At 71.6% G+C, this 56,789-nt stretch carries 48 protein-coding genes (1 of these 48 running past the window's edge); 26 read left to right on the top strand and 22 right to left on the bottom strand.

The window, feature by feature from the left end:
* The 8 genes from LOC65_RS02820 to LOC65_RS02785 all read left to right on the top strand — a co-directional run.
* A protein-coding gene (locus LOC65_RS02820) for an isovaleryl-CoA dehydrogenase (RefSeq protein WP_230246562.1) crosses the window boundary here: on the top strand, positions 1-42 show its final stretch. Its footprint begins 1,137 nt before the window's first position; 42 of the gene's 1,179 nt are visible here — the last part of the coding sequence; its start codon lies beyond the left edge, outside the window; its stop codon occupies positions 40-42.
* Positions 43-99: 57 nt separating this feature from the next.
* The gene (gene can / locus LOC65_RS02815) at positions 100-762 is read left to right on the top strand and encodes a carbonate dehydratase (RefSeq protein ID WP_009855827.1); all 663 of its coding nucleotides are present in this window, start codon (positions 100-102) and stop codon (positions 760-762) included.
* Complete coding sequence (aceK, locus tag LOC65_RS02810; protein ID WP_009855828.1) at positions 762-2,555, top strand: bifunctional isocitrate dehydrogenase kinase/phosphatase; 1,794 nt, start codon at positions 762-764, stop codon at positions 2,553-2,555. The genes can and aceK overlap by 1 nt, the downstream gene beginning before the upstream one ends.
* Positions 2,548-3,726 carry an acetyl-CoA C-acyltransferase gene (locus LOC65_RS02805; RefSeq protein ID WP_230246561.1) on the top strand — a complete coding sequence of 393 codons (1,179 nt, stop codon included), beginning with the start codon at positions 2,548-2,550 and terminating at the stop codon, positions 3,724-3,726. The genes aceK and LOC65_RS02805 overlap by 8 nt, the downstream gene beginning before the upstream one ends.
* An 81-nt stretch (positions 3,727-3,807) precedes the next feature.
* Positions 3,808-5,139, top strand: coding sequence for a DUF2868 domain-containing protein (locus tag LOC65_RS02800; RefSeq protein WP_230246560.1), 1,332 nt, complete (start codon positions 3,808-3,810; stop codon positions 5,137-5,139).
* Positions 5,136-6,575 carry a GTPase domain-containing protein gene (locus tag LOC65_RS02795; RefSeq protein WP_230246559.1) on the top strand — a complete coding sequence of 480 codons (1,440 nt, stop codon included), beginning with the start codon at positions 5,136-5,138 and terminating at the stop codon, positions 6,573-6,575. Before LOC65_RS02800 ends, LOC65_RS02795 begins: the two co-directional genes overlap by 4 nt.
* A complete protein-coding gene (gene trkA / locus LOC65_RS02790; RefSeq protein WP_230246558.1) occupies positions 6,572-7,993 on the top strand; it encodes a Trk system potassium transporter TrkA in 1,422 nt (473 codons plus the stop codon). The genes LOC65_RS02795 and trkA overlap by 4 nt, the downstream gene beginning before the upstream one ends.
* 8 nt (positions 7,994-8,001) lie before the next feature.
* Positions 8,002-9,456: a TrkH family potassium uptake protein gene (locus LOC65_RS02785; protein WP_230246557.1), complete on the top strand. Its 1,455-nt coding sequence runs from the start codon at positions 8,002-8,004 to the stop codon at positions 9,454-9,456.
* Between the two features lie 160 nt (positions 9,457-9,616).
* On the opposite strand, the gene LOC65_RS02780 is transcribed toward LOC65_RS02785, so the two are convergent.
* On the bottom strand, positions 9,617-10,237 hold the full coding sequence (locus LOC65_RS02780; protein ID WP_037290156.1) for a membrane protein: 621 nt from the start codon (positions 10,235-10,237) through the stop codon (positions 9,617-9,619).
* 165 nt (positions 10,238-10,402) lie between these two features.
* Here LOC65_RS02780 and LOC65_RS02775 point away from each other — a divergent pair, with 165 nt between their 5' ends.
* From LOC65_RS02775 to LOC65_RS02710, 14 genes are all read left to right on the top strand, one after another.
* Positions 10,403-12,013 (top strand): carboxyl transferase domain-containing protein, encoded by a 1,611-nt coding sequence (locus tag LOC65_RS02775; RefSeq protein WP_230246556.1) that lies wholly within the window; start codon positions 10,403-10,405, stop codon positions 12,011-12,013.
* Positions 12,014-12,018: 5 nt separating this feature from the next.
* Entirely contained in the window at positions 12,019-12,555 is a 537-nt protein-coding gene (locus LOC65_RS02770; protein ID WP_230246555.1) for a DinB family protein, read from the top strand.
* On the top strand, positions 12,552-13,337 hold the full coding sequence (locus LOC65_RS02765) for an enoyl-CoA hydratase/isomerase family protein (RefSeq protein ID WP_230246554.1): 786 nt from the start codon (positions 12,552-12,554) through the stop codon (positions 13,335-13,337). The genes LOC65_RS02770 and LOC65_RS02765 overlap by 4 nt, the downstream gene beginning before the upstream one ends.
* Entirely contained in the window at positions 13,334-13,930 is a 597-nt protein-coding gene (locus tag LOC65_RS02760; protein ID WP_230246553.1) for a DUF4126 domain-containing protein, read from the top strand. The genes LOC65_RS02765 and LOC65_RS02760 overlap by 4 nt, the downstream gene beginning before the upstream one ends.
* A gap of 26 nt (positions 13,931-13,956) precedes the next feature.
* The gene (locus tag LOC65_RS02755) at positions 13,957-15,963 is read left to right on the top strand and encodes a biotin carboxylase N-terminal domain-containing protein (protein ID WP_230246552.1); all 2,007 of its coding nucleotides are present in this window, start codon (positions 13,957-13,959) and stop codon (positions 15,961-15,963) included.
* Between the two features lie 58 nt (positions 15,964-16,021).
* Positions 16,022-16,939 carry a hydroxymethylglutaryl-CoA lyase gene (locus tag LOC65_RS02750; protein WP_230246551.1) on the top strand — a complete coding sequence of 306 codons (918 nt, stop codon included), beginning with the start codon at positions 16,022-16,024 and terminating at the stop codon, positions 16,937-16,939.
* Positions 16,940-16,942: 3 nt separating this feature from the next.
* On the top strand, positions 16,943-17,443 hold the full coding sequence (locus LOC65_RS02745; protein ID WP_230246550.1) for a YbaK/EbsC family protein: 501 nt from the start codon (positions 16,943-16,945) through the stop codon (positions 17,441-17,443).
* Positions 17,440-17,649, top strand: coding sequence for a DUF1289 domain-containing protein (locus LOC65_RS02740; protein WP_230246548.1), 210 nt, complete (start codon positions 17,440-17,442; stop codon positions 17,647-17,649). The genes LOC65_RS02745 and LOC65_RS02740 overlap by 4 nt, the downstream gene beginning before the upstream one ends.
* A complete protein-coding gene (locus tag LOC65_RS02735) occupies positions 17,646-18,215 on the top strand; it encodes a 2-hydroxychromene-2-carboxylate isomerase (RefSeq protein WP_230246547.1) in 570 nt (189 codons plus the stop codon). The genes LOC65_RS02740 and LOC65_RS02735 overlap by 4 nt, the downstream gene beginning before the upstream one ends.
* A gap of 236 nt (positions 18,216-18,451) precedes the next feature.
* On the top strand, positions 18,452-18,760 hold the full coding sequence (locus LOC65_RS02730; protein WP_009855844.1) for a DUF485 domain-containing protein: 309 nt from the start codon (positions 18,452-18,454) through the stop codon (positions 18,758-18,760).
* A 138-nt stretch (positions 18,761-18,898) separates the two neighbouring features.
* Positions 18,899-20,632 (top strand): cation acetate symporter, encoded by a 1,734-nt coding sequence (locus tag LOC65_RS02725; protein WP_009855845.1) that lies wholly within the window; start codon positions 18,899-18,901, stop codon positions 20,630-20,632.
* A gap of 16 nt (positions 20,633-20,648) precedes the next feature.
* Entirely contained in the window at positions 20,649-22,064 is a 1,416-nt protein-coding gene (locus LOC65_RS02720; protein WP_230246545.1) for a putative nucleotidyltransferase substrate binding domain-containing protein, read from the top strand.
* A gap of 140 nt (positions 22,065-22,204) precedes the next feature.
* On the top strand, positions 22,205-22,567 hold the full coding sequence (locus tag LOC65_RS02715) for a response regulator transcription factor (RefSeq protein WP_009855847.1): 363 nt from the start codon (positions 22,205-22,207) through the stop codon (positions 22,565-22,567).
* Entirely contained in the window at positions 22,564-24,714 is a 2,151-nt protein-coding gene (locus LOC65_RS02710) for a 3'-5' exonuclease (RefSeq protein WP_230246544.1), read from the top strand. Before LOC65_RS02715 ends, LOC65_RS02710 begins: the two co-directional genes overlap by 4 nt.
* Before the next feature lie 24 nt (positions 24,715-24,738).
* On the opposite strand, the gene LOC65_RS02705 is transcribed toward LOC65_RS02710, so the two are convergent.
* Positions 24,739-25,713 (bottom strand): fasciclin domain-containing protein, encoded by a 975-nt coding sequence (locus tag LOC65_RS02705; RefSeq protein ID WP_230246543.1) that lies wholly within the window; start codon positions 25,711-25,713, stop codon positions 24,739-24,741.
* 362 nt (positions 25,714-26,075) lie between these two features.
* Between LOC65_RS02705 and LOC65_RS02700 the strand changes: the two genes are divergently transcribed.
* Positions 26,076-27,773 (top strand): MFS transporter, encoded by a 1,698-nt coding sequence (locus LOC65_RS02700; protein WP_230246542.1) that lies wholly within the window; start codon positions 26,076-26,078, stop codon positions 27,771-27,773.
* Positions 27,774-27,868: 95 nt separating this feature from the next.
* On the opposite strand, the gene LOC65_RS02695 is transcribed toward LOC65_RS02700, so the two are convergent.
* From LOC65_RS02695 to LOC65_RS02685, 3 genes are all read right to left on the bottom strand, one after another.
* Positions 27,869-28,225: an iron-sulfur cluster assembly protein gene (locus tag LOC65_RS02695; RefSeq protein WP_230246541.1), complete on the bottom strand. Its 357-nt coding sequence runs from the start codon at positions 28,223-28,225 to the stop codon at positions 27,869-27,871.
* Between the two features lie 154 nt (positions 28,226-28,379).
* The gene (locus LOC65_RS02690) at positions 28,380-29,915 is read right to left on the bottom strand and encodes a malonyl-CoA synthase (protein WP_230246540.1); all 1,536 of its coding nucleotides are present in this window, start codon (positions 29,913-29,915) and stop codon (positions 28,380-28,382) included.
* 66 nt (positions 29,916-29,981) lie between these two features.
* The gene (locus LOC65_RS02685; RefSeq protein ID WP_230246539.1) at positions 29,982-30,956 is read right to left on the bottom strand and encodes a tripartite tricarboxylate transporter substrate binding protein; all 975 of its coding nucleotides are present in this window, start codon (positions 30,954-30,956) and stop codon (positions 29,982-29,984) included.
* A 229-nt stretch (positions 30,957-31,185) separates the two neighbouring features.
* Between LOC65_RS02685 and LOC65_RS02680 the strand changes: the two genes are divergently transcribed.
* Positions 31,186-33,324 (top strand): D-(-)-3-hydroxybutyrate oligomer hydrolase, encoded by a 2,139-nt coding sequence (locus LOC65_RS02680; protein WP_230246537.1) that lies wholly within the window; start codon positions 31,186-31,188, stop codon positions 33,322-33,324.
* Between the two features lie 7 nt (positions 33,325-33,331).
* On the opposite strand, the gene LOC65_RS02675 is transcribed toward LOC65_RS02680, so the two are convergent.
* A complete protein-coding gene (locus LOC65_RS02675) occupies positions 33,332-34,381 on the bottom strand; it encodes an ABC transporter substrate-binding protein (RefSeq protein ID WP_009856129.1) in 1,050 nt (349 codons plus the stop codon).
* Between the two features lie 242 nt (positions 34,382-34,623).
* Here LOC65_RS02675 and uvrA point away from each other — a divergent pair, with 242 nt between their 5' ends.
* Entirely contained in the window at positions 34,624-40,389 is a 5,766-nt protein-coding gene (uvrA, locus tag LOC65_RS02670; RefSeq protein ID WP_230246536.1) for an excinuclease ABC subunit UvrA, read from the top strand.
* Positions 40,390-40,451: 62 nt separating this feature from the next.
* On the opposite strand, the gene LOC65_RS02665 is transcribed toward uvrA, so the two are convergent.
* The 4 genes from LOC65_RS02665 to LOC65_RS02650 form a co-directional block, all read right to left on the bottom strand.
* On the bottom strand, positions 40,452-41,078 hold the full coding sequence (locus tag LOC65_RS02665) for a PEP-CTERM sorting domain-containing protein (RefSeq protein ID WP_230246535.1): 627 nt from the start codon (positions 41,076-41,078) through the stop codon (positions 40,452-40,454).
* A 187-nt stretch (positions 41,079-41,265) separates the two neighbouring features.
* On the bottom strand, positions 41,266-41,892 hold the full coding sequence (locus LOC65_RS02660) for a sulfite oxidase heme-binding subunit YedZ (RefSeq protein ID WP_230246534.1): 627 nt from the start codon (positions 41,890-41,892) through the stop codon (positions 41,266-41,268).
* A gap of 2 nt (positions 41,893-41,894) precedes the next feature.
* Positions 41,895-42,866, bottom strand: coding sequence for a protein-methionine-sulfoxide reductase catalytic subunit MsrP (msrP, locus tag LOC65_RS02655; RefSeq protein ID WP_230246533.1), 972 nt, complete (start codon positions 42,864-42,866; stop codon positions 41,895-41,897).
* Between the two features lie 155 nt (positions 42,867-43,021).
* Entirely contained in the window at positions 43,022-43,633 is a 612-nt protein-coding gene (locus tag LOC65_RS02650; protein ID WP_009856125.1) for a cytochrome c, read from the bottom strand.
* A 61-nt stretch (positions 43,634-43,694) separates the two neighbouring features.
* Between LOC65_RS02650 and yihA the strand changes: the two genes are divergently transcribed.
* Positions 43,695-44,375: a ribosome biogenesis GTP-binding protein YihA/YsxC gene (yihA, locus tag LOC65_RS02645; protein ID WP_029718548.1), complete on the top strand. Its 681-nt coding sequence runs from the start codon at positions 43,695-43,697 to the stop codon at positions 44,373-44,375.
* Here the strand turns inward: yihA and LOC65_RS02640 are convergent.
* From LOC65_RS02640 to fdx, 12 genes are all read right to left on the bottom strand, one after another.
* Complete coding sequence (locus LOC65_RS02640; protein ID WP_009856123.1) at positions 44,372-45,973, bottom strand: DUF1631 family protein; 1,602 nt, start codon at positions 45,971-45,973, stop codon at positions 44,372-44,374. The genes yihA and LOC65_RS02640 overlap by 4 nt on opposite strands.
* Positions 45,974-46,101: 128 nt before the next feature.
* Positions 46,102-47,748 (bottom strand): chaperonin GroEL, encoded by a 1,647-nt coding sequence (groL, locus tag LOC65_RS02635; RefSeq protein ID WP_029718547.1) that lies wholly within the window; start codon positions 47,746-47,748, stop codon positions 46,102-46,104.
* 33 nt (positions 47,749-47,781) lie between these two features.
* A complete protein-coding gene (gene groES / locus LOC65_RS02630) occupies positions 47,782-48,072 on the bottom strand; it encodes a co-chaperone GroES (RefSeq protein ID WP_009856121.1) in 291 nt (96 codons plus the stop codon).
* A gap of 242 nt (positions 48,073-48,314) precedes the next feature.
* Positions 48,315-50,096 carry a nif-specific transcriptional activator NifA gene (gene nifA, locus LOC65_RS02625; protein ID WP_009856120.1) on the bottom strand — a complete coding sequence of 594 codons (1,782 nt, stop codon included), beginning with the start codon at positions 50,094-50,096 and terminating at the stop codon, positions 48,315-48,317.
* Between the two features lie 210 nt (positions 50,097-50,306).
* Positions 50,307-50,762: a ferritin family protein gene (locus LOC65_RS02620; RefSeq protein ID WP_009856119.1), complete on the bottom strand. Its 456-nt coding sequence runs from the start codon at positions 50,760-50,762 to the stop codon at positions 50,307-50,309.
* A gap of 7 nt (positions 50,763-50,769) precedes the next feature.
* Entirely contained in the window at positions 50,770-51,069 is a 300-nt protein-coding gene (locus LOC65_RS02615) for a ferredoxin family protein (protein ID WP_009856118.1), read from the bottom strand.
* Positions 51,066-52,373 carry an FAD-dependent oxidoreductase gene (locus tag LOC65_RS02610; protein WP_230246532.1) on the bottom strand — a complete coding sequence of 436 codons (1,308 nt, stop codon included), beginning with the start codon at positions 52,371-52,373 and terminating at the stop codon, positions 51,066-51,068. Before LOC65_RS02610 ends, LOC65_RS02615 begins: the two co-directional genes overlap by 4 nt.
* 11 nt (positions 52,374-52,384) lie before the next feature.
* Positions 52,385-53,485 carry an electron transfer flavoprotein subunit alpha/FixB family protein gene (locus tag LOC65_RS02605; protein ID WP_230246530.1) on the bottom strand — a complete coding sequence of 367 codons (1,101 nt, stop codon included), beginning with the start codon at positions 53,483-53,485 and terminating at the stop codon, positions 52,385-52,387.
* 12 nt (positions 53,486-53,497) lie between these two features.
* Entirely contained in the window at positions 53,498-54,346 is an 849-nt protein-coding gene (locus LOC65_RS02600; RefSeq protein ID WP_230246528.1) for an electron transfer flavoprotein subunit beta/FixA family protein, read from the bottom strand.
* 20 nt (positions 54,347-54,366) lie between these two features.
* The gene (nifW, locus tag LOC65_RS02595) at positions 54,367-54,711 is read right to left on the bottom strand and encodes a nitrogenase-stabilizing/protective protein NifW (RefSeq protein WP_009856114.1); all 345 of its coding nucleotides are present in this window, start codon (positions 54,709-54,711) and stop codon (positions 54,367-54,369) included.
* A gap of 19 nt (positions 54,712-54,730) precedes the next feature.
* A complete protein-coding gene (gene nifV, locus LOC65_RS02590) occupies positions 54,731-55,891 on the bottom strand; it encodes a homocitrate synthase (protein WP_009856113.1) in 1,161 nt (386 codons plus the stop codon).
* A 506-nt stretch (positions 55,892-56,397) separates the two neighbouring features.
* Positions 56,398-56,748: an ISC system 2Fe-2S type ferredoxin gene (gene fdx / locus LOC65_RS02585; RefSeq protein ID WP_230246526.1), complete on the bottom strand. Its 351-nt coding sequence runs from the start codon at positions 56,746-56,748 to the stop codon at positions 56,398-56,400.
* Between the last annotated feature and the right edge of the window lie 41 nt (positions 56,749-56,789).

The following is a 56,789-nucleotide window of genomic DNA, read 5'->3' as shown; positions in this document are numbered from 1 at the left end:
CGCATGCTGATCGGCCGCGAGCTGTTCGCCGAGACGATGTGAACGATCGCGTCAGGATGGCTGCGTAAACTTCCCCGCATCCCATCGACGCCCGCCGCCATGACCCAGACGCTGTCCGACCTGTTCGCCAACAACCGAGCCTGGGCGGACGAGATCGAAGGCCGCCAGCCCGGTTTCTTCACCAAGCTGCTGCACCAGCAGACGCCGCAGTACCTGTGGATCGGTTGCGCCGACAGCCGCGTGCCGGCCAACGAGCTGGTCGGCCTGCTGCCCGGCGACCTGTTCGTGCACCGCAACGTCGCCAACGTCGTCGTGCCGACCGACCTGAACTGCCTGTCGGTGCTGCAGTACGCCGTCGACCAGCTGCGCGTGCGCCACATCATGGTCGTCGGCCATTCGCGCTGCGGCGGCGTGATGGCCGCGCTCGGCAACCTGCGTGTCGGCCTGGTCGACAACTGGCTGCGCCACGTGCAGGACGTGCGTGACCGCCACCGCGCCCTGCTCGACGGGCTGAGCGCCGACCGGCGCGTCGACGCGCTGTGCGAGCTCAACGTGCTGGAGCAGGCGCGCAACGTCTGCCGCACGACCATCGTCGAGGACGCCTGGAAGCGCGGCCAGGAGGTCGTCGTGCACGGCTGGGTCTACGGCCTGCACAACGGGCTGCTGGAAGACCTGTCGATCACCGCCTCGGGGCCCGACGGTGTCGAGCCGGCCTACGAGGCGGCACTGGCGGCGCTGCACCGCCGCTTCGGGGACGGCTGATGTTCCCGCGCCATCTCGGGGACGGCCGCGCGTACGAGATCGCGCGTGCGATGCTGGACGGCTTCAACCGCCACTACCGCCTGTTCCGCGAGACGAGCGCCGCCGCCAAGCAGCGTTTCGAGCGCGCCGACTGGCACGGCCAGCAGCGCGCGCAGCGCGAGCGCATCGAGTACTACGACCTGCGCGTGGCCGAGACCGTGCAGCGCCTGCGCGACGAGTTCCACGTCGCCGAGCTGTCGATGAACACCTGGCAGCAGGTCAAGCTGCACTACATCGGCCTGCTGACCGACCACCGCCAGCCCGAGCTGGCCGAGACCTTCTTCAACTCGGTGACCGCCAAGCTGCTGCACCGCAGCTACTTCAACAACGACTTCATCTTCGTGCGCCCGGCGATCAGCACCGAGTACCTCGAGAGCGACGAGCCCGGCACCCGCCCGACCTACCGCGCCTACTACCCGACGCACGGCACGCTGTCCGAGACCTGGCACCGCATCGTGCACAACTTCCAGCTCGACGTGCCGTTCGAGAACCTCGACCGCGACGTCGAGAGCGTGCTGCAGGCGATGCTGTCGGAGCTGGGGGGCTTCCGCCCGCGCGCCAACTTCCAGATCCAGGTGCTGTCCAGCCTGTTCTACCGGAACAAGGGCGCCTACCTGGTCGGCAAGATCATCAACGGCTTCAACGAGACGCCGTTCGCGCTGCCCATCCTGCACGGCGAGCGCGGCCAGGGCCTGGTCATCGACGCCGCGCTGTTCGGCGAGGACGACCTGCTGATGCTGTTCAGCTTCGCGCGCGCCTACTTCATGGTCGACATGGAGGTGCCGTCGGCCTGCGTGCAGTTCCTGCGCTCGATGATGCCGCACAAGGACCGCTCCGAGCTGTACAGCGCGCTGGGCCTGCAGAAGCAGGGCAAGAACATGTTCTACCGGGACTTCCTGGCCCACCTGCGCTACAGCAGCGACAAGTTCCGCATCGCCCCGGGCATCAAGGGCATGGTGATGCTGGTCTTCGATCTGCCATCGTTCCCGTACGTCTTCAAGGTCATCAAGGACTACTACCCGCCGCAGAAGGAGACGACGCGCGAGCAGATCAAGGCCAAGTACCTGCTCGTCAAGCAGCACGACCGTGTCGGGCGCATGGCCGACACGCTGGAGTACAGCAGCGTGGCCTTCCCGCGCCACCGCTTCGAGGACGAGCTGGTCGCCGAGCTGCGCCGCTTCTGCGGCAGCCTGCTCGAGGAGGACGGCGACATGCTGATCATCCACCACCTCTACATCGAGCGGCGCATGATCCCGCTGAACATCTTCCTGCAGGAGGCGCCACCCGACCAGGTGGCGCACGCCGTCGTCGAGTACGGCAACGCGATCAAGGACCTGGTGGCCGCCAACATCTTCCCCGGCGACATGCTGTGGAAGAACTTCGGCGTCACGCGCCACGGCAAGGTCGTCTTCTACGACTACGACGAGATCGAGTACGTCACCGACTGCAACTTCCGCCGCGTGCCGCCGCCGCGCAACGAGGAGGACGAGATGTCGGGCGAGATCTGGTACTCGGTCGGCCCGAGGGACGTGTTCCCCGAGACCTTCGGCCCCTTCCTGCTCGGCAACCCGGCGGTGCGCGAGGTCTTCATGGCCCACCACGCCGACCTGCTCGACGCGGCGTTCTGGCAGACGCACAAGGAACGCATCGCCGCCGGCCACGTGCACGACGTCTTCCCCTACGAGCCGTCCAAGCGGTTTTCGCTCGGCCGGCGCGACGAGCCACGACAACACCAGGAGACACGAGATGCCTGATTCCATCGTCATCGCCTCGGCCGCGCGCACGCCGATCGGCGGCCTGCTCGGCGACTTCGCCGCGCTGCAGGCCTGGGAGCTCGGCGCCGTCGCGGTGAAGGCCGCGGTCGAGCGTGCCGGCGTGCCCGGCGACGCCGTCGACGAGGTGCTGCTCGGCAACTGCCTGATGGCCGGCCAGGGCCAGGCGCCGGCGCGCCAGGCGCTGCGCCGCGCCGGGCTGCCCGATTCGGCCGGTGCCGTCACGCTCAGCAAGATGTGCGGCTCGGGCATGCGCACGATGATGTTCGCGCACGACATGCTCGCCGCCGGCAGCGCCGACGTGCTCGTCGCTGGCGGCATGGAGAGCATGACCAACGCGCCGCACCTCGTGTTCGCGCGCAAGGGCGTCAAGTACGGTGCCGCGCCGATGTACGACCACATGGCGCTCGACGGCCTCGAGGACGCCTACGAACGCGGCAAGGCGATGGGCGTCTTCGCCGAGCAGTGCGTCGCCAAGTACGGCTTCAGCCGCGAGGCCCAGGACGCGTTTGCCATCGCGTCGACCGAACGTTCCAAGAAGGCCAACGAGGACGGCAGCTTCGACTGGGAGATCGCGCCGGTGACGATCGCCGGCAAGGGGGGCGAGACCGTCGTGCGCCGCGACGAACAGCCGTTCAAGGCGCGCCCGGACAAGATCCCGGGCCTGAAGCCGGCGTTCAAGAAGGACGGCACGATCACCGCCGCCAGTGCCTCCAGCATCTCCGACGGCGCCGCCGCGCTGGTGCTGATGCGCGAGTCGACCGCCGCCCGCCATGGCATCACGCCGCTGGCGCGCATCGTCTCGCACGCCGTGCATGCCCAGGCGCCGGAGTGGTTCACGACCGCGCCGGTCGGCGCCATCGGCAAGGCGCTGGCCAAGGCCGGCTGGACCGCCGCCGACGTCGACCTCTGGGAGGTCAACGAAGCCTTCGCCGCGGTGACGATGGCCGCGATGCACGAGTTCGCGCTGCCGCACGAGATCGTCAACGTGCACGGCGGCGCCTGCGCGCTGGGCCACCCGATCGGCGCTTCCGGCGCACGCATCGTCGTCACGCTGCTGGGCGCGCTGCGCCAGCGTGGCCTGCGCCGCGGCGTCGCCGCGCTGTGCATCGGCGGCGGCGAGGCCACGGCGATGGCGGTCGAACTGCTGTAGCCCTCGCCTCCGGCGGCCGAGCGGGCGGCCCCCGTGGCCGCGCTACAGTGCGGCGCAATGACCGAAGAAGAGGCACGCCGCGTGGTCCTGGTCCAGGCCGTCGAGACGGCCGGGGACTCGCCGCTGTGGACCGCGGAAGACCGCGCCTGGGCCACCCGGCTGGCGCAGCAGACGGCCGGCGCCGACGCGACGCCTGAACGTTTCGTCGTCGAGCGCTCGCGCCACGCGCTGGAGCGCCTGCTGCCGCGCGACGCCGCAGCGCGGCGCTGGCTGGAGCGTGGCACGCGGCGCGGCGCGCTGGCCTTCGGCGTGCTGCTCGCCGCCTTCGTGCTCGGCTCGGCGGTCGACCACCTCGGCTCGATGCAGCGCATCGACCTGCTGGCGCCGCCGGTCTGGGCCGTCGTCGCCTGGAACCTCGTGATCTACCTTGGCCTGCTGGTGCCGCGCCCGCTGGCCGGTCTGCGTGCGCTGCTGGCGCGGCGCTGGGTCGCCGACACCGCCGGCGTCGGCGCGCTGTGGGCCCGGCTGGCGCTGCCGCTGTCGCTGGCGCGTGCGACGGCGCTGCTGCATGCCGCCGCCGCGGCGCTGGCGGCGGGCGTCATCGCCGGCATGTACCTGCGCGGCCTGGTGCTGGACTACCGCGCCGGCTGGCAGAGCACCTTCCTCGAACCCGGCGTGGTCCAGCCGCTGCTGCAGGCGCTGCTGGCGCCGGCCTCGTTCGTCACCGGCATCGCCGTGCCCGACGCCGCGCCGCTGCGGCTGCAGGCCGGCGCCGCCGCCAGCGCGCCGGCGGCCGACTGGATCCACCTCTACGCCGCGACGCTGGCGCTGGCCGTCGTCGTGCCGCGGCTGCTGCTGGCGGCCGTCGCCATGCTGCGTGCCGGCGCGCTGGCGCGGCGTTTCCCGCTGCCCTTCGGCGACCCGTACTTCGAGTGCCTGCGCCTGCACCAGCTCGGCGCCCGCGCCCAGGCCCAGGTGCTGCCGTACGCCGCCGGCCTCGGCGCGCAGGCGGCGCTGGGCCTGCGCGCCCTGCTGGCCGCCGTCTTCGGCGACGAGGTGCGGCTGCGCGTCGGCCCGCTGACGGCCTTCGGCGACGAGGACGCGGCGCGCGCGCTGCGCCCCGAGCCCGGCGACACGCTGCGCATCGCCGTCTTCGACCTCGGCGCCACGCCCGAGGCCGAGGCCCAGGGCCGTTTCGCTGCCGCGCTGGGGCGCGATCTGCCGCTGGTGCTGCTGGCCGACGAATCGGCCTTCCGCCGCCGCTTCGGCGCCTACCCGGAGCGCCTGGCGCAGCGCCGCGCCGCCTGGCAGGCGCTGGCCGAGGCCCAGGGCCTGCCGCTGGTCTGCGCCGACCTGGACGCCGGCGAACCCGCCGCCGCCGAGGCGGCGTTCAAACGCGCGCTGGGGCGATGACGAGCATCCGCCTGTCGCTGGTCTCGCACACCAACGTCGGCAAGACGACGCTGGCGCGCACGCTGCTCGGCCGCGACATCGGCGAGGTGCGCGACGCGCCGCACGTCACCGAGTTCGCCGAGATGCATCCGCTGCTGCAGAGCCCGGCCGGCGACGTGCTCGAACTCTGGGACACGCCGGGTTTCGGCGACACCGTGCGCCTCGTGGGCCGGCTGCGGCGCGAGGGCAGCGCGCTCGGCTGGTTCCTCAGCGAGGTCTGGGACCGCTGGCGCGACCGCCCGTTCTGGGCCACGCAGCAGGCGCTGCGCCACGTGCGCGACACCAGCGACGTCGTGCTCTACCTCGTCAACGCCGCCGAGTCGCCCGAGGCCGCCGGTTACGTCGGCCCCGAGATGGAACTGCTGGCCTGGATCGGCAAGCCGGTCGTCGTGCTGCTCAACCAGCTCGGCCCGCCGCGCGGCCCCGAGGCCGAGGCCGCCGACGTCGAGCGCTGGCGAAAGCGCCTGGCTGCCCAGGCGCCGGTGCGCGCGGTGCTGCCGATGGACGCGTTTGCGCGCTGCTGGGTGCAGGAGGGCGTGCTGCTGCGCACGATCGCCGGCGTGCTCGACGGCGAGGCGCGGGCCGCCGCGTCGCGCCTGGCCGCGGCCTGGGCGGCGACGCGGCGCGAGACCTTCGACGCCGCGGTCGACGAGCTCGCCGCCAGCCTGGCGCGCATCGCCTGCGCCCGCGCGCCGCTGCCTGACGGCGGCTGGCTGTCGCGCCGCCAGGACGCCGACGCCGCGCGCCATGCGCTGGCCGACATGCTGGACCGCGAGGTGCGCGCCAGCACCGGCCGGCTGCTGGCGCTGCACGGCCTGGACGGGCGTGCCGAACGCGAGATCCTCGACCGCGTCGCGGCCCAGGTGGACCTGCACGCACGGGTCGGCGAGGGCCGCGCGGCGCTGGTCGGCGGCGTGCTCAGCGGCGCGCTGGCCGGGCTCAAGGCCGACCTCGCCACCGGCGGCCTGACGCTGGGCGGCGGCATGCTCGCCGGCGGGCTGCTCGGCGCCCTCGGTGCCGCGGGCATCGCGCGCGGGCTCAACGTCGTGCGCGGCACCGACCGCGGTTTCGCCAGCTGGAGCGCCGAGGCCATGGCGCCGCTGGCCGAGGCGGCGCTGCTGCGCTACCTGGCCGTGGCCCACTTCGGCCGTGGCCGCGGCGAGTGGGCCCAGGGCGAGGCGCCGCCGCACTGGCGCGCCGTCGTCGCCGAGGCGCTGGCCGCGCGGGCGCCGGAGATCGACGCGCTGTGGGCCGCGCGCAGCACACGCGCCGACAACGCCGGCGACGCCGAGTCCCTGGCGCGTGCCTTGCGCACGCCGCTGACCGCAGCCTTGCGCGTGTCGCTGGAACGGCTCTATCCGGGCGCCTGGGCGGCTGTCGATAATCCGCCGCCATGAAGATCCTGATCCTCAGCGCCGGGCGCGTCGGGCAAAGCGTCGCCGCGAGTCTGCTGTCGGAGCGCAACGACATCACGATCATCGACACCGACCCGGTGCGACTGCGCGAGCTGCAGGACCGCATGGACCTGCGTGGCGTGGTCGGCAACGGCATCCAGCCCAGCGTGCTGCGCGAAGCCGGCATCGAGGACGCCGACATGCTGATCTCCTGCGCGCCGCTGGACGAGACCAACCTCGTCGCCTGCAAGGTCGCGCACGACGCCTTCAACGTGCCGACGACGATCGCCCGGCTGCGCAGCCCCGAGTTCGTCGACGGCAGCCCGCTGCTGGGCCACGAGGGCGGCTTCGCCGTCAACCAGGTGATCTGCCCCGAGCAGAGCGTCACCGCCTACATCCGCAAGCTGATCGAGTACCCCGAGGCGCTGCAGGTGCTGGAGTTCGCCGACGGGCTGGTGAGCCTGATCGCGGTGCGCGCCGGCCCCGGCGCGCCGCTGGTCCAGCACTGCCTGTCCGAGATCCCGGCGCTGGCGCCGAGCGCACCGATGCGTGTCGTCGCCGTCTACCGCGGCGACAAGGTCATCGACTCGCTCAGCGGCGACACGCGCATCGAACCCGGCGACGAGGTCTTCGTGCTCGCCGCCACCGCCGACATCCGCCGCGTGCTGCACGCGCTGGCGCCGCGTGTCGAGCCGGTGCGCCGGCTGATGATCGGCGGTGGCGGCAAGGTCGGGCTGCGCCTGGCGCGCGAGCTGCAGGCCAGCTACCGCATCAAGCTGATCGAACGCGGCCGCACGCGCTGCGAGTACCTGGCCACCGAGCTGCCGGCGCCGGTGCTGGTGCTCGAGGGCGACGTCACCGACGAGGAGCTGCTCGAGAGCGAAGGCGTGCGCGACATGGACCTGTTCCTCGCGCTGACCGACGACGACGAGGACAACATCATGGCCTGCCTGCTGGCCAAGCGGCTGGGCGCGCGGCGCGTGTTCTCGCTGATCAACCGCCAGGCCTACGCCGACCTGGTGCAGGGCGGGCAGATCGACATCGCGATCTCGCCGGCGCAGACCGTCATCGGCGAGCTGCTGGCCTACGTGCGCCGCGGCGACGTCGAGGCCGTGCACAGCCTGCGCCACGGCGCCGCCGAGGCGCTCGAAGGCGTGGTGCGCGGCGACCGCAAGACCTGCCGCATGGCCGGCCGGCGCATCGACGAGATCGCGCTGCCGGCCGGCGCGCAGGTCGGCGCCATCGTGCGCGGGCTGGAGGACGCCGACGGCAAACGCCAGCGTGCGCGCGCCGAGGTGCTGATCGCCCACCACGACACGGTGGTGCAGACCGGCGACCACGTCATCGTCTTCGTGCCGACCAAGCGCCTGCTGCGCGAGGTCGAACGCCTGTTCCAGGTGTCGGCCACCTTCTTCTTCTGAGCCCGGCGATGGACGCGCTTGCCGTTGTCGCGCTGATCGGCCGCATGGTGGCGGGGTTCTCGCTGCTGATGCTGGTGCCGCTGGCCTGGGCCGTCTATGCCGGCGAGCCGGTCGTCGACGCGCTGGTGAAGGCGGCGGCCACCAGCTTCGCCATCGGCGCCGCCGCCAGCCTGATGACGCGGCGCTTCCGCCGCGACCTGCAGCCGCGCGACGGCTTCCTGCTCGTCGGCCTGACCTGGACCGTGCTGCCGGCCTTCGGCGCGCTGCCGCTGGCGCTGATGCTGCCCCAGGCCTCGGTCACCGACGTCTACTTCGAGGCCGTCTCGGCGCTCACCGCCTCGGGCGGCACGGCCTTCTCGGGGCTGGACGCGATGCCCGGCGCGGTGCACGTCTGGCGCTGCCTGATGACCTGGGTCGGCGGACTGGGCATCATCGTGCTGGCGGTGGCCATCCTGCCGATGCTGGGCATCGGCGGCTCGCAGCTGTTCCGTGCCGAGGTCACCGGGCCGATGAAGGACAGCAAGCTGACGCCGCGCATCGCCGACACTGCGCGCGCGATCTGGGGCGTCTACGTGCTGCTGTCGCTGGCCTGCGCGCTGGCCTACCGCGCCGCCGGCATGAGCTGGTTCGACGCCTTCGTGCACACGGGCTCCACCGTCAGCCTGGGCGGCTTCTCGTCCTACGACGCCAGTTTCGGCCACTGGAACTCGCGCGACATCGAGGCCGTGGCGATCGTCTTCATGATGCTGTCGGGCGTGAACCTGACGATGTACTACGTCGTCTGGCGCGAGCGTTCGCCGGCGCCGCTGTGGCGCAACGCCGAGGCGCGCGCCTTCTACCTCGTGGTGCTCGGCAGCGCGGTGCTGATCGCGCTGTACCTCTGGGGCAGCGGCGCCTACGACAGCCTGGCGCTGGCGCTGCGCCACTCGGTGTTCCACGTCGTCTCGGTGGCCACGACCGCCGGCTACGCGACCTACGACTACGCGCAGTGGCCGCTGTTCGCGTCGCTGTGGATGATCCTGCTGGGCTGCTTCGCCACCTGTGCCGGCTCGACCGGCGGCGGCATCAAGATGGTCCGGCTGATCCTGCTGCTCAAGCAGGCGCGCCACGAGTTCGTGCGCATCGTGCATCCCAACGTCGTCAACCCCGTCGTGCTCAACGGCCGGGCGATCAGCGACCGCACGATGCAGAACGTCATCGGCTACATGATGACCTACGGCGCGGTGCTGGTCGGCCTGACGATGGCGCTGCTGGCCACCGGGCTGGAGCCGGTGACGGCCTTCACCGCCGTCATCGCCTGCGTCAACAACATCGGCCCCGGCCTCGGCGAGGTCGGCCCGGCGGTCAACTACGGCAGCCTGAGCGACCTGCAGACCTGGATCTGCGCGTTCGCGATGCTGGTCGGGCGGCTGGAACTGCTGACGGTCCTCGTCCTCTTCATGCCCGCCTTCTGGCGAGACTGACTGTGAGCCCCGGCCGCCTGGCGGCCGGCGTGCAGTCCCCGCGGGGACAGGCCGCCATCGGCGGCCAGGGGGTGCGGCGGAGGCAAACGGGCCGAAGCCGATCCGGGTCTCCCGGTCGGCTTCGGTAGCCCCTCGGGGGCGGCCGCCTGGCGGCCGGGGCTCACACTTTCGGTAAGTACAGCCGGTCGGTGTAGGTCGCCAGCCAGTGCGGGCGGAAGGCGACGAAGATCGCGACCAGGATGCCGGCCAGCCAGGCGTCGCCCCAGGCGGCGAGCCAGCGCGCCAGCGCCAGGTCGTCTCCGCCCAGGCCGTTCGGCGGCGGGTGCAGCGCCGCGGCCAGCGCGCCGGCCAGCGCACCGGCGACCGCGGTGACGAAGAAGCCGCGGCCGAGGATGTAGACGAACAGGTGCTTGGGCAGCCAGCGCCGCACCGCGGCACCGAGCACGACGGCCATCGTCGCCGGCACCAGGCCCAGCCAGACGAAACGTTCGAGGCCGGCCTCGGGCGTCAGCCCGCCGGCGAACATCGTCACCAGCGCGACCGGCACCAGCGCCAGCACGGCCAGCGGCCAGCCCATCATCAGCATCAGCAGGCAGGCGCCGGACAGCGGCTGCGCCACCGCGCTGTCCGCGTAGCGGTCGGCGCCCCACATCAACGGCAGCATGGCGGCCCAGGCCAGCCAGGGCCAGGGCGGACCTGCGGGGCCGACGCCGCGCCACGGCCGCATCGCCAGGGCCGCGGCGATGGCCACGGCGGCCAGCGACGTTTCGAGCCACACCATGCGGCCCATGCTACGCCCGGGCCCATGTCCGTGCGCTTATCCGAGGATCGGCCTCGGGGGCGCCCGGTCTCCGGGCCGTCCCTGAGGCGGCGGCACGGGGGCGCTGTCAGAATTGACGTTAACGTAAACGTCAATCGGCCGTTCCTGACGGCCGCGGGAGACACCGTGCCGGTCCTGAACTCGCAGCTCAACCCGCGCTCGGAGGAGTTCCAGGCCAGCGCGCTGGCGATGCGCCAGCTCGTCGGCGACCTCAACGCCCAGCTCGCGCGCATCGCCGAAGGCGGCGGCGAGGCCGCACGCGCCAAGCACACGGCACGCGGCAAGCTGCTGCCGCGCGAGCGGGTCGAGATGCTGCTCGATCCCGACACGCCGTTCCTGGAGATCGGCGCGCTCGCCGGCCTCGGCCTGTACGACGGCGCCGCGCCGGGCGGCGGGCTGATCGCCGGCATCGGCCGCGTGAGCGGCGTCGAGTGCATGGTCGTCTGCAACGACGCCACCGTGAAGGGCGGCACCTACTATCCGGTCACGGTGAAGAAGCACCTGCGGGCGCAGGAGATCGCGCAGGAGAACCGTCTGCCCTGCGTCTACCTCGTCGACTCCGGCGGCGCCAACCTGCCGAACCAGGACGAGGTCTTCCCCGACCGCGAGCACTTCGGCCGCATCTTCTACAACCAGGCGCAGATGTCGGCGCTGGGCATCCCGCAGATCGCCGTCGTGATGGGCTCGTGCACCGCCGGCGGCGCCTACGTGCCGGCGATGAGCGACGAGACCATCATCGTGCGGAACCAGGGCACGATCTTCCTCGGCGGCCCGCCGCTGGTGAAGGCGGCCACCGGCGAAGTCGTCAGCGCCGAGGACCTGGGCGGCGGCGACGTGCACACGCGGCTGTCGGGCGTCGCCGACCACCTGGCCGAGAACGACCTGCACGCGCTGGCGATCGCACGCGCGGTGGTCGCCAACCTCAACTGGCAGAAGCCGGCCCCGCTGCGCCTGCAGCCGCCGCGGCCACCGCTGTTCGACCCGGCCGAACTGCACGGCGTCATCCCGACCGACCCGCGCAAGCCCTTCGACGTGCACGAGGTCATCGCACGCCTGGTCGACGGCTCGGAGTTCGACGAGTTCAAGGCGCGCTACGGCACGACGCTGGTCACCGGCTTCGCGCACATCGAAGGCATGCCGGTGGGCATCGTCGCCAACAACGGCGTGCTGTTCTCCGAGAGTGCGATGAAGGGCGCGCACTTCATCGAGCTGTGCTGCCAGCGCCGCGTGCCGCTCGTGTTCCTGCAGAACATCACCGGCTTCATGGTCGGCCGCAAGGCCGAGGCCGAGGGCATCGCCAAACACGGCGCGAAGATGGTCACCGCGGTGGCGACGGCGACGGTGCCCAAGTTCACGGTGATCATCGGCGGCAGCTTCGGCGCCGGCAACTACGGCATGTGCGGCCGCGCCTACGGGCCTCGCCTGCTGTGGATGTGGCCGAACGCGCGCATCGGCGTGATGGGCGGCGAGCAGGCCGCCAGCGTGCTGGCGACCGTGCGCCGCGACGCCATCGAAGCCAAGGGCGGCACCTGGCCGGCCGAGGACGAAGCGGCCTTCAAGCAGCCGATCCTGGAACAGTTCGCGCGCCAGGCGCACCCGTACTACGCCAGCGCCCGGCTCTGGGACGACGGCGTCATCGACCCGGCCGACACGCGCCGTGTGCTCGCGCTGGCGCTGTCGGCTAGCCTCAACGCGCCGATTCCCGAGACGCCGCGTTTCGGCGTCTTCCGCATGTGACGAGCATGACGACGCCCCCCGATTCCGGCGCCGAGGCGCTGCGTGAACACCTCACCAGCCTGGCGCGCTACAACGTCTGGGCGACACGCCGCCTGCTCGACGCCGTCGACGCCGTGCCCGAGGCCGACTACCGCCGCGACCTGGGGCTGTATTTCCGCAGCATTCACGGCACGCTGAACCACCTGCTGGTCGCCGAGCACCGGCTGTGGTCGGCGCGCTTCACCGACGGCACGACGCCGCCGATGCGCCTGGACGAAGAGCTGGAGAGCGAGCGCGTCCGGCTGCGCCAGCGCCTGCTCGACGGCGCCGAAGCCTGGCTGCCGCTGATCGCCGGCTGGCCGGCGGCGCGGTTCGGCGGCCGGCTGGACTATCTGCGCCTGGCCGGCGGCACGGTGTCGCTGCCGTTCGCGGCGACGCTGGCCCACGTCTTCAACCACGCGACGCACCACCGCGGCCAGATCAGCGCCGCGCTGACCCTGCTGGGCCGCCCGGCGCCCGAGCTCGATCTGGTCTACCTGCTGCAGGCCGAGGCTGCGCGATGAACCCGACGACGCTGGAGATCCGCCGCCCGTCGCCGCAGCTCGCCGAGGTCTGGCTGAACCGGCCGGAAGTGCGCAACGCCTTCAACGACGGTGTCGTCGCCGAGCTGACGGCGGCTTTCGCCGCCTTCGCCGCCGACGAGGCGCTGCGGGTCGTCGTGCTCGGCGGCCGCGGCAAGGCCTTCTGCGCCGGTGCCGACCTGGGCTGGATGCGGGCGATGGCCGGCTACTCCTGGGACGAGAACCAGGCCGACGCCGCGCGCCTGGCCGAGATGCTGTGGACCGTCTGGCGCTGCCCGGTGCCGGTGATCGGCCGGCTGCACGGCGACTGCTACGCCGGCGGTGTCGGGCTGGCGGCGGTCTGCGACGTGCTCGTCGCCGCCGACGGCATGCAGTTCTGCCTCAGCGAGGCCCGGCTCGGGCTGCTGCCGGCGACGATCGGCCCTTACGTCGTGCGCGCGCTCGGCGAGCAGGCGGCGCGGCGCTATTTCGTCACCGCGGAGCGATTCAGCGCCGCCGAAGCGAAGGCGCTGGGCTTCGTGCACGAGTGCGTCGCGCCCGAGGCGCTGGACGCCAAGGTCGCCGAACTCGTCGCCACCATCGCCGCCAATGGCCCGCAGGCCGTGCGCGCCTGCAAACGCCTGGTGCAGGACCTCGCCGGCCGCGAGATCGACGCCGCGCTGCGCGCCGACACCGCACGCCGCATCGCCGACGCGCGTGCCGGCTCGGAAGGCCGCGAAGGCGTCTCGGCCTTCCTCGGCAAACGCGACCCGGCCTGGCGATGAACCTGGACACGACGCAGCTCGTCGCGCTGGCCGCCGCACTCGGCTGGGCCAGCGGGCTGCGTCTGTACGCGGTGCTGTTCATCACCGGCGCCATCGGCTTCCTCGGCTGGGTCGAGTTGCCGCCGGGTCTGCAGATCCTGCAGCAGCCGCTAGTGCTGGGCGCCAGCGGGCTGATGAGCGCGGTCGAGTTCCTGGCCGACAAGATCCCCGCCGTCGACACCGTCTGGGACGGCGTGCAGACGCTGCTGCGCATCCCCGCCGGCGCGGCGCTGGCCGCGGCGGCGATCGGCGCCGACTCGGCGACCTGGACGCTGCTCGCGGCGCTGCTCGGCGGCGGGCTGGCGGCCAGCGCGCACGCCGCCAAGGCCAGCGTGCGCGCCGCGGCCAACACCTCGCCCGAGCCCTTCAGCAACGTCGCGCTGTCGCTGGCCGGCGACGCGGCGGTGCCGGCGCTGCTGTGGCTGGCCTGGCAGCACCCGGTGGCGGCGATCGCCGCCGTCGCGCTGGCCACCGTCGCCTGCCTGGTCGCCGTCGCCGTGCTCTGGCGTGTCCTCAAGGGGCTGCTGGCGCGCTGGCGGCCACGCCCGTCCTGAACCCGCTCGCACCCGAGAGAGAGCCGATGTTCCGCAAGATCCTGATCGCCAACCGCGGCGAGATCGCCTGCCGCGTCGCCGCCACCGCGCGCCGCCTGGGCGCGCGCACCGTCGCCGTGTTTTCGGACGCCGACGCCGGCGCGCGCCACGTGATGGCCTGCGACGAGGCCGTGGCGATCGGCGGCGCGGCGCCGCGCGACAGCTACCTGCGCTGGCCGCGCATCCTGGAGGCCGCACGCGCCACCGGCGCCGAGGCCGTGCACCCGGGCTACGGTTTCCTGAGCGAGAACGAGGAGTTCGCCCAGGCCTGCGCCGACGCCGGGCTGGTCTTCATCGGCCCGCCGCCGGCGGCGATCCGCGCGATGGGCAGCAAGGCCGCGGCCAAGGCGCTGATGGCCGAAGCCGGCGTGCCGCTGGTGCCGGGTTACCACGGCGAGGACAACGACCCGGCGCGCCTGGCCGACGAAGCGGCGCGCATCGGTTATCCAGTGCTGATCAAGGCCAGCGCCGGCGGCGGCGGCAAAGGCATGCGCCGGGTCGACCGCGCCGAGGACTTCGTCGCCGCGCTGGCGTCCTGCCAACGCGAGGCCCAGGCCAGCTTCGGCGACGCCCACGTGCTCGTCGAGCGCTACGTGCTCAAGCCGCGCCACATCGAGATCCAGGTCTTCGCCGACACGCAGGGGCACTGCATCCACCTCGGCGAACGCGACTGTTCGGTGCAGCGCCGGCACCAGAAGGTGCTGGAGGAGTCGCCGGCGCCCGGGCTGACGGCGGCGCGCCGCGCCGAGATGGGCGCCGCCGCGGTGGCCGCGGCGCAGGCCGTCGGCTACGTCGGCGCCGGCACCGTCGAGTTCATCGCCGAGGAGCGCGACGACGGCGACCTGCGTTTCTATTTCATGGAGATGAACACGCGGCTGCAGGTCGAGCACCCGGTGACCGAGGCCGTGACCGGGCTGGACCTCGTCGAGTGGCAGCTGCGGGTGGCCGCCGGCGAGCCGCTGCCGGCGCGCCAGGCCGACATCGTGCAGCGCGGCCACGCGATCGAGGCCCGCATCTGTGCCGAGAACCCCGAGGCCGGTTTCCTGCCGGCGACCGGGCGGCTGGTGGTCGCCCGCTGGCCCGAACACGTGGCCTTCCGCCGCGACGAGCGCCTGCCGCGGCTGGACGGCGGTTTCGGCGAAGGCGACGAGATCACGCCCTGGTACGACTCGATGATCGCCAAGCTGATCGTCTGGGGCGAGGACCGCGCCCAGGCGCTGGCGCGGCTGGACGCGGCGCTGGCGGCGACGCAGCTCGTCGGCCCCGCCACCAACGTCGCCTTCCTGCGCCGCGTCGTCGCCAGCCGCGCCTTCGCCCAGGCCGACCTGGACACGGCGCTGATCGAACGCGAGCACGCGGCGCTGTTCGACGCGCCGGGGCTGGCGCCCGAGTGGGCCGCGGCCGCGGTCGTCGCCGACGCCTGGGCCGCCGAGGCGGCGACGGTCGACGCCGACCCCTGGTCGCGGCGCGACGGCTGGCGGTTGCACGGCGGCGCGCGCCGGCGCTTCGAGCTCGAGATCGGCGGCGAACGCCACATCGCCGTCGTGCAGCGCCGCCACGACGGCGAGGCCGTGCTCGAACTCGGCGAGCGCCGATGGCCGCTGGCGCTGCGCGCGCTCGGCGACGGCCGCCACGAAGTGCGGCTGGGCGACGAGCGGGTGCTGCTGGCCGTGCACCGCGACGGCGACAGGCGCGCCGTCTTCGCGCCGGCCGGCCAGCTGCTCGTCACGCTGCACGACCCGATCGCCCATGCCGGCGACCACGCCGGCGAAGCCGGCCGGCTGACGGCGCCGATGCCCGGCAAGATCGTCGCCGTCGCCGTCGAGGCCGGCCAGACGGTGCGCCGCGGCCAGGCGCTGGCGGTGCTGGAGGCGATGAAGATGGAGCACACGATCGCCGCGCCGCGCGACGGCGTCGTCGAGGCGCTGCTGGTGCGCGCCGGCGACACGGTCGCCGAAGGCACCGAGCTGCTGCGCCTGTCGGGGGACGAATGAGCGCCGTCCGGACCCGCCGGCCGGCCGGGCGATGCCCCGCTCGCTATAGTGCCCGGCGATGAAACCGGACCGTGTCACCCTGGTCGAGGTCGGCCCGCGCGACGGCCTGCAGAACGAGGCCGCGCCGGTCGGCGCCGCCGAGAAGATCGAGCTCGTGCGCCGGCTGCAGGACGCTGGCTGCCGCGAGATCGAGGTCACCAGCTTCGTCAGCCCGAAGTGGGTGCCGCAGATGGCCGACGCGGCGCAGGTCATGGCCGGCATCGAACGCCGCGCCGGCGTGCGCTACTCGGTGCTGACGCCCAACCTGAAGGGGCTGGAAGCGGCGCTGGCCACGCGCCCCGACGAAGTCGTCGTCTTCGGTGCCGCCAGCGAGGCTTTCAGCCGGCGCAACATCAACTGCTCGATCGCCGAGAGCCTGGAGCGTTTCGCGCCGGTCGTCGCGGCGGCGCACGCCGCCGGCGTCAAGGTGCGCGGCGCCGTGTCCTGCGCGCTCGGCTGCCCCTACCAGGGCGAGGTCACACCGGACGAGGTCGAACGTGTCGTCGTCGGCCTGAAGGCCATCGGCGTCGACCACGTCGGCATCGCCGACACGATCGGCGTCGGCACGCCGCTGGCCGCGCAGCGCGCGCTGGAGCGCGCGCTGAAGCACTACCCGCTGGCCGAGGTCAGCGGCCACTTCCACGACACCTACGGCCAGGCGCTGGCCAACATCCTGGCCTGCCTGGACCTCGGCGTGCACGTCTTCGACACCAGCATCGCCGGCCTCGGCGGCTGCCCCTACGCCAAGGGCGCGACCGGCAACGTCGCCACCGAGGACGTGGTCTACCTGCTGCACGGCCTGGGCATCGACACCGGGCTGGACCTGGACCGACTCGTCGACGCCGGCGCCTACATCTCGGGCGTCGTCGGCCGGCCCACGGCTTCGCGCGCCGCGCGTGCGCTGCTGGCGCGGCGCGCCGCCGCCGCTTCTTGCTGAACCATGAACGCCATCGATTCCCTGCTCGACCGTCCCGAAGGTTTCCAGCGCGTCACGCGCGCCCTGGCCGAACGTGGCCACCCGCATGCGCCGCTGTGGCTGGAAACGCCGGCGCGCACCTCGGCCGAAGCGGCTGCGGCGCTGGGCGTCGAGGTCGGCCAGATCGCCAAGAGCGTCATCTTCCGCCGCAAGGCCGACGACAGCGCGGTGCTGGTCGTCACCTCGGGCGACCGGCGCGTCTGCGAGAAGCGCGTCGCGGCGATCGCCGGCGCGCTGGGCCGTGCCGACGCCGACTTCGTCAAGGCGCGCACCGGCTTCTCGATCGGCGGCGTCTCGCCGCTGGCGCATGCGACGCCGGCCTTCACGCTGATCGACCGCGACCTGTTCCGCTTCGACGTCATCTGGGCCGCCGCCGGGCATCCGCACGGCGTCTTCAAGCTGTCGCCGGCCGAGCTGGAGCGCCTGACCGGCGCGCCGGTCGCCGACGTGGTGCAGCAGCCATGAGCACACGTTTCGGCTCCGGCGTGCCCTCGCCCTGCATCGACGTCTGCCGCATGGACGCCGCCAGCGGCTGGTGCGAAGGCTGCCTGCGAACGCTCGACGAGATCGCCGCCTGGTCGACGATGGCCGACGACGAGCGCCGCGCCGTGCTCGAGCGCCTGGCCGAACGCCGCGTCGTCTGGCAGCAGCGCCCCGCAGTACCACGATGAACCGCCTGGTCTTCCGCTTCGACGTCGTCTCGCCGTACGCCTACCTGGCGTTCGAGCGCCTGCCCGACGTGCTCGAAGGCCTGGACGTCGAGGTCGAGTACCGCCCGGTGCTGCTGGGCGCGCTGCTGCAGCACTGGGGCCAGAAGGCGCCGGTCGACGTGGCGCCCAAACGCGACTGGATCTACCGCCGCACGCGCTGGCTGGCGGCGCAGCACGGGCTGCCGTTCGAGATGCCGCAGCCGCACCCGTTCAGCTCGCTGCCGCTGCTGCGGCTGATCATCGCCTGCGGGCCCAACCGGCGTGTCGTCGAGGCCGTGCTGCGCCATGTCTGGGCCGAAGGCGGCGACCCGCACGACCCGGCGCGCCTGGCGGCGCTGGCCGCGACGCTGGCGCCGGCGGCCGACCCGGCCGGCGACGCCGTGAAAGCCGCGCTGCGGGCCCACACCGAGGAGGCCGCCGCACGCGGCGTCTTCGGCGTGCCGACCGTCGAGTTCGACGGCGAGCAGTTCTGGGGCCTGGACGGCCTGCCGATGCTCGCCGACCGCCTGCGCAACCCCACGCGCTGAACGCACTCCGGGACATCCCGGAGCCACCGGTTGACCAGCGTCGGAACCCCGGTCGGGACTATCCCTGATAGGGCAAATCGGGAGAGGTGATCCCCAGGGGCCACGCTCCCAGGAGAGCCGGCGCTCTTGTAAGCGAACGTTCAGCTCGGCGTCAGGCCCTGTTGGCGAACCGTCAGAACTCGGTCAGTCCGCGCACGAACCATGGGTGCCAAGTCCTCAAATTCCGGAGACAACCCATGGACGCAGAACTCGCACGACGTATCGCGAGCCACCCGAAGTACCAGGAACTGAAGTCCAAGCGCTCGAGCTTCGGCTGGTGGCTGACGGCGGCGATGATGGTCGTCTATTACGGCTTCATCCTGCTCGTCGCCTTCGACAAGCAGTTTCTCGCCCAGCGCCTGGGCGACGGCGTGATGACGCTGGGCATTCCCATCGGCTTCGGCGTCATCGTCTTCACGATCGTCATCACGGCGATCTACGTGCAGCGTGCCAACAAGACCTACGACGATCTGGCCGACGAAGTCGCCAAGGCGGTGCTGAAATGACCCACCCCCGCAGCGCCTTCGGCGCTCCCCCTCAAGGGGGCGCCGCCAGCGGCCGGTCGGAGCCCGTCCGCGGCGTCCGCTCGATGATCCAGATTCATGCAAAAGAAGTGGCGTTTGGCGCCATCGAGGGCTGACACGATGCGTTCAAACTCTCTCTCCACCCATCTGCGCCGTCTGCTCACGCTGGCCGCGCTCGGCGGCGTCTCCGCCGCGGTCTGGGCCGCCGGGGCCGACCTCGGCCAGGCCGCCAAGCAGGCGACCAACTGGACGGCCATCGGCATGTTCGGCCTGTTCGTCGTCGCCACGCTCTACATCACGAAGTGGGCCGCGTCCAAGACCAAGAGCGCCGCCGACTTCTACACCGCCGGCGGCGGCATCACCGGCTTCCAGAACGGCCTGGCGATCGCCGGCGACTACATGTCGGCGGCCTCGTTCCTGGGCATCTCGGCGGCGGTGATGGCCTCCGGCTTCGACGGCCTGATCTACTCGATCGGCTTTCTCGTCGGCTGGCCGGTCATCACCTTCCTGATGGCCGAGCGCCTGCGCAACCTGGGCAAGTTCACCTTCGCCGACGTCGCCGCGTTCCGCTTCGAGCAGACGCCGGTGCGCGTGTTCGCGGCCTCGGGCACGCTGGTCGTCGTCGCGTTCTACCTGATCGCGCAGATGGTCGGCGCCGGCCAGCTGATCAAGCTGCTGTTCGGCCTGGAGTACTGGATCGCGGTGGTCATCGTCGGCGCGCTGATGATGGTCTACGTGCTGTTCGGCGGCATGACGGCCACCACCTGGGTGCAGATCATCAAGGCCTGCCTGCTGCTGGGCGGCGCGTCGTTCATGGCCTTCATGGTGATGCTGCACTACGGCTTCTCGCCGGAGGCGATGTTCGCCGACGCGGTGCGCGTCAAGGCTGACCTGGCCGCCAGCGGCGGCAAGACGGCCGAGGAGGCGGCGGCCGCGGGCCAGTCGATCATGGGCCCGGGCAACTTCGTGAAGGACCCGATCTCGGCGATCAGCTTCGGCATGGCGCTGATGTTCGGCACCGCCGGCCTGCCGCACATCCTGATGCGCTTCTTCACCGTGCCCAATGCCAAGGAAGCGCGCAAGTCGGTGATGTGGGCCACCGGCTGGATCGGCTACTTCTACCTGCTGACCTTCATCATCGGCTTCGGCGCGATCACCTTCGTGCTGACCAACCCCGGCTTCCTCGACGCCAAGGGCGGGCTGCTGGGCGGCAACAACATGGCCGCGGTGCACCTGGCCAACGCGGTCGGCGGCAACGTCTTCCTCGGCTTCATCTCGGCGGTGGCCTTCGCGACCATCCTCGCGGTGGTCGCCGGCCTGACGCTGTCGGGTGCCTCGGCGGTCTCGCACGACCTCTACGCCACGGTCATCAAGAAGGGCAAGGCCGACAGCGCCGCCGAGCTGAAGGTGTCGCGCATCACGACCGTCTGCCTGGGCATCGTCGCCGTCGTGCTCGGCATCGCCTTCGAGAAGCAGAACATCGCCTTCATGGTCTCGCTGGCCTTCGCGATCGCGGCGTCGGCCAACTTCCCGGTGCTCTTCATGAGCGTGCTGTGGAAGGACTGCACGACCAAGGGCGCGGTGATCGGCGGTTTCCTCGGCCTGATCTCCTCGGTCGGCCTGACCATCGTCTCGCCGTCGGTGTGGGAAGCGACGCTGGGCAACCCCAAGGGCTCGGCGCTGTTCCCCTACACCAGCCCGGCGCTGTTCTCGATGACCATCGGCTTCGTCGGCATCTGGCTGTTCTCGGTGCTCGACAAGAGCGCCCGCGCCAAGGCCGACCGCGCCGGCTTCCTGGCGCAGCAGGTGCGGTCGGAGACCGGCATCGGCGCCGCCGCGGCCAGCGGCCACTGACGCGAGGCCCGCACCCGTGTCCGACCCCCGGCAGGAAGTGCTGTCGCTGGTCACGGCGCGGGTGCGCGACGCCTACGTCCGCAAGGCTTTCGTCGTCGATGGCGGCACCGACCTCGTGTCGCTGTGCCGCCAGCTGTCCGAGCGTGGTCTGACCCACGCGCTGGTGCAGGACGGCGAACGCCTGGGCATCTTCACCACCACCGACCTGCGCGACGCGCTGCTGCGGCCCGAGCCGCCGGCGGCGCTGGCGGTGCGCGAGGTCGCGCGTTTCCCGGTGATCGCCGTGCAGGCCGACGCCGAGGTCTTCGAGGCGCTGTGGCTGATGGTCCGCCACCGCGTGCACCGCGTGCTGGTGCGCGACGGCGAACGCATCGTCGGCCTGCTCGGCCAGCTCGACCTGGTGAGCTTCGTCGCCAATCACTCGCACCTGGCGGCGCTGCAGATCGACGAGGCCGGCTCGGTCGACGAGCTGAAGGCCGCGGCGCTGCAGATCGACCGCATGGTCGGCCTGTTCGCCGCCAGCGGCGTGCACGTCGAACGCATCGCGCACCTCGTTGGCGAGCTGCACGCGCGGCTGTTCCAGCGCCTTTGGTCGCTGGTCGCGCCGGCCGAGCTGGTGGCCGCGAGCTGCCTCGTCGTGATGGGCAGCGAAGGCCGCGGCGAGCAGGTGCTGAAGACCGACCAGGACAATGCGCTGATCCTGCGCGACGGTTTCGAGCACCCCGAGACCGAGACCGCGGTGCAGCGCTTCAGCGCCGCGCTGGCCAACTTCGGCTACCCGCCGTGCCCCGGCGGCATCATGGTCACCAACCCGCTGTGGCGGCGCCCGGTCGCCGAGTGGCGCGAGCAGCTGCGCGACTGGGTGATGGGCCGCGACGCCGAGGGCCCGATGCGGCTGGCGATCTTCTGCGACGCCGCCGCGGTGGCCGGCGACGCGACGCTGCTCGACGGCCTGCGCGAGCACCTGCACCGGCTGTTCGGCGACCACGACGCCTACCTCGCGCGTTTCGCCGCCGCCGCCGACCAGTTCCAGGAGCCGCACCACTGGCTGGGCTGGCTGCCCGGCCGGCGCGACGAGGCGGCACTCGACCTGAAGAAGCTGGGCCTGTTCCCGATCGTGCAGGGCGTGCGCGCGCTGGCACTGCAGCGCCACCTGCGCGAGACCGGCACCGTCGCGCGGCTGCACGCGCTGGTCGCCGCCGGTGCGCTGGACACGACGCTGGCACGCGACCTCGAGGACGCGCTGCACCTCTTGATGACGCTGCGCCTGCAGCACCAGCTGCAGGCGCAGGCCGCCGGGCGCGTGGCCGGCAACGAGATCCAGCCCGCGTCGCTGGGCCTGCTCGAGCGCGAGCCGCTGCGCGACTCGCTGGCCGTCGTCAAGCGCCTGCGCGCCTACCTGCGCCAGCACTTCCGCTTCGACAAGCTCTGAACGATGGCGCGGCAATCCGTCGTCCCGGCTCCGCGGGTTCGCCGCCACTGGCGCGGCGCGCCCGGATCGCGCAGCATCGCGCCGGGCGCCGCGACGACGCGCCCGCCGGCCGCCTGCGCCGCGACGAGAGGAGACTCCCGATGAAGACCGTGCTCCTGGCCGACGCCGAGGCCAACAGCGTCATCCCGCTCGAGTTCCTGATGAAGCGCGAAGGCTGGCGCGTGCTGGTCGCGCGCGACGGCATCGAGGCGCTGGACACGGCGCGCCGCGAACATCCCGACCTGCTGCTGATGGACGTCGTGATGCCCGGCCGCAGCGGCTTCGAGGTGCTGCAGGCGCTGCGCGCCGACGAGGCCTGCGCCACGACCAAGTGCCTGCTGCTCAGCGCCCGCTGCGGCGAGACCGACGTCGCGCAGGGCCTGGGGCTGGGCGCCGACGCCTACGTCGCCAAGCCGTTCTCCACGCGTGAGCTCGCCGAGCGGGTGCGCCAGCTGCTTTCATGAAACCCGACCGCCACGAGTGGCTGGCCGCGCTGGCGCCGGCGGCGACCCTGCTGCTGGCGGCGGCGCTGGTGGCGGCGCTGCTGCTGCTGACGCTGGCGCCGGCCGAGGCCGCGGCGCTGGGCGCGCTGCTCGGGCCGCGCGCGGCGCTGCTGGTGCTGGCGCTGGTCGTCGTCGCCATCGCCGCCGGCGTCGGGATGCGCTGGGCCTGGCACCACTTCGGCGCCGCTCCGGGGCGCATCGCCGAGCTGCTGCAGGTGCTGCTGGCCGGTGCGCCGGGGCGCGAGCTGGAGCCGCGCGGCAGCGCCGGCAGCCGCGCGCTGGTCGACACCGTCAACCGCCTGCTGCGCGAGCGCGCGGCCTGGCGCGCCGACGTCGAGGCGCGGGTGCGCGAGGCCAGCCGCCAGGTCGAGCAGGAGAAGAGCCGGCTGGCGGCGCTGATGTCCGAGCTGGCGCAGAGCGTCGTCGTCTGCAACCTCGACGGCCGCATCCTGCTCTACAACGGCCGCGCGCGGCTGCAGTTCCGCGCGCTGTCGCCGGCGCCGGCGATCGGCGGCGCCGAGTACCTGGGCATCGGCCGTTCGATCTACGCCGTCTTCGACCGCGCGCTCGTCGCCCATGCGCTGGAGATGGTGCAGCAGCGGCTGCAGCGCGGCGTCGCGCACCCGTCGGCGCAGTTCGTCACCGCGACACGCGGCGGCCAGCTGCTGCGTGTGCAGCTGGCGCCGGTGCGCGAGCACGACGGCGGCCCGCTTGCCGGCTTCGTGCTGATGCTGGACAACATCACGCGCGACTTCGCCGAGGAGTCCGAACGCGACCGCCGGCTGCATGAGCACACCGAGGCCGGGCGTGCGTCGCTGGCCAACCTGCAGGCCGCCGTCGAGCTGATCGACGACCCGGCGCTGGACGCCGCCACCGCGGCGCGGCTGCAGGGCGTGATCCGCGACGAGGTGCGTGCGCTGGGCCACCGCATCGGCGAGCTGGCGCACTACACGACCGAGACGATGCGCACGCGCTGGCCGCTGGAGGACATGCAGGGCGCCGACTTCGTCACCGCGGCGCTGCGCCGCATCGAGGCCGAGCACCGCTGCCGCACCGCCGGCACCGAGGTCGACCCGTCGCTGTGGCTCAAGCTCGACAGCTTCTCGCTGATCCAGGCGCTGGTCTTCCTCGCCGGGCGCGTCGTCGAGGAATACGGCGTCAAGGTCGTGCAGATCCGGCTGCAGCGTGCCGGCACGCGTGCCCAGCTCGACCTGGCCTGGATCGGCCCCGGCGTCAGCACCGAGACCGCGGTCGCCTGGGAGACCGAGGCGATGCGTGTCGGCGGCGAAGCCAGCGCGCTGACCGTGCGCGACGTCGTGCAGCGCCACGGCGGCACGTTCTGGTTCGAGCGCGAGCGGGTGCGTGCCGAGGCGTTCTTCCGTTTCCTGCTGCCGCTGGCCGACGCCGCCGAGCCGCTGGACAGCGGGCTGCTGGCGCGCCGCGAGAGCCGGCCGGAGTTCTACGACTTCGACCTGTTCCAGACCCGCGAGATGGCGCTGGAGCTGGCCGACCGCACGCTGGCCGAACTCGCCTACACGGTGTTCGACACCGAGACCACCGGGCTGGAGCCCTCGGCCGGCGACGAGATCATCCAGATCGGCGCGACACGCATAGTCGCCGGCAAGCTGCGCCGCCACGAGAGCTTCGAGCAGCTCGTCGACCCGCAGCGCGCGATCCCCGAACGCACCGTCGCGATCCACGGCATCACGCCGGCGATGGTCGCCGGCCAGCCGACGATCCGCGAGGTGCTGCCGGCGCTGCACGCCTTCGCCCACGACACCGTGCTCGTCGCCCACAACGCCGCCTTCGACCTGCGTTTCCTCGAGCTGAAGGAGCGTGCCGCCGGCGTGCGTTTCGACATGCCGGTGCTCGACACGCTGCTGCTGTCGCAGGTGCTGCACCCGAACCAGGAGCGGCTCTCGCTGGAGGCCATCGCCGAACGCCTGGGCGTGCCGGTGCTGGGCCGGCACACGGCGCTCGGCGACGCGATCGTCACCGCCGAGGTCTTCCTGAAGATGATCCCGCTGCTGCAGGCCGCGGGCATCCGCACGCTGGGCGAGGCGCTCGAGGCCTCGCGGCGCAGCGCGCTCGCCCGGCTCGCCTACTAGCGCACCGGGCGGCGGCGCCGGCGCTCAGTTCGGCGCCGGGATCAGCACCTGCGTGATGACGTGGATGACGCCGTTGCGCGCGATGACGTCGGTCGCGGCGATCGTCGCGTCGGGGCTGTCGACGTCGTCGTCGACCAGCGTCAGCGTGTCGTTGCGCAGCTCCAGGTCGTTGCCGGCGAGCAGGGTGTCGACGAAGGCCGGGTTCGGCAGCGCCAGCACGTCGGCGGCGCGCACGTCGCCGGCGACGACGTGGTAGCGCAGCGTGTCGGCGAGGCCGGGCGAGGCGAGCAACTGCTCGGCGCTCAGGCCGGTGCGCGTGAGCAGCGCCGAGAAGGCGTCGTCGGTCGGCGCGAAGACCGTGAACGGGCCGGTGCCGGCCAGGTCGTCGTCCAGCCCGGCGGCGGCGACCGCCGCCACCAGCGTCGAGAACGCCGGGTTCAGCCTGGCCATCTGCACGAGGTCGAGCACGCCCGGCGGCACCAGCACCTTGTCGATGACGTGAACGACGCCGTTGCGCGCCGCGACGTCGGCCGTCGTCACGCGGGCCCGGGTCAGCACCTCGTCGCCGAGCGTCACGCCGTCGGCGGTCGCCACGTCCAGCGTCGCCGGCGCGCCTTCGAACTCGTACAGCGTCGGCTCGTCGCCGGCGGCGAGCTCGGCGGCGGTGCGGCGCGCCGGCAGCACGTGGTAGGCGAGGATGCGGCCCAGGGTCTCGGCGTCGAGCGCGGCGACCATCGCGCCGGCGTCGGCGAAGCCGAGTGTCGTGGCCAGCGCGTCGAAGGCCGCGTCGGTCGGCGCGAAGACGGTCAGCGCCGCGTCTTCGGCGCTCAGCTCGTCGACCAGCCCGGCCTTGTCGGCCGCGGCGACGAGCGCGCTCAGGTTCCGTTCGGTCGCCACCTCGGCGATGGTGCCGGGATGGTCGTCGCCGCCGTCGCCGCCACAGGCGGCGAGCAAGGCGACGGAGGACGTGGCGATGAGGGTCTTCAGCCAGCGGGTCATCGGTGCTCCTTGATCGAGCTCAATCGCTCGCGGCCGGAAGTTACCGAAAGGTTTTCGTGAACTACTTAACGGTCGCAAAGTGACCGTTTGGTTGGTGCGGGATCTCCGGCCCTCGCGGGCGTGGCTGGAGTGCAAAACCGAGGGAATCCACTGCCTCTTGATACCGCTGCAAAACGCTGGGGAATTTCCCGAATCCGCGGCCGAAATTCTGCAATGCGAAAAGAAAGCTGCGGGTAAGGCCGGAAATCGTCAGCGAACGTTCAGTTTGGCGTCAGAAAGCGGTCAGAGGTCGATTCGACATTGCGCCGCACGTGCCGCCGTCGGGCGTGCGGCACCGTGAAATCAACAGGAGACAACCCCCCATGGCAGCCACGACCGCCGCGATGCCGTCGAAAGCGCCGATGACCCGCGAGGAGAAGAAAGTCATCTTCGCCTCCTCGCTGGGCACGGTCTTCGAGTGGTACGACTTCTACCTGTACGGCTCGCTCGCCGTCTTCATCGGCAAGCACTTCTTCGCCGCGCTGGACCCCACGGCGCAGTTCATCGCCTCGCTGCTGGCGTTCGCCGCCGGCTTCATCGTGCGGCCCTTCGGCGCGCTGGTCTTCGGCCGCCTGGGCGACATGATCGGCCGCAAGTACACCTTCCTGGTGACGATCCTGATCATGGGCCTGTCGACCTTCATCGTCGGCATCCTGCCCACCTATGCCTCGATCGGCATCGCCGCGCCGATCATCCTGATCCTGCTGCGCATCCTGCAGGGCCTGGCGCTCGGCGGCGAGTACGGCGGTGCCGCGACCTACGTCGCCGAGCACGCGCCGCAAGGCAAGCGTGGCGCCTACACGTCGTGGATCCAGACCACGGCGACGATGGGCCTGTTCATGAGCCTGCTGGTCATCCTCGGCACGCGCACGCTGATGGGCGAGGAGGCCTTCGCCGCCTGGGGCTGGCGCATCCCGTTCATCGTCTCGATCCTGCTGCTGGCGATCAGCGTCTGGATCCGCCTGTCGATGAACGAGTCGCCCGCGTTCCGCAAGATGAAGGAAGAGGGCAAGACCTCGAAGGCGCCGCTGACCGAGAGCTTCGGCCAGTGGAAGAACCTGAAGATCGTGCTGCTGGCGCTGTTCGGCCTGGTGATGGGCCAGGGCGTGGTCTGGTACTCGGGCCAGTTCTACGCGCTGTTCTTCCTGACCAGCTCGCTGAAGGTCGACCCGGCGACGGCGAACATCATGATCGCCGCCTCGCTGCTGATCGGCACGCCGTTCTTCGTCGTCTTCGGCACGCTGTCGGACAAGATCGGCCGCAAGCCGATCATCCTGGCCGGCATGCTGCTCGCGGTGCTGACCTACTTCCCGCTGTTCAAGGCGCTGACCAACACCGCCAACCCGGAACTGGCCGCCGCGCAGGCACGCTCGGAGATCGTCGTGCGGGCCGACCCGGCCACCTGTTCGTTCCAGGGCAGCCCGATCGCGCGCGAGGTCGACTTCACCTCGGCCTGCGACATCGCCAAGCGCGCGCTGACGCAACGCTCGGCCAGCTACGTCAACGAGGCCCTGCCGGCCGGCTCGCCGACCGTGGTGATGATCGGCCAGACGCCGATCACGCCGCCGACGGCGACGACGATCGCCGGTGGCCACAAGTTCTCGGAGGAATCGACCAAGGCCATCGCCGACTTCAAGAAGTCGCTGGGTGACACGCTGAACGAGGCCGGCTACCCGGCCAAGGCCAAGCCGATCGAGTTCATGGGCGGGCAGTGGTGGACCATCGTCGGCATCCTGACCATCCTCGTGATCTACGTGACGATGGTCTACGGCCCGATCGCGGCGATGCTGGTCGAGCTGTTCCCGACGCGCATCCGCTACACCTCGATGAGCCTGCCGTACCACATCGGCAACGGCTGGTTCGGCGGCCTGCTGCCGTCGATCACCTTCGCCATGGTGGCGGCCAACGGCAACATGTACCACGGCCTCTGGTACCCGATCGTCATCGCGTCGGTGTGCTTCGTCATCGGCCTGCTGTTCATCCGCGAGACCAAGGACCGCGACATCTACGCCGCGGACTGACGACCACCTCCGTCGCGCCGGCGGCCCGCACGGGCCGCCGGATGGAATGCAAAAAGCCGGGCGATGCCCGGCTTTTGTCTGGGGGAGCGGAAACCTCAGTCCGCGTGGCGGACGTAGACGTCGGTGTCGGGCAGCGCGCGGCGCAGGGCCTGGAAGGCGCCTTCGGCGAGGTCGCGGCCGATGCCGCAGCTCGGCGGGAAGCTGACGGTCAGCTCGGCCTCGTCGGCGCCGATGTGCAGCGCCTTGACGAGCTGGCGGTCGACGATGTTGCCGCCGTCGGCGGCGACGACGCCGCGCAGCGACTCCAGCACGCCTTGCACCAGCGCCGGGTTGCCACGCAGTTCGGGCGCGGGACACGGGCGGCCGAAGCCGCCGCCGCAGCCGGCATGGCTGGGCATGCAGCCGCCACAGCCCGGTTCAGGCAACAGACGGATCGGCTGTGTCTTGTTCATTTCCGTGATTATGGCGGGGACATGACCCCAATCAACCAGGACACTCGGAAATTTGCTCTCGGCTTTGTCATGGACAAAGCCAGGCGATCCCGGATTCCCGTCGTGTGCGGCGCGATCCCGCATCGTGGTGGTCTGGGGTCGCCGATGCGGCGCCTCAGCCGGAGAAGCTGCGCTGGAAGGTCTGGCGCAGCAGGTTCTTCTGCACCTTGCCCATCGTGTTGCGCGGCAGCTCCGCGACGACGAAGACCCGCTTGGGCACCTTGAAGTGCGCGATGCGGTCCTTCAGTGCCGCGATCAGCGCCTCGCCGTCCAGCGTCGCGCCCGGCTGAGCGACGACGGCCGCGACGACGGCCTCGCCGAAGTCCGGGTGCGGCACGCCGACGACCGCCGACTCGACGACGCCCGGCAGGTCGTCGATCAGCGCCTCGACCTCGGCCGGGTAGACGTTGAAGCCGCCGGTGATGACCAGGTCCTTGCTGCGCCCGACGATCGTCACCCAGCCGTCGGCGTCGACGCGGCCGACGTCGCCGGTCTTGAACCAGCCGTCCGCGCTGAACTCCTCGGCGGTCTTCTCCGGCAAACGCCAGTAGCCCGAGAAGACGTTGGGCCCGCGCACCTCGATGCCGCCGATCTCGCCCGGCGGCACCAGTTCGCCGTCCTCGCCGCGCGCCCGCAGCCCGACACCCGGCAGCGCCGGGCCGACGGTGCCGGCGCGCCGCGCGTCCTCGGGGCGGTAGGGGTTGGAGGTCAGCATGACGGTCTCGCTCATGCCGTAGCGCTCGAGGATCACGTGGCCGGTGCGGTTGCGCCAGGCGCGGAAGGTGTCGACGAGCAGCGGCGCCGAGCCGCTGACGAAGAGGCGCATGCCCGCGCAGCGTTCGCGGTCCAGCGCCGGCTCGGCCAGCATGCGCACGTACAGCGTCGGCTCGCCCATGAAGACCGTGGCCTCGGGCAGGCGCTCGACGACGGCTCGGGCGTCGAAACGCGAGAACCAGATCATGCGGGCGCCGGCCAGCAGCGCACCGTGCGAGGCGACGAACAGCCCGTGCACGTGGAAGATCGGCAGCGCATGGATCAGCACGTCGTCGCGCTGCCAGGCCCAGGCCTCGTGCAGCACGCGCGCGTTGCTCAGCAGGTTGCCGTGCGAGAGCATCGCGCCCTTGCTGCGCCCGGTGGTGCCGCTGGTGTAGACGATGGCCGCCAGATCGCTGGCGGCGCGTGCCACCGTCTCGTGCACGTCGGGCTGGAACGCGGCGCGGTCCAGCAGCGTGCCGCTGCGGTCGTCGCCCAGCGTGTAGACGTGTTTCGTGCCGGCCTGGAAGGCGATGCGGCTGGTCCAGCCGAAGTGGCGCGGCGCGCAGACCACGACCGCCGGCTCGGCGTCGCCGATGAAGTACTCGATCTCGGCGGCCAGGTAGGCGATGTTCAGCGGCACGACGACGTGGCCGGCACGCAGCACCGCCAGGTGCAGCATCAGCGCCTCGACGCTCTTGTCGACGTGCATCAGCACGCGCGAGGCCGGCGGCAGCTCCAGCGAGGCCAGCAGGTTGGCCAGCATCGCGGTGCCGCGGTCCAGGTCGCGCCAGGTGTAGGCCAGCGGCTGCGGGCTGTCGCCGCAGTCGATCGCGATCGAGTCCAGGTCGTCGGGGAACGCGGCGCGCAGCGCGGCGAACAGGTTCTGGTCGGACATCGTCATCCAGTCGGGAGCGGAGGGCTCGCCGATCCTAGGCTTTCCGGGCCGACGTTCCCAGCGTGTTCAGTCGAGCTTGGCGCCGGAACGCTTGACGACCTCGGCCCAGCGCCGCGTCTCGGCGGCGACGAACCTGCCCAGCGCCTCGCCCTGCAGGTCCGGCGGCTCGGCGCCCAGCCCGGTCCAGGTGGTGCGCAGCTCGTCGCTGGCGATGGCGCGCCTGACGTCGGCGCCGAAACGCTCGACCGCGTCACGCGGTGTCGCCTTGGGCGCGAACAACGCGTACCAGGTCGAGACCACGTAGTCGGGCAGGCCCTGCTCGCGTGCCGTCGGCACGTCGGGGAAACCGGGTGCGCGGCGTGTGCCGGCGACGGCGATCGGGTGCAGCTTGCCCGACTTGATGTGCGCCGCCGACGAGGCCAGGCCGTCGAACATCAGGTCGACCTGGCCGGCGATCAGGTCCTGCAGCGCCGGCCCCGCGCCCCGGTAGGGGATGTGGGTGATGAAGGTCCCGGACTGCTGCTTGAACAGCTCGCCGGCCAGGTGGTGCGAGGTGCCGTTGCCGGCCGAGCCGTAGTTCAGCCCGCCGGGTTTGGCGCGCAGCAGCGCCAGCAGCTGCGGCAGCGTGCGCGCCGCGACGCGCTGCGGGTTGACGACGATGACCTGCGGCACGCTGGCCACCAGCGTCACCGGCACGAAGTCGCCCTCCAGGCTGTAGTCCAGCTTGGGGTACATCGCCGGCGCGATCGCGTGGTGCACCGCGCCCATGAAGAAGTTGCTGCCGTCCGGCGCGGCCTTGGCGGCGAGGCCGGCACCGAGGTTGCCGCCGGCGCCGCCGCGGTTGTCGATCAGGTACTGGCGGCCGGCGGCGCGGGTCATCGCGCCGAACAGCGGGCGGGCGAAGGCGTCGGTGCCGCCGCCGGGCGGGAAGGGCACGACGATGGTCACCGGGCGGGTGCCCGCGGACTGCGCACGCGCCCAGGCCGGCGCGAGCAGGACGGAACCGGCGGCCAGCAGCCGGCGGCGGGACCAAGGCGGCATCTGTCTCCTCCTCATGTGTCCCGCGGACTGCGGGCCGGGCCATGCTGCCATCGGCCGGTGCCGATGACGCCCGGGTGAAGCCCGGGGGCATACCCGCAGCGGAGCCCCCCGCGTTCCGGGCGGCGGGTTTGCCCGCTGCTGCCGGCTGCCGGCCACGGGGCATCCTGCGCGCCGGCGCCTCCAGCGCCGGGCGAGGCGACGGCCCGCTCCCCCGTCAGGAGAACCGACCGTGAAGCACACCCCGACCTGGACGGCCGTCGCGGCCGCCTGCCTGCTGTCAGCCGCCACCGCCTGGACCGCCCCGGCCAACACTCTGCCGGCCGGCGTGCGCGGGCCGGTCACCGAGGCCGTCTACGACGGTGTCGCCGACGACCTGCTGACCGCCGGCCTCGGCAAGACCGGGCTGATGGGCGCGACGCCGGCCTTCGCCGACCCGCTGGCGCCGACACCCGCCGAACTGCGCCGCAACGCGATCTACGTGAACTATCGCGCGCTGGTCGACTACACCGCCGCCGGCGGCATGGGCGTGCTCTACGGCCCCAACATCGACGCCGACGGCCGCGACACGCTGGGCGAAGGCAAGATCGCCGGCCGCGAGACCTTCGCCTGGCTCGACGACGGCAGCGGCCGCCAGAACGTCACGCTGATGGTGCAGGTGCCCGAGCGTTTCGACCCGGCGCGGCCGTGCATCGTCACCGCCACCTCCTCGGGCTCGCGCGGCATCTACGGCGCCATCGGCACCGCCGGCGAGTGGGGGCTCAAGCGCGGCTGCGCCGTCGCCTACACCGACAAGGGCAGCGGCAACGGCCTGCACGAGCTGGGTGCCGACCGGGTGACGCTGCGCGACGGCCGTGTCGTCGATGCCGCCGCCGCCGGCGCCGAGGCGCTGTTCCGCGCGCCGCTGGCCGACACCGAGCGCCAGGCCCTGCTGGCCCAGGCGCCGCACCGCGTGGCCTACAAACACGCGCATTCGGGGCAGAACCCCGAGGCCGACTGGGGCCGGCACACGCTGCAGGCGGTGCGTTTCGCGTTCTGGGTGCTCAACGAGCGTTACGGCAAGCTCGACCGGGACGGCCGCCGCGAGGCGACGCTGAACGCCCGCAACACCCTCGTCATCGCCAGCAGCGTCTCCAATGGCGGCGGCGCCGCGCTCGCCGCCGCCGAGCAGGACCGCGAGGGCCTGATCGACGGCGTCGCGGTCAGCGAGCCCAATGCCCAGCCGCGCTGGATGCATGGCCTGTCGATCCGCGAAGGCGACACGCCGGTGGCGACGATCGGCCGGCCGCTGGCCGACTACTTCACGTTCGCCAACCTCTACCAGCCCTGCGCGCTGCTGGCGCCGGCCGCCGGCGGCGGCACTGCGGTGTCGCCGGCCCTCTGGCCCGCGGCCTTCACCGCGGCGGCGCAGAACCGCTGCACCGCGCTGGCCGCCCGGGGCCTGGTCGCCGGCGCGACGATCGCCGAGCAGGCCGCCGACGCACTCGCCCGGCTGCGGGCCTACGGCTGGACGGCGGAGGCCGACTTCCTGCACCAGTCGCACTACCGCTTCGCCACCAACTCGATCGCGACGACCTACACCAATGCCTACGGCCGCTTCGGCGTCGAGGACCGCCTCTGCGGCTTCACGTTCGCCAACACCGACGCCACCGGTGCGCCGGCCGCGCCCTCGGCCGCTGGCGTCGCGTCGATCTTCTCGACCGGCAACGGCGTGCCGCCGACGACCGGCGTCAACATCGTCTACGACGCCTCGTCGGGCGGTGCGAAGCTGGACTTCCTCGCCGTGTCGCCGGGCAGCGGGCTGGCCGATTTCGCGCTCGACGGTGCGCTGTGCCAGCGTTCGCTGCTCACCGGCCGCGACACCGCCGGCCGGCTGCTCGGCGGCGCGATGCGCGAGGCCTCGCAGCGTGTGCGCCGCGGCGTCGCCGAGGTGCGGCTGGACGGCCGCCTGCGCGGCAAGCCGGTGCTGATCGTCGCCGGCCGCAGCGACGCGCTGCTGCCGGTCAACCACGCCGCGCGGGCCTACTACGCGCGCACCCAGGCCCACGGCGGCGCCGACGGCGTGCGCTACGTCGAGGTGACGAACGCGCAGCACTTCGACGGTTTCATCGCGCTCGGCGCCTTGCTCGGCTACGACACGCGCTTCGTCCCGCTGCACGTCTACTTCAACCGCGCGATGGACCTGATGTGGGCCCACCTGACGCAGGGCGCGCCGCTGCCGCCCAGCCAGGTGGTGCGCACGCTGCCGCGCGGCGGCAGCCCCGGCGCCGCGCCGGCGCTGGCGGCGGGCAACGTGCCGCCGATCCTGGCCGAGCCGGCCGCGGGCGACCGCATCGTCTTCGGCGACGGCACGCTGGTGGTGCCGCGCTGAACCGGCCTCAGCGGCGGTAGTAGCCGCCGCTGATGATCGACAGTTCGGTGAAGTTCAGCCCCGAGTGGTCGTTCGGGCCGTAGCTTAGCTCCAGGCCGCCGAGGTCGACGTTGCGCAGGCCCTCCAGGGCCTGGCGCAGCGTCTGGCGCGTCGGGTTCGGCCCGGCGCGGCGCAGGCCTTCGACCAGCACCTTGGCGCCGGCGAAGCCCTCGATCATCGCCGGCGTCAGCTCGGCGATGCCGGCGGCGCGCGCCAGCTCGCTGGCCTCGCGCACCAGCGTCGTCGACAGCGCCCGCTCGCTGGGGAAGACCTGGGTCACGATCGTGCCGTTGGCGTGTTCGCCCAGCGCCTTGATGAAGCCGCTGGAGGCGTTGTTCGACAGCGTGCCGATCTGCGCCAGCGAGCCGGCGGCGCGCAGCGCCTGGGTGCCCTCGACGACGGCGTCGGCGGTGCCGATGAAGACCACCGCCTGCGCGTCGCCCGCCTTGGCCTTCTGCACGACCGAGGTGAACACCGGCTTGGCGCGGTCGTAGCTCTCGACGAACAGCGGCTTGATCTTCGTGTTCTCGAAGCCGCGCAGCGCGCCGGCGGCGCCGTCCTCGCCGAACGAGTCGGCGACGTGCACGAGGCCGATGCGGCGCATGCCGATCGTCGCCAGGTGCTGCACCAGCTTCTCGGCCTCGCGCTGATAGGGCGCGCGCACGTTGAAGATCCACGGGTCCACCGGCTTGTGCAGCAGCATCGCGCCGGTCGACGGCGCGACCAGCGGCACCTCGTACTGCGCCAGCATGTGGCGCAGCGCCTCGGTGTGCGGCGTGCCGCGGGTCATGAACAGCGCCATCACCTGGCGCACCATGATCAGCCGCAGCGCGTTCTCGGCCGCGCGGGCGGGCTCGAAGCGGTCGTCCAGCGTGACCAGCTCGATGCGCTTGCCGCCGATGCCGCCGGTGGCGTTGACGCGGTCGAACCAGAGCCGGGCGCCGACCATGTTCTCGTTCGAGCCGGCGGCGGCCGGGCCGGTGAGGCCGGTCGTCTGCCCCACCACGATCTGCGCCATGGCGGCGGTGCTCGTCACGATGCCGAGGCAGAGGACGGCGGCGAGTCGCCGGAGTTCACGCATGACGGACGGCGCTGGAGGTTGCGAAGCCGTCGAGGATAGCGAAGCGTCTTCGTTCTAGGGGGGCGCCGCGGCCCCAACAGTTCACACCCGGCGCGCTCTCGTGCAAGGCGGGGGTGTCCGGCAGGCGTCGCGGTCGACTCCTAGAATGACCGGTTCGCCTTTCCGCCGAGCCCTCCAAGATGTCGTCCGGCTCCATCCGCATCCGCGGCGCCCGCCAGCACAACCTCCAGAACCTCGACCTGGACATCCACACCGGCGAGTTGACGGTGGTGACCGGCCCCAGCGGCTCGGGCAAGTCCAGCCTGGTCTTCGACACGCTGTACGCCGAAGGCCAGCGCCGCTACGTCGAGACCTTCAGCGCCTACGCGCGCCAGTTCCTGGACCGCATGGACCGCCCGGCGGTCGACCGCGTCGACGGCGTGCCGCCGGCGATCGCCATCGACCAGACCAACCCGGTGCGCACCAGCCGCAGCACGGTCGGCACGATGACCGAGCTGAACGACCACCTGAAGCTGCTGTACGCGCGCGCCGCCCAGCTCTTCGACCGCGAGACCGCGCTGCCGGTGCGCCACGACACGCCGGAGACCATCCACGACGACCTCGCGGCGCGCGCCGCCGCCGCTGGCGACCCGCGCCTCGTGTTCAGCTTCCCGGTCGAGCTGCCGGCCGACACCACGCCCGAGCAGCAGGAGCAGTGGCTGTCGGCCGCCGGCTTCACGCGCGTTCAGGGCGAACGGGTCGCGGGCGAGCGCAAGATCCTCGACGTCGTCGCCGACCGCTTCCGTTTCGCCGGCGCCGAGCGCGCGCGCGTGATGGAGGCCATCGAGCTCGCGCTCAAGCGCGGCGGCGGCCGGCTCACGGTGCACGTCGGTGACGACGGCACGACCTGGAAATACAGCACCGGGCTGCACTGCCCCGAGAGCGACATCCGCTACGCCGAGCCGCAGCCGGCGATGTTCAGCTTCAACTCGGCCTACGGCGCCTGCGACACCTGCCGCGGTTTCGGGCGCGTCATCGGCGTCGACTTCGGCCTCGTCATCCCCGACGGGCGCAAGACGCTGCGCAACGGCGCCATCAAGCCGCTGCAGACCCCGGCCTGGGCCGAGTGCCAGGACGACCTGATCCAGTACGCCGGCGAGGCCGGCATCCCGCGCGACACCGCCTGGAACCAGCTCACCCCGGCGCAGCGCGACTGGGTCATCGAAGGCTCGCCGAACTGGACCGGCAACTGGAACAAGCAGTGGTACGGCATCCGCCGCTTCTTCGGCTACCTGGAGAGCAAGGCGTACAAGATGCACATCCGCGTGCTCTTGTCCAAGTACCGCAGCTACACGCCGTGCACCGCCTGCGGCGGCGCGCGGCTGAAGCTCGAGCCGCTGCTGTGGCGCCTGGGCACGAAGGCCGACGCCGACGCGGTGCTGCCGCCGTCGCAGCGTTACCTGCCCGTCGGCGTCGGCTGGAGCCGCGAGCAGCTCGAAGCGCTGCCGGGCCTGGGCCTGCACGACCTGATGCAGCTCTCGATCGAGCGTCTGCGGCGTTTCTTCGACGGCCTGACGCTGCCCGGCACGATGCTCGACGAGGCGCTGAAGCTGCTGCTGGACGAAGTGCGCACGCGGCTGAAGTACCTCGTCGACGTCGGCCTGGGTTATCTGACGCTGGACCGCCAGAGCCGCACGCTGTCGGGCGGCGAAGTCCAGCGCATCAACCTGACGACGGCGCTGGGCACCTCGCTCGTGAACACGATGTTCGTGCTCGACGAGCCGTCGATCGGCCTGCACCCCCGCGACATGGGGCGCATCGTCACCGCGATGCACCGGCTGCGCGACGCCGGCAACACGCTGGTCGTCGTCGAGCACGACCCGGCGGTGATGCTGGCCGCCGACCGCCTGATCGACATGGGGCCCGGCCCCGGCGAACGTGGCGGCCGCATCGTCTTCGACGGCACGCCCGACGCCGCGCGCGAGGCCGACACGCTGACCGGCGCCTACCTCGGCGGCCGGCGCCAGGTCGGCATGGGCATCCGGCGTGCGGTCGGCGCCAGCACGCCGAAGCTGATCCTCGAAGGCGCGCGCCAGCACAACCTGAAGAACGTCAGCGTCGAGCTGCCGCTGCAGCGCCTGGTCGTCGTCACCGGCGTCAGCGGCTCGGGCAAGAGCACGCTGATCCAGGACGTGCTGCACCCGGCGCTGGCGCGCCATTTCGGCAAGGCCACCGAGACCCCCGGCGAGCACGACCGGCTGCTCGGCGCCGACTGGCTCAGCGACGCCGTGTTCGTCGACCAGAGCCCGATCGGCAAGACCGCACGCAGCAACCCGGCGAGCTACGTCGGCGCCTTCGACGAGCTGCGCAAGCTGTTCGCCGACGCGCCGCTGGCGCGCGAGCGCGGCTACACCGCCGGCACCTTCAGCTTCAACGCCGGCGACGGCCGCTGCCCGACCTGCGGCGGCTCGGGCTTCGAGCACGTCGAGATGCAGTTCCTGTCCGACGTCTACCTGCGCTGCCCCGACTGCGACGGCCGCCGCTACCGCGCCGAGATCCTCGACGTGAAGCTGGTGCGCGGGCCCATGCAGCTGTCGATCGCCGACGTGCTGGACCTGACCGTCGCCGAGGCCGTGCACTGGTTCCAGCAGGACCGCGACGTGGTGCAGCGCCTGCAGCCCATCGTCGACGTCGGCCTGGACTACGTGCGCCTGGGCCAGCCGGTGCCGACGCTGTCGGGCGGCGAGGCGCAGCGGCTCAAGCTCGCCGGTTTCCTCGCCGAGGCCGCGGCCGGCAAGCGCCCGGCAGTGCCGGCCGGCGGCGGCAGCGCCGCCTGGGCCGGCGCCTTCGCCGACCGCGACACGCGCGCGGCGCTGCGCCGCGGCACGCTGTTCCTGTTCGACGAGCCGACCACCGGCCTGCACTTCGACGACATCGCCAAGCTGATGCGCGCGATGCGCAAGCTGCTGGAGGCGGGGCACTCGCTGCTCGTCATCGAGCACAACCTCGACGTCATCCGCGCCGCCGACTGGATCGTCGACCTCGGCCCCGACGGTGGCGAAGCCGGCGGCGAGCTGGTCTGCGCCGGCACGCCCGAGGACCTGAAGGCCCACCCGCGCTCGCACACCGGCGTCGCGCTGCGCGAGTACGAGGCCGCGCTGGGCCTGGGCGTCGCGCGGGCCGCCGAACGCACGGCCGGGGGCCTGGACGGCACGCCGCTGCAGACGCTGGTGCGTGCCCGCCGCCGCGAGCGCCAGGCCGAGGACGACACGATCCGCATCGTCAACGCCAAGGAGCACAACCTCAAGAACCTGTCGGTGGACATCCCGCGCGGCAAGTTCAACGTCGTCACCGGCGTCAGCGGCTCGGGCAAGAGCACGCTGGCCTTCGACATCCTGTTCAACGAAGGCCAGCGGCGTTACCTGGAGAGCCTGAATGCCTACGCGCGCAGCATCGTGCAGCCGGCCGGCCGGCCCGAGGTCGACGCCGTCTGGGGCATCCCGCCGACGGTGGCCATCGAGCAGCGCCTGTCGCGCGGCGGCCGCAAGAGCACGGTGGCGACGACCACCGAGCTGTGGCACTTCCTGCGCCTGCTGTGGGTGAAGCTGGGGCTGCAGCACTGCGTCAAGGACGGCGCGCCGGTGCGCGCGCAGAGCACCGAGAGCATCGCCGCGCAGCTGCTGCGCGACCACCGCGGCCAGCACGTCGGGCTGCTGGCGCCGCTGGTCGTCAACCGCAAGGGCCTCTACACCGACCTCGCGAAGTGGGCCTCGGCGCGTGGCCACACCCATCTGCGCGTCGACGGCGAGTTCGTGCCGGTGTCGCCGTTCCCGCGCCTGGACCGCTTCAAGGAGCACACGATCGAGCTGCCGGTCGGCGATCTGGTCGTCGACCCGGCCGGCGAAGCCGAGCTGCGCACGCTGCTGGCCAAGGCGCTGGAGCTGGGCAAGGGCGTGCTGCACCTGCTGCACCCGCTGGATGGCCTGGCCGCGGCGATGGACGGCGGCGGCAATGGCCGCGGCATCGGCGAGCTGAAGGTCTTCTCGACCAAACGCGCCTGCCCGGTCTGCGGCACCAGCTACCCCGAGCTGGACCCGCGCATGTTCAGCTACAACAGCAAGCACGGCTGGTGCACGCACTGCGTCGGCACCGGCCTGGCGCTGACACGCGAGCAGCGCAAGGCCTTCGACGACTCGGTGCGCGACGACAGCGACAAGGGCCGCGAGCAGAGTTTCCCGTCCGAGGAGCCCGAGGTCGAGGGCCTGGCCGACCAGCCCTGCCCGGAATGCCACGGCGCGCGCCTGAACCCGGCGGCGCTGGCGGTGACCTTCGACGACGAGTCGATCGGCGCCATCGCCCGGCTGTCGGTGCGCGAGACGCGCGCCTGGGTCGAGGCGCTGGATCTCACCGGCCGCGACGCCGAGATCGCGCGCGACATCGTCACCGAGATCCGCAGCCGGCTGCAGTTCCTCGAGGACGTCGGCCTGGGCTACCTGACGCTGGACCGTGCCGCGCCGACGCTGTCGGGCGGCGAGGCGCAGCGCATCCGCCTGGCGGCGCAGCTCGGCAGCAACCTGCAGGGCGTCTGCTACGTGCTCGACGAGCCGACGATCGGCCTGCACCCGCGCGACAACCGCATCCTGCTCGACGCGCTGCACAAGCTCGGCGACCAGGGCAACACGCTGGTCGTCGTCGAGCACGACGAGGACACGATCCGGCGCGCCGAGCACATCATCGACATCGGCCCGAGCGCCGGCGTGCGCGGCGGCCGCCTCGTCGCCCAGGGCACGGTGGCCGACCTGTCGGCGGCGCCCGAGTCGCTGACCGGGCGTTTCCTCGCCACGCCGCCGAGACACCCGCTGCAGCCGCGCCGCCCGGTCGAGGCCGACGCGCCGGCGCTGACGCTCAGCGGCGCGTCGCTGCACAACCTGAAGAACGTCGACGTCACGGTGCCGCTGAAGCGCCTGGTCGCCGTCACCGGCGTCAGCGGCTCGGGCAAGAGCACGCTGGCGCGCGACGTGCTGCTGGCCAGCGTGCAGGCCGCGGTGACGCAGAAGTCGACCAAGGCCGGGCGCGACGCGATGCTGGCCAACGGCTTCCACGGCCTCGTCGGCTGCAGCGGGCTGACCGGTTTCGAGCCGGTCGACCGCGTGCTCGAGGTCGACCAGACGCCGATCGGCAAGACGCCGCGCTCCTGCCCGGCGACCTACATCGGCTTCTGGGACGCGATCCGCAAGCTCTTCGCCGAGACGCTGGAAGCCAAGGCGCGCGGCTACGCCGCCAACCGCTTCAGCTTCAACACCGGCGACGGGCGCTGCCCGGCCTGCGAAGGCCAGGGCATGCGCACGATCGAGATGAGCTTCCTGCCCGACGTGAAGGTGCCTTGCGACGTCTGCCACGGCGCCCGCTTCAACGCCGAGACGCTGGCCGTCACCTGGCGCGGCAAGAGCATCGGCGACGTGCTGCGCATGGAGGTCGACGAGGCCGTCGGCTTCTTCGCCAGCATGCCGGCGATCGCCCACCCGCTGCAGCTGCTGAAGGACGTCGGCCTGGGCTATCTGACGCTGGGCCAGCCGAGCCCGACGCTGTCCGGCGGCGAGGCGCAGCGCATCAAGCTCGTCACCGAGCTGTCCAAGGTGCGCGACGACGTCACGCGGCGCGGCAACCGCCTGCCGCACACGCTGTACGTGCTCGACGAGCCGACGGTCGGCCTGCACATGGCCGACGTCGAACGCCTGGCGCGTGTGCTGCACCGGCTGGTCGACGGCGGCCACAGCGTCGTCGTCATCGAGCACGACCTCGACGTCATCGCCGAGGCCGACTGGATCCTCGACCTCGGCCCCGAAGGCGGCGGCGAGGGCGGCCGCGTGGTGGCCGCCGGCACGCCGGAGCAGGTGGTGGCCGCCGGCACGCACACCGGGCGCGCGCTGGCGCCGGTGCTGGCACGGGGCGAGCTGCGGCTTTGACCGTCAGGCGGCACCCATGAAAAAGGCCGCGCGCTGCGCGGCCTTGATCACGTCCCGACGGCTCAGGCTTTGCGGCGGCGTGCGAAGCCGGCGCCCGCCAGCGCGAGGCCGGCCAGCGCCAGCGTCGCCGGTTCCGGCACGTTGCCCGGGGTTGCCGAGCCGATCGTGATGTCGTCAAAGGCGGTCTGGTTGGCCGTGCCGCCGAAGTCGATCGACTTGGCGACACCTCCGAACGCCACCCCGACCGCAGTCCAGTTGCAGAAGCTGCCGCCGGGGTCGCCGCTGCAGTTTTGGTTGAACTGGGCCGTCAGGTCCAGCGTGCCCAGGATGTTGCCGGTGCCGTTCAGGTCATCCCAGACGGTGACGACCGCGGCGGTCGACGAGGTATAGAAGAACGAGAAGCCCGTGGTGAACCCTGCCGCGTAGTTCAGGATGGCGTTGTTCGCGTCCAGGAAGAACATCACCGTGTCCGGCGACGGTTCGTTGGCAATGTTGCCGCCGCCGCCGGCATCGGCGTCGACGATGGCGAGCGTTGCCGGACTGAACTCCACGCCAAGTCCGGCGTAGAAGTTCCCGACGGGCGCGCCGCTGGCGATGCCCTCGAAGTCGAGGACGATCGGTGCGGCGCTTGCCGCCGAGACGGCGCCGGCGGCGGCCGCTGCAGCGAGAACTTTGAAGACCGATTTCATGAGGGACTCCCGTTCGGTTGGCTCTTGCGGCGTCCCGGCCAGAGGGCCGGCGTCATGCCGGAAAGGCTCGAAGCATGGGTCGTGCCACCATCGTTCGGTGGGAAAAGTCGTTTTCTGACAATGACTTGGGGAGGGTGCGCCGGGCCGGCCGCTGGCGCTTGTAAGAGCCTTCGACTAAGGGGGGTGCTCAGCCGACGGCCGGGCCGCGGGAGCGCGCGATGGCGCCGCGCAGGCGCCAGAGCAGCAGCCCGCCAAGGATCGCGGCATAGACCGCGACCTCGGCGTAATCGTGTTTGCCCGAGCGCATCCAGAAGAAGTGCAGCAGCGCCAGCCCGGCGGTCGCGTAGACGGCGCGGTGCAGCAACTGCCAGCGCCGCCCGCCCAACGCCTTGATCGCCGCATTGAACGAGGTCGCGGCCAGCGGCAGCATCGTCAGCAGCGCCGCCGTGCCGACGAGGATGAACGGGCGTTTGGCGATGTCCTGCACGATGGCGCCGACGTCGAGGCCCATGTCCAGCCAGGCGAAGCACAGGAAGTGCACGACGCCGTAGAAGAAGGTGAAGAGCCCCAGCAAACGCCGCAGCCGCGCCAGCGCGTGCCAGCCGGTGGCCTGGCGCAGCGGCGTCACGGCCAGCGTCAGGCACAGGAAACGCAGTGTCCAGTCGCCTGTGGCGCGGATCAGCGCCTCGGCCGGGTTGGCGCCCAGCGTGTTCGCGACGGCGCCCCAGACCAGCCACGCCGCCGGCAGCAGCGCGAGCACGAAGACGATCGGCTTGGCCGCCGGCGAGGCCAGCAGCTGGTTCGGCGCGGACACGCTCAGTAGTTCTTCTTCAGGTCCAGCCCGGCGTAGAGCTGGCCGACCTGCGGCTCGTAGCCGTTGAACATCAGCGTCGGCCTACGCTTGGCGAACAGGCCTTCGCCGATGCGGCGCTCGGTGGCCTGGCTCCAGCGCGGATGGTCGACCGTCGGGTTGACGTTGGCGTAGAAGCCGTACTCCTGCGGCGCCGTGCGCTGCCAGGCGCTGCGCGGCGGCTGCTCGACGAAGCGGATCGCGACCAGGCTCTTGGCCGACTTGAAGCCGTACTTCCAGGGCACGACCAGGCGCAGCGGCGCGCCGTTCTGCGGCGGCAGCAGCTCGCCGTAGAGGCCGAAGGCGAGCAGCGCCAGCGGGTGCATCGCCTCGTCCAGACGCAGCCCCTCGACATAGGGCCAGGGGATGATGTTCGAACGCAGCCCGGGCATCTGTCTCGCGTCCGCCAGCGTCTCGAACTGCACGTAGCGTGCGCTGCCCAGCGGCTCGACGCGGCGGATCAGCTCGACCAGCGAATAGCCGACCCAGGGGATGACCATCGACCAGCCTTCGACGCAGCGCAGGCGGTAGATGCGCTCTTCCATCGGCGCGAGCTTCAGCAGCGTGTCCAGGTCCCAGCGGCCGGGTTTCTTCACGAGGCCGTCGACGACGACGGTCCAGGGCCGGGTCTGCAGCTTCTGCGCGCGCAGCGCCGGGTCGGCCTTGTCGGTGCCGAACTCGTAGAAGTTGTTGTAGCTCGTGACGTCGCCGTAGGTCGTCGGCGCTTCCATCGTCGCCGCGCCCGGCACCGCGCTGCGTGCGCCGGGCAGTGCGTCGCGTTGGCCCGGCCGCGCGGTCGCGGCCAGCGCCGGCAGCGCCGCGGCCGCCGCACCTGCGGCCAGGCCCTGGATCAGCGTGCGCCGCTGGCGCCAGACTTCGCGCGGGGTGATCTCGCTGGCCAGCGGGTGCACGTGGCCGCGGTCCTTCAGGTACAGCATCGGGAACTCGGGGAAAGACGACGGCGCAAGGTAGCGCAAAGCGCTTCGGCGCGTCGGCCGTGCCCGCAGATCACGGGTCTGCCGTGGGGCATGGCGCACACCAAACAAAACGGGCCGGCGAATGGCCGGCCCGTCGTGCTGGGTGCTGCGTGCGGTCAGTGCAGGCCGGCGATGTAGTCGGCCACGGCCTTGATCTCGGCGTCGCTCAGCTTGGCGGCGATGGCCGTCATCTGGGCGCTGTTGTTGCGTTCGCCGGAACGGAAGGTGTTGAGCTGCGCCGTCGTGTACTCGACGTGCTGGCCGCCCAGGCGCGGGTACTGCGCCGGGATGCCGGCGCCGTTCGGGCTGTGGCAGCCCGAGCAGGCCGGGACCTTCTTCGAGGCGATGCCGCCGCGGAAGATGGCTTGACCCAGGGCGATCGTCTCCTTGGAGGTCGCTTCACCCTTGACCGGCGGCTTCGAGGCGAAGAACGCGGCGACGTTGACCATGTCTTCCGGGCTCAGCGGCGCGGCCATGCCCATCATGATCGGGTTCATGCGCTTGCCGGCCTTGAACTCGGTGAGCTGCTTGACGATGTAGGCCTGATGCTGGCCCTGCAGGATCGGGTAGATCGGGATCCCGCGCGTGCCGTCTGCCGAGTGGCAGGCCATGCAGGTGGCCGCCGTGATCTGGCCCTTGGCGAGATCCGGCTTGGCGGGCTTCGCTTCCTGGGCGAAGGCGGTGCCGGCAGCGAGCGCGGCGATGGTCAGGGCGACGGCGAACTTCATGCGGCGGGGGCCTCGGTCGGCAGGTGTTCGGGTGTCAAACCGCAGGATTTTACAATGCCCCATGACGTCTACCTTTCGAGATGTGCCCAGCGATGCCGAAAAGTCGGCTTTGGCCTGGGCGCACACGGCGCGATTCCTCACGACGGCGAGCCGCCTGGACCAGTTGCCGCAGGGCGAACTGCCGGAGATCGCCTTCGTCGGACGCAGCAATGCCGGCAAGTCCACGGCGATCAACACGCTCGCGCAGCAACGGCGCCTGGCCTTCGCGTCGCGAACGCCGGGGCGCACGCAGCACATCAACCTCTTCGAGGTCGGGCCGAAGGACGCGCCGGATGCCTTGTTCGCCGACCTGCCCGGCTACGGCTACGCCGCCGTCGAGCGCAGCGCCAAGCTGCGTTGGCAGGAGGTGATGGCGCAGTACCTCGAGCTGCGGCGTGCGCTGCACGGCGTGGTGCTGATGATCGACTCGCGGCTGGGCTTCACCGACCTCGACCGCCGGCTGCTGGCGCTGATCGCGCCGCGGGTGGCCAACGGCGAGGTGCGGCTGCTGGCGGTGCTGACCAAGTGCGACAAGCTGAACCGGCGCGAGGCCGACGCCGCGCTCGCCGGGGCGCAGCAGGTGCTGGCCGAGATCGCCACCGAGAGCGCCGAGATCGGCGTCGCGCAGTTCTCGGCGCTGTCGCGTCGCGGCCTGGGCGATGTCGCGACGACGCTGCGCGGCTGGATCGCGCCTGCGGCCTAGCCGAGGTTGATCGTCCGGCGCATCACGCGCTTGGCGGCCGAGCGCACCAGTGATCGCGGCTTCAGCGTGCCGAGCAAGCGCTCGGCATGCAGCGTCTGCATCGCGCGCCGGCGCACGGCCCAGGTCTCGCTGCTGCCGGCGTCGCCGAGCAGCCAGAGCTCGCCCAGTTCGCCGGGCCACAGGATCTGGGCCTTGACCCAGCGCCCCTGCAGAAAGATGTTGAGCCACTCGCCTGGGCGGCGCGCCAGCAGCCAGGCTTGCGCGTCCTGCGGCTCGCCGGGGCCGTCGGCCGGCATCAGCTCGGCGGGCACGGTATCGAGCTGGGCGATGTCCAGGGTGCCGCCCAGCGTCGACGGCGGCGCCATCGACGAGCACAGCCGCTCCTCCAGCCGCTGCAACTCGGCGATCTGCGCCGCGGCCTCGGTGCAGCGGTGCGCGAAGCGGTGCTGCGCCTGATGCTGCAGGCGCTCGCTCGCCCACTCGAACAGCGGCGCCTGCGGCGCCGGGTCGGCGGCCAGGTGCTCGACCAGGCCCTGGGCGAAACGCAGGGTCTGCGTGCGCTCGGGGTCGCCCTGGGGCGGGAGCACGTCGCCGAGGAAAGCCAGGCCGTCGACGAAGCGCCACAGCGCGTGCGTCTCGTCTTCCAGCGTGCGCGGTTCACGCAGCACCAGCCGCGTGGCCACCGACTGCAGCCGCGAGAGCATCAGCGCGATGTCCTGCGACAGCCGGCGGTCGGACAGCATCGCGTCGAACAGGCCGGTCAGCAGCTCGACCGCACGGTGGTCGGCCGGTGAGGCGCCGGCGTCGGCACGTGTCGGCGTCACGGCGGGTTCGATCGCCAGCGTCGGGAAGTCGTTGCCTTCCAGGCTGAAACCGAGTTCGCTGGCCGGGGCGATCGCCGAACGGACGAGGTCGAGGCCGGCTCCGTGGCTGATCTCCGGCCCGCGCGTGCGCCGCGCGCCCGACGGCAGGATCATCGTGCGGTAGGCCGCCGGCGTGACGCCCTGGCTTTCCAGGCGCGACGACGAGGCCGCATAGGCGCGCCGCAGCGCGCTCGCCAGCGCCGGTGCGGCGTTGCGCGTGAACAGCAGATGGTGGCCGCGCGACAGCGGCAGCGCCTGCGCGGCGGCCCACAGCGCACGCGCGTGCTGGGCCGGGCCGAAGGGGTTGTGGTCGTGCGCCAGGTCCATGTCGCCGACCAGCGCCGCGGTGAAGGTCTGCAGCTCGCGCAGCTCGTACTCGGCGGTGCTGCGGATCAGCTCGATGACGTGCGAGATCTCGACGTCGATCGCCACCGAGTCCTCGTCGACCAGCGACAGCGTCGTCGGCAGGCCGCCGCCCTGGGCACCCGGCCCGCGTTCGGCGATCTGGCGCCGCAGCGAGCGCACGTAGTAGTCGCTGATCAGCTCGCGCTGCGTGCCGAGCGCATGCAGCACGTCGGCCGCCGAGGCGCGCGGCTGCGGCGCCAGCGTCGGCAGGCTCTGGCGCATGCGGTCGACCGTGCCGTCGACCAGCTGATCGACGAGCATGGGCATGCGCAGAAGTTCGTCGTCGACGAACTGCCGCAGCGCTGCCGAAACGGTCGTGGCGGAGGACATCAGCACTGATTATCGGACGCCGCAGCGCCGGCGGAAGGCCGGTAAAGCGCCCGGGATGCGGTTCAAAACGAAAAAAACCCGCCTCCGGCGGAGGCGGGTTTTCGCTCGGCAGGCGTGCCGGGCCGGACTTACATGTCCATGCCCATGCCGCCCATGCCACCCATGCCGCCGCCGGCGGGCATCGGGGCTTCTTCCTTCGGCGCCTCGGCGACCATGCACTCGGTCGTCAGCATCAGGCTGGCGACGGAGGCGGCGTTCTGCAGCGCGGTGCGGGTCACCTTGGTCGGGTCCAGGATGCCCATCTCGATCATGTCGCCGTAGGTGTCGTTGGCGGCGTTGTAGCCGAAGTTGCCGGCGCCTTCGAGGACCTTGTTGATCACGACGCTGGGCTCGCCACCGGCGTTGGCCACGATCTCGCGCAGCGGCTGCTCGACGGCGCGCAGCACGATCTTGATGCCGGCGTCCTGGTCGTGGTTGTCGCCCTTCAGGCCAGCGGCCACGGCGGCGCGGGCGCGCAGCAGCGCGACACCACCACCGGCCACGATGCCTTCCTCGACGGCGGCACGGGTGGCGTGCAGCGCGTCTTCGACACGGGCCTTCTTTTCCTTCATCTCGACTTCGGTGGCGGCACCGACCTTGATGACGGCCACGCCGCCGGCCAGCTTGGCCACGCGCTCTTGCAGCTTCTCGCGGTCGTAGTCGGAGGTCGCTTCCTCGATCTGGACGCGGATCTGCTTGACACGCGCCTCGATGTCGGCGGCCTTGCCGGCGCCGTCGATGATCGTGGTGTTTTCCTTGGCGACTTCGACGCGCTTGGCTTGGCCCAGGTCGGCCAGCGTGGCCTTCTCGAGCGTCAGGCCGACTTCCTCGGCGATGACCTTGCCGCCCGTCAGGATGGCGATGTCCTCGAGCATGGCCTTGCGGCGGTCACCGAAGCCCGGGGCCTTGACGGCGACGACCTTCAGGATGCCGCGGATCGTGTTGACCACCAGGGTGGCCAGCGCTTCGCCTTCGACTTCCTCGGCGATGATCAGCAGCGGACGGCCGGCCTTGGCGACTTGCTCGAGGATCGGCAGCAGGTCACGGATGTTGCTGATCTTCTTGTCGAACAGCAGCACGAACGGGTTGTCGAGGACGGCAACCTGCTTTTCCGGGTTGTTGATGAAGTACGGCGACAGGTAGCCGCGGTCGAACTGCATGCCCTCGACGACGTCGAGTTCGTTGTTCAGGCTCTTGCCGTCTTCGACGGTGATGACGCCTTCCTTGCCGACCTTGTCCATCGCGTCGGCGATGATCTTGCCGATCGACTCGTCGCTGTTGGCGGAGATCGAGCCGACCTGGCCGATTTCCTTGCTCGTCGTCGTCGGCTTGGAGGCCTTCTTCAGCTCGTCCGTCAGGGCGGCGACGGCCTTGTCGATGCCGCGCTTCAGGTCCATCGGGTTCATGCCCGCGGCGACGAACTTCATGCCTTCGCGCACGATCGACTGCGCCAGCACGGTCGCGGTCGTGGTGCCGTCACCGGCGTTGTCGCTGGTCTTGGAAGCGACTTCCTTGACCATCTGCGCGCCCATGTTCTGGAGCTTGTCCTTGAGCTCGATCTCCTTGGCGACCGAGACACCGTCCTTGGTGACGGTGGGGGCGCCGAACGAGCGCTCGAGCACCACGTTGCGGCCCTTGGGGCCCAGGGTGACCTTGACGGCGTTGGCGAGAACGTTCACGCCTTCGACCATGCGGTGGCGCGCGTCAGCGCCGAAAACCACGTCCTTAGCAGCCATGTGCTACCTCTTCGAAATCTGGGGGGAGGGGGATTACTTCTCGACGACGGCGAAGAGGTCTTCTTCGCGCATCACCAGCAGCTCGTCGCCGTCGACCTTGACGGTCTGGCCGCTGTACTTGCCGAACAGCACGCGGTCGCCGACCTTGATGTTCAGCGCGACGAAGTCGCCCTTGTCGTTGCGCTTGCCCGGGCCGACCGCCAGGACTTCACCCTGATCGGGCTTCTCGGCCGCGTTGTCGGGGATGACGATGCCGGAGGCGGTCTTGGTCTCGTTCTCGAGACGCTTGACGATCACGCGATCGTGCAGCGGACGAAGCTTCATTCACATCTCCTTGGGAGTCACGTTATGGCACTGGAGCGCCGCGCAGGCAGCGCTCGCTGACATGCGGCAACCGGGGGGCAGCGAATCTGCCTCGGTCGTTAGCACTCACCCGTGGCGAGTGCTAGCAAACGGATTATAGGGGTCGGTTCCCGGGCTTCAAGAGCCGGTCGGGCATCTCCCTATGCCGTGGCCGGCGGCCCGCGGCGCGGCACCGGCCGCCGGCCCGGGCGCGGCGGTGCGGCTCAGAGCTTGCGCACCTCGATGCGGTGCTTCTGCAGCGCGTAGCCGAGCTGGCGCGGCGTGATGCGCAGCAGCCGCGCGGCCTTGGCCTGCACCCAGCCGCACTGCTCCATGGCCCAGATCAGGCGGTCACGCTCGCCGTCGGGCGCCGGGCCGGCCAGGCGCGAGACCGGCGGCGGCAGCTGCTGCGTCGGGCCGATGCGCGTGACGCCGTCGGCCGCCGTCTCCGCCGCGCCGGCCTCGGCCAGCGGCGGGGCCGGCGCGGGGGCCGGCATCGACCACGACGACGCGTCGGCCGCCGCCGGCGAGGGCGCGTGGCCGTTCGCCGGTGGCGCCGCGTGGCCGTTGAAGCCGTGGGCGCCGGCCACGGCCGCCACGGCGTCGGCCTTGTCGAGGAAGTGCAGCGTCTGCGTCAGGCAGCGGTTGTTGCGGCAGGGGAAGGCGAGGTCGCGGATCAGGTCGCCCTGGACCATCGTCGCGGTGCGTTCGATGCAGTTCTCCAGCTCGCGCACGTTGCCCGGCCAGTAGCAGGCGGTCAGCACCTTCATCGCCTCCGGCGTGACCTTCAGCTGGCGCCGGTTCTCCTTGTTGAAACGGTCGATGAAGTGCGTGACCAGCGGCGGGATGTCGCTGCGGCGCTCGCGCAGCGGCGGCAGGAAGATCGAGACGACGTTGATGCGGTAGTACAGGTCGGCGCGGTACTCGCCGCGCTGCACCATCTTCTCGAGGTCGCGGTTGGTGGCGCAGATCAGGCGCACGTCGACCTTCACCGGCTTGCTGCCGCCGACACGCTCGAACTCGCGCTCCTGCAGCACGCGCAGCAGCTTGGCCTGGAAGCCGGGCGAGACGTCGCCGATCTCGTCGAGGAACAGCGTGCCGCCGTGGGCCAGCTCGAAACGGCCCTTGCGTTCGCCGACGGCGCCGGTGAAGGCGCCGCGTTCGTGGCCGAAGAGCTCACTCTCCAGCAGCGACTCGGTCAGCGCCGCGCAGTTGACCTTGATGAACGGCGCGTCCTTGCGCGGCGACAGGAAGTGGATCGCGCGGGCGATCGCCTCCTTGCCGGTGCCGCTCTCGCCGCGCAGCAGCACCGTGGCACGCGACGGCGCGGCCTGGTGCACCTCGGTGAACACCTGCTGCATCGCACGCGATTCGCCGATGACGTTGTCCAGCGCCAGCCGGCCGCGCGGCTCGCGCGCCAGCGCCTTCTGCAGCCGCGTCGTCTCCTGCAGCAGGCGCGAATGCTCCTCGGCCACCGCCAGGTGCAGCGCCGCCGACTGCGCCAGCAGCGTCGCGACCATCGTCAGCAGGCGCTGGTCGTCGGTGAGGCGCGCGCCGTCTTCCATCTCGCGCTGCGCGGCGAGCACGCCGACGGTCGCGCGCTCGGTCTTCATCGGCACGACGATGAAGGCCAGGCGGCGGTCGTCGCGCGCGCCGAAGGCGCCGGTGCGGTCGAGGAACTCGGGCGAGTCCTGCACGTCGGGCACGACGGCGGCCATGCCGCTGGCGTAGACCCGGCCGATGACACCTTCGCCGCTGCGCCAGTGGCCACGCGCCGCCTGGTCGCGGTCCAGCCCGACCCAGCTGTGGATGCGCAGCAGATGGCCGCCGTCCTCGGCCGGCATCACGACCATCGCGCGCTGCAGCCCGAGCTGCGCCGACAGCGTGTTCAAGGCCACGCGGAAGGTGCGCTCGATGTCGAGCGACGCTCCCAGAACGCGGCAGACCTCGTAAACCGTGCTGAGCTGAACCTGATAGCGCTCGCTCAGCGCCGTGCGACTCGACATCACGCACCTCCTGCGTCTGACCGGCGGGCGAGACGGTGCGGCGGGCCACCTCGGGGCGCCCGGCGCATCGTTGGCGGGCATCGCCCGCCTTGCCGCCGCCGGTCTATGGTGTCAGTGCAAGAAGCACGCCGAATCGCGCCGACAGTCGAGGGAGGCCGACGGCGGCTTGAGGCAGCGCAAAGGGCCTGCCTGCAGAGCGCGGGGGGCGGGTCAGCGAGCCGCGGCGGCGGCGAGCTTCTCGAGCTCGGCGACGTGCTGCGCTTCCTCGGCGGCGAACTCGCCGGCGAGCGCACGCACCTCGGCGTCGGGGCTGATCGCCGCGATCGCGGCGTAGAAGGCGTGGCCGCGGCGCTCGCTGTCCAGCGCCAGCGCCAGCGCGTCGGTGGGGGCCATCATCGGGTCGACGCCGGCCCATTCGGCGGTTTCCGGCGGGATGCCGTCGGGCCACTCGAACTCGTCGGCCGACAACTCGGGCAGCGTGCGCCAGCCGGCGCGTGCCTGGGCCTCGGCCAGGTGCAGGCGCGAGAAGTGCGCCATGCGGGCGAAGAAGGCGCGCAGCTCGGCGTTGCCGTCGGTGGCCATCGAAGCCGCCAGGTCTTCGTAGCGCCGGGCCGCGTCGCGCTCCAGCGCGACGGCGTGGGCGAGGAATTTCTCGACGTCGTTCATCGCCGCTCTAGCCGAATTTGAAAAGGATGCCGTAGCCGCCGCGCGGCCAGTCCCACTCGACGTTGGCGTGCTCGGTGCAGATCACGCGGCAGCTGCCGCATTCCAGGCAGCCGTCGGTGATCAGCGTCACCGTGCCGTTGCCTTCGGCCTTGTAGCAGCTGGCCGGGCAGACGTAGGTGCAGGCCTGCGACTGGCAGCTGTTGGCGCAGACCTCGGGCTTCCGGATCCGGATGTGCGGCCGGCCGTGGTCGACCTTGTACCGGTTCTGGAACAGCTTCTCCTCGACGTTGACGACCGTCGTGCTCATCGCATCGCCCTCCACAGCTTGAACGCGTCGCCGACCAGCCCGGTGACGCGGCGGGCGGCCTTGAAGCTGCCCAGGATCTCGCGCTGCTTGGTCGTCTTGTCGACGCCGTCGACCGTGAAGTAGGTCTTGGCGGCGCGGTTGACCAGCGCGGGGTAGGTGTCGAAGAAGTGCGGGCTGCGCTCCAGCACCTCGGGCAGGTGCTTGTACTTCTTCAGGTCCTTCATCACGAAGCTGCCGTCCAGCGCGGCCTTGTAGGCCGCCAGCGTCTGCGCCGTCATCGCCTTGCCGGCGGCCTTGGCCGCGGCGACGGTCTCGCCGGCGAGGCGGCCGCTGGTCATCGCCAGGTTGGAGCCTTCGCGGTGCACGGCGTTCACGAAGCCGGCCGAGTCGCCGACGATGAGCCAGCCGTGGCCGTAGAGCTGCGGCACGGCGCGCAGCCCGCCTTCGGGGATCAGGTGCGCGGCGTATTCCTTCATCTCGCCGCCTTCGAGCATCGGCGCGATGCTCGGGTGCTTCTTCAGCTTCTCCAGCAGCGCGTACGGCGAGGTGCGCTTGTCGTTGGCCTTGAAGTCCGACAGCAGGCAGCCGACGCCGATCGTCAGCGAGTCCTTGTTCGTGTAGAGGAAGCCGGTGCCGACCATGCCTTCGGTGACGCTGCCGACCATCTCGATGACGACGCCTTCCTCCTCCTTGACGTTGAAGCGCTGCTGGATCACCTCCTCGGGCATGAAGAGGATCTCCTTGACCGCCAGCGCGACGTTCTTGGCCTGGATCTCGCCGTGCAGCCCGGCCTTGCGCGCCAGCACCGAGTTGACGCCGTCGGCGAGCACGACGACGTCGGCGAAGACCTCGCCGCCGATGCGGTCGCAGCGCACGCCGACGCAGCGCTCGCCGTCCATCAGCAACTCCTCGACGGTGGTCTCGCAGATCACCAGCGCGCCGGCTTCGCGCACCTTGGAGCTGAACCACTTGTCGAACTGCGCGCGGATGATCGTGTAGCGGTTGTAGGGCGGCTTGTTGTAGTCGTCGCTGCGGTAGTGGCTGCCGACGAAGCTGTTGTCGTCGAGCACCCACATGCGCTGCTCGATGATGTGGCGCTCCAGCGGCGCGTCGTCGCGGAAGTCGGGGACCAGCTTCTCCAGCGCGTCGGCGTAGAGGATCGCGCCCTGCACGTTCTTGCTGCCGGGGTACTCGCCGCGCTCGATCTGCAGCACCTTCAGCCCGGCCTTGGCCATCGTCAGCGCGGCCGCGTTGCCGGACGGGCCGGCGCCGACGACGATGGCGTCGAACTTCTCGTGGGACATCGTGGGCTCCTTCAGGCGGCGATACGCACGCGCTTGGCCAGGTGGTTGCGGAAGGTCTGCGTCAGCACCGGCAGCACCTGCATCGCGTTGCCGACGATGCCGTGGTGGGCGAAGTCGAAGATCGGTGCATTGGGGTCGGTGTTGATCGCGACGATGCAGTCCGAGCTCTCCATGCCGACGCGGTGCTGGATCGCGCCGGAGACGCCGGCGGCGATGTAGAGCTTGGGGCGCACGGTCTTGCCGGTCTGGCCGACCTGGCGCTCGGTCTCGGTCCAGCCGGCCTGTGTGACGGCGCGCGTGGCGCCGACCTCGGCGCCGAGCACGCGCGCCAGCTCCCAGACGAGCTTGAAGTTCTCGGCCGTCTTCAGCCCCTTGCCGCCGGTGACGATGATGTCGGCGTAGGCCAGGTTGACGGTGTTGCGGCTGGCGTCGGGGATGAAGTCGAGCAGCTTGGTGACGATGTCGGTCTCGACCATGCCCAGCGCCATCTCGACGATGTCGCCGCTGCGTGTGTCGTCGCGGCGCGGCATGGCCATCACGCGCGGGCGCACGGTCGCCATCTGCGGGCGGTAGGCCAGCGTCATGATCGTGCACAGCAGCGAGCCGCCGAAGGTCGGCCGCGTCGCGGCCAGAGCGCGGCCGTCGATGCGCAGCTCGGTGCAGTCGGCGGTGAGCCCCGTGCCCAGCGTCGTCGCGACACTGCCGGCGAGGTCGCGGCCCATCGTCGTCGCGCCCAGCAGCAGGATCTCGGGCTGGTAGGTGTTGACGAGGTCGGTCAGGCCCTTGGTGAAGGGCTCGTTGCGGTAGCCCTGCAGCACCGGGTCGCGCACCAGGTAGCAGCGGTCGGCGCCGTAGGCGTAGGCCTCTTTCGCGTAGCGCTCCAGGTCGTCGCCGGGGCCGCCCATCAGCACGCCGCTGACGGTCACGCCCAGCGTGTCGGCGAGTTTTCGCGCCTCGCCCATCAGCTCCCAGCTGACGCTGTGCACGTGGCCGCGGTCGTGCTCGATGAAGACCCAGACGCCCTTGTAGGCCTTCAGGTGTTCGGGCAGTTCGGTGTTGCGCCCGGCGCGACCGGCCGGCTTGGCGGGCGCGGGCTTGGCGGCTTCGCTCATCTCGCGACTCCTTCAGGCGGACAGACGCTCGACGGTCTCGTCTTCGAGCGTCGGATGCGTGGTGAAGATCTTCTGCAGCAGGTTCAGGCAGACGTCGTTGACGCTGGAGTCGGCGACGACCTGCATCTCGGCCTTGGTCGCGCGCGGCGTCGGGCCGAAGACCTTGCTGACGACGGTCGGCGAGCCCTTCAGGCCGATCTTGGAGACGTCCTCGATGCCGGCGTCGTCCTTGTTCCAGCGCCGCACCGGGCAGCGGCCGGCGCGCAGCATGTCGGCCATCGTCGCGAAGCGCATCTCGTTGGTGCCTTCGAGCATCGTGATCAGCGAGGGCAGCGTCGTCTCCAGCAGCTGCACGCCGCCTTCGGCGCGGCGCTCGACGCGGATGCGGCGGCCGTCGAGGTCGACCTCGACGATGCGGCTGACGTAGGTCAGCAGGTTCACGCCCAGGCGCTTGGCGATGCCGGGGCCGACCTGCGCGGTGTCGCCGTCGATCGTCTGCTTGCCGGTGAAGATCAGGTCGACGGCCTGCTCCTGGCCGATCTTGCGGATCGCCGCGGCCAGCGCGTAGCTGGTGGCCAGCGTGTCGGCGCCGGCGAAGGAGCGGTCGGTGACGAGGATCGCGTCGGTGGCGCCGAAGCTGATGCACTTGCGCAGCGCGTCCTCGGCCTGCGGCGGGCCCATGCAGAGCACGGTGACGCGGCCGCCGAACTGGTCCTTCAGGCGCAGCGCCTCTTCGAGCGCGAACAGGTCATACGGGTTGACGATCGCCGGCACGCCCTGGCGCATGATGGTGTTGGTCACCGGATGGACGCGGATCTGCGCCGAGTCCGGCACCTGCTTGATGCAGACGACGATGTGCATGGGGTTCCTCGCGTGAACGTTCAGACGCCGGCGTTGCGGCGCTCGGCCAGGCTCTGGCGCAGCGAGGCCAGCGGCACCGCGCGCACGCCCTCGGCGTCCTGGAAGACCTTGAACACCTTCTCGCGCTGGGCGCTGGAGGCGACGAAGTCGTTGTAGGCCTGCGTCAGCAGCACGCGGTAGCGGCGGAAGGTCTCGACCTCGTCGAGCCCTCCGAGCCCGGGCGCGGCGTTCAGGTACTGGTGGAAGCGCTTGAGGATGTGCAGGCGGTTGACCTGCACGACGCGCTCCTCGTAGGCGACGCCGAAGAAGCGCAGGAAGTCCTCGGCGCTGGACAGACCCTGCAGGCGGTGGGTGAGGCTGGTCATCGGCGTCTCCTCGGAACGGTCAGGCATGGGCGCGGGCCGGCGTGTCCTCGCACAGGTCGAGGTAGAAGCGCGCCAGGTCGTCGGCGCTGGGTTCGAGCTTGGTGTCGGCGACGTGGGCGCGGATGCGCGCCAGCAGCCGCGGCACCTGGCGCGGCGCCACCGGCAGGCCCAGGCGCGCGTAGCGTTCGATGACCGCGGCGCTGCCGGAGTGCTTGCCCAGCACCAGCCGGTGCGTGCGGCCCAGCTCCTCGGGCGCGAAGGCCTCGTAGTTGCGGCGGTCCTTCAGCAGGCCGTCGACGTGGATGCCGCTCTCGTGGCTGAACACCGCGTCGCCGACGATGGACTTGCCCGGCGCCACCGGCCGCCCGGAGGCGTGCGCGACCAGCGCGCTGATCGCCGGCAGCGTCTCGGTGCGGATGCCGCACTCGATGCCGTGCACGTGGCGCAGCGCCATCACCACCTCTTCCATCGCCGCGTTGCCGGCCCGTTCGCCGAGGCCGTTGACGGTGGTGCTGGCGTGCGTGGCGCCGGCCATCGCCGCGGCCAGCGTGTTGGCGGTGGCCAGGCCCAGGTCGTCGTGGGCGTGGATCTCGATCTCGAGGTCGACCTCGGCGCGCAGCGCGGCGATGCGCTCGCGCGTCTGGAAGGGGTCGAGCAGGCCCAGCGTGTCGGCGTAGCGCACGCGGCGCGCGCCGCTGTCCTGGGCCGCCGCGGCGGCGGCGGCGAGGAAGCCGCCGTCGGCGCGCGAGGCGTCCTCGAAGCCGACGCTGACCGAGACGCCGCCGTCGGCCAGCCGCGCGACGTGGTGGCGGATGGTCTGCAGCACCCAGGCGCGGTCGCGTGCCAGCTTGCGTTCGATCTGCACGTCGGACACCGGCACCGAGACGTGCACGATGTCGGCGCCGCAGCGCAGCGCCGCGGCGATGTCGCTGTCGGCCATGCGCGCCCAGACCATCGTGCGCGCCTGGCGCACGCGGCGCGTGATCGCCTGGATCAACTCGACCTCGTGCGCGCCCATCGCCGGGATGCCGATCTCCATCTCCGGCACGCCGGCGGCGTCGAGCGCGCCGGCGATCGCCAGCTTCTCGTCGTCGGTGAACGCGACGCCGGCGGTCTGTTCGCCGTCGCGCAGCGTCGTGTCGTTGATCGTCAGTCGGTGCGGTAACGAGGCCAGGGACACGGGCGGACTCCTGCTGCTGTGAGCAGGGTTTCGCAAACCGCGTGCCACCCGTGTGTCGCGCGCAAGTGACTGTTTTTGAAGGGTTTTGGGCTTGTGCTGCGGGCTGTGCCGTTTGTGCGGTTGGCGACAGTTGCGCGTGGCCGGTGACAGCGTGCGGGGTCAAGCAGCGAGCGTGCGGGGTCAGGTCTCACGAGACCTGACCCCGGACTTCCGCGCAAGACCTGACCCCGGACTTCCCGGACTTCCGGCGACGCCCGAAACGACGAAGCGCCCGCGGCCAGGGGCCGGGGCGCCTCGATGTTCAGCGGCGTGCGATCGCGGACAAGTGGCGCGGCGCGATCAAGCTTCCCGCCTCGGGCCGGCTTTGCCGGTTCGTTGGCGGACGGCCTTGCAGGCCGCGCCGGGCCAATGGCCCGGCTCTTCGCATGGCGGGGCCAGTCCACCGGACTGGCTCCGTCCGTGCTCAGCCCCCTCGGGGGGTAGCGAGCGCCAGCGAGCTTGGGGGCTCACCTTTCTCTGGCGTGGTTCTTGGAGTAGCGCGGCAGCTCGATCACCAGCTCCGGCCCGCCAACCTTCACGCAGCACGACAGCCGCGAGTCGGCTTCCAGCCCCCAGGCGTCGGAGAGCTGCTCGTCCTCGTCGTCGTCGACCGGGTTCACGTGTTCGGCGCCCTGGCGCACGTAGACGTGGCAGGTGGCGCAGGCGCCGACCTTGTCGCAGGCGTGCTCGATCGCGATGCCGTTCATCAGCAGCTCGTCGACCAGCGAGTTGCCGGCCCCGGCCTCGAAGACGAGGCCGTCGGGGCAGAGCTCGGCGTGCGGCAGGACGGTGATGCGGGTGGGGGTGTCGTCGCTCATGCAGCCATCTGTTCGAGCGTGCGACCGGACAGCGCACTGCG

This window comes from Rubrivivax sp. JA1055, from assembly GCF_020966565.1.
In the GTDB taxonomy this organism is placed as follows: domain Bacteria; phylum Pseudomonadota; class Gammaproteobacteria; order Burkholderiales; family Burkholderiaceae_C; genus Rubrivivax; species Rubrivivax benzoatilyticus.
Note: the sequence above shows the minus strand (reverse complement) of the source record. Positions and strands in the feature narration are given on the sequence as shown.

Coding starts and splice junctions, on each gene's coding strand:
- LOC65_RS02765 (WP_230246554.1), top strand. CDS start 12,552: ATGAACCCGACGACGCTGGAGATCCGCCGCCCGTCGCCGCAGCTCGCC.
- aceK (WP_009855828.1), top strand. CDS start 762: ATGTTCCCGCGCCATCTCGGGGACGGCCGCGCGTACGAGATCGCGCGT.
- LOC65_RS02640 (WP_009856123.1), bottom strand. CDS start 45,973: ATGTCCTCCGCCACGACCGTTTCGGCAGCGCTGCGGCAGTTCGTCGAC.
- uvrA (WP_230246536.1), top strand. CDS start 34,624: ATGTCGTCCGGCTCCATCCGCATCCGCGGCGCCCGCCAGCACAACCTC.
- LOC65_RS02740 (WP_230246548.1), top strand. CDS start 17,440: ATGAGCACACGTTTCGGCTCCGGCGTGCCCTCGCCCTGCATCGACGTC.
- LOC65_RS02710 (WP_230246544.1), top strand. CDS start 22,564: ATGAAACCCGACCGCCACGAGTGGCTGGCCGCGCTGGCGCCGGCGGCG.
- LOC65_RS02700 (WP_230246542.1), top strand. CDS start 26,076: ATGGCAGCCACGACCGCCGCGATGCCGTCGAAAGCGCCGATGACCCGC.
- can (WP_009855827.1), top strand. CDS start 100: ATGACCCAGACGCTGTCCGACCTGTTCGCCAACAACCGAGCCTGGGCG.
- groL (WP_029718547.1), bottom strand. CDS start 47,748: ATGGCTGCTAAGGACGTGGTTTTCGGCGCTGACGCGCGCCACCGCATG.
- LOC65_RS02650 (WP_009856125.1), bottom strand. CDS start 43,633: ATGAAGTTCGCCGTCGCCCTGACCATCGCCGCGCTCGCTGCCGGCACC.
- LOC65_RS02760 (WP_230246553.1), top strand. CDS start 13,334: ATGAACCTGGACACGACGCAGCTCGTCGCGCTGGCCGCCGCACTCGGC.
- LOC65_RS02755 (WP_230246552.1), top strand. CDS start 13,957: ATGTTCCGCAAGATCCTGATCGCCAACCGCGGCGAGATCGCCTGCCGC.
- msrP (WP_230246533.1), bottom strand. CDS start 42,866: ATGCTGTACCTGAAGGACCGCGGCCACGTGCACCCGCTGGCCAGCGAG.
- LOC65_RS02735 (WP_230246547.1), top strand. CDS start 17,646: ATGAACCGCCTGGTCTTCCGCTTCGACGTCGTCTCGCCGTACGCCTAC.
- nifA (WP_009856120.1), bottom strand. CDS start 50,096: ATGTCGAGTCGCACGGCGCTGAGCGAGCGCTATCAGGTTCAGCTCAGC.
- LOC65_RS02695 (WP_230246541.1), bottom strand. CDS start 28,225: ATGAACAAGACACAGCCGATCCGTCTGTTGCCTGAACCGGGCTGTGGC.
- yihA (WP_029718548.1), top strand. CDS start 43,695: ATGACGTCTACCTTTCGAGATGTGCCCAGCGATGCCGAAAAGTCGGCT.
- groES (WP_009856121.1), bottom strand. CDS start 48,072: ATGAAGCTTCGTCCGCTGCACGATCGCGTGATCGTCAAGCGTCTCGAG.
- LOC65_RS02620 (WP_009856119.1), bottom strand. CDS start 50,762: ATGAACGACGTCGAGAAATTCCTCGCCCACGCCGTCGCGCTGGAGCGC.
- LOC65_RS02780 (WP_037290156.1), bottom strand. CDS start 10,237: ATGGTGTGGCTCGAAACGTCGCTGGCCGCCGTGGCCATCGCCGCGGCC.
- LOC65_RS02725 (WP_009855845.1), top strand. CDS start 18,899: ATGCGTTCAAACTCTCTCTCCACCCATCTGCGCCGTCTGCTCACGCTG.
- LOC65_RS02610 (WP_230246532.1), bottom strand. CDS start 52,373: ATGTCCCACGAGAAGTTCGACGCCATCGTCGTCGGCGCCGGCCCGTCC.
- fdx (WP_230246526.1), bottom strand. CDS start 56,748: ATGAGCGACGACACCCCCACCCGCATCACCGTCCTGCCGCACGCCGAG.
- trkA (WP_230246558.1), top strand. CDS start 6,572: ATGAAGATCCTGATCCTCAGCGCCGGGCGCGTCGGGCAAAGCGTCGCC.
- LOC65_RS02675 (WP_009856129.1), bottom strand. CDS start 34,381: ATGGCGCAGATCGTGGTGGGGCAGACGACCGGCCTCACCGGCCCGGCC.
- LOC65_RS02715 (WP_009855847.1), top strand. CDS start 22,205: ATGAAGACCGTGCTCCTGGCCGACGCCGAGGCCAACAGCGTCATCCCG.
- LOC65_RS02795 (WP_230246559.1), top strand. CDS start 5,136: ATGACGAGCATCCGCCTGTCGCTGGTCTCGCACACCAACGTCGGCAAG.
- LOC65_RS02685 (WP_230246539.1), bottom strand. CDS start 30,956: ATGCCGCCTTGGTCCCGCCGCCGGCTGCTGGCCGCCGGTTCCGTCCTG.
- LOC65_RS02750 (WP_230246551.1), top strand. CDS start 16,022: ATGAAACCGGACCGTGTCACCCTGGTCGAGGTCGGCCCGCGCGACGGC.
- LOC65_RS02705 (WP_230246543.1), bottom strand. CDS start 25,713: ATGACCCGCTGGCTGAAGACCCTCATCGCCACGTCCTCCGTCGCCTTG.
- LOC65_RS02690 (WP_230246540.1), bottom strand. CDS start 29,915: ATGTCCGACCAGAACCTGTTCGCCGCGCTGCGCGCCGCGTTCCCCGAC.
- LOC65_RS02605 (WP_230246530.1), bottom strand. CDS start 53,485: ATGAGCGAAGCCGCCAAGCCCGCGCCCGCCAAGCCGGCCGGTCGCGCC.
- LOC65_RS02600 (WP_230246528.1), bottom strand. CDS start 54,346: ATGCACATCGTCGTCTGCATCAAGCAGGTGCCGGACTCGGCGCAGATC.
- LOC65_RS02785 (WP_230246557.1), top strand. CDS start 8,002: ATGGACGCGCTTGCCGTTGTCGCGCTGATCGGCCGCATGGTGGCGGGG.
- LOC65_RS02665 (WP_230246535.1), bottom strand. CDS start 41,078: ATGAAATCGGTCTTCAAAGTTCTCGCTGCAGCGGCCGCCGCCGGCGCC.
- LOC65_RS02730 (WP_009855844.1), top strand. CDS start 18,452: ATGGACGCAGAACTCGCACGACGTATCGCGAGCCACCCGAAGTACCAG.
- LOC65_RS02770 (WP_230246555.1), top strand. CDS start 12,019: ATGACGACGCCCCCCGATTCCGGCGCCGAGGCGCTGCGTGAACACCTC.
- nifW (WP_009856114.1), bottom strand. CDS start 54,711: ATGACCAGCCTCACCCACCGCCTGCAGGGTCTGTCCAGCGCCGAGGAC.
- LOC65_RS02805 (WP_230246561.1), top strand. CDS start 2,548: ATGCCTGATTCCATCGTCATCGCCTCGGCCGCGCGCACGCCGATCGGC.
- LOC65_RS02615 (WP_009856118.1), bottom strand. CDS start 51,069: ATGAGCACGACGGTCGTCAACGTCGAGGAGAAGCTGTTCCAGAACCGG.
- LOC65_RS02745 (WP_230246550.1), top strand. CDS start 16,943: ATGAACGCCATCGATTCCCTGCTCGACCGTCCCGAAGGTTTCCAGCGC.